Annotated in this window: 51 protein-coding genes and 2 pseudogenes (1 of these 53 running past the window's edge); 9 read left to right on the forward strand and 44 right to left on the reverse strand. The window is 62.3% G+C overall.

Annotated features, from left to right (window positions below; all coding sequences use genetic code 11):
* The coding region (locus BMZ79_RS27235; protein ID WP_143088937.1) for an IS3 family transposase at window positions 1-290 on the forward strand (290 nt) is incomplete at its 5' end.
* 101 nt (window positions 291-391) lie between these two features.
* On the opposite strand, the gene BMZ79_RS27240 is transcribed toward BMZ79_RS27235, so the two are convergent.
* The 6 genes from BMZ79_RS27240 to BMZ79_RS27265 form a co-directional block, all read right to left on the reverse strand.
* Window positions 392-754: a DUF4064 domain-containing protein gene (locus BMZ79_RS27240; RefSeq protein ID WP_090646588.1), complete on the reverse strand. Its 363-nt coding sequence runs from the start codon at window positions 752-754 to the stop codon at window positions 392-394.
* 43 nt (window positions 755-797) lie between these two features.
* A complete protein-coding gene (locus BMZ79_RS27245; protein ID WP_090646589.1) occupies window positions 798-1361 on the reverse strand; it encodes a DUF4352 domain-containing protein in 564 nt (187 codons plus the stop codon).
* A 163-nt stretch (window positions 1362-1524) separates the two neighbouring features.
* A complete protein-coding gene (locus BMZ79_RS27250) occupies window positions 1525-2130 on the reverse strand; it encodes a DUF1003 domain-containing protein (protein WP_090646592.1) in 606 nt (201 codons plus the stop codon).
* Between the two features lie 218 nt (window positions 2131-2348).
* The gene (locus BMZ79_RS27255; RefSeq protein WP_256253165.1) at window positions 2349-3758 is read right to left on the reverse strand and encodes a sugar phosphate nucleotidyltransferase; all 1410 of its coding nucleotides are present in this window, start codon (window positions 3756-3758) and stop codon (window positions 2349-2351) included.
* Window positions 3759-3869: 111 nt separating this feature from the next.
* Entirely contained in the window at window positions 3870-4694 is an 825-nt protein-coding gene (locus tag BMZ79_RS27260) for a DUF6492 family protein (protein ID WP_256253166.1), read from the reverse strand.
* Window positions 4695-4899: 205 nt separating this feature from the next.
* Window positions 4900-5664 carry a YheC/YheD family protein gene (locus BMZ79_RS27265; RefSeq protein WP_090646601.1) on the reverse strand — a complete coding sequence of 255 codons (765 nt, stop codon included), beginning with the start codon at window positions 5662-5664 and terminating at the stop codon, window positions 4900-4902.
* Window positions 5665-5871: 207 nt separating this feature from the next.
* Here BMZ79_RS27265 and BMZ79_RS27270 point away from each other — a divergent pair, with 207 nt between their 5' ends.
* Window positions 5872-6375, forward strand: a complete 504-nt coding sequence (locus tag BMZ79_RS27270) for a cupin domain-containing protein (protein WP_371263807.1) — start codon at window positions 5872-5874, stop codon at window positions 6373-6375.
* Window positions 6376-6493: 118 nt separating this feature from the next.
* Here the strand turns inward: BMZ79_RS27270 and BMZ79_RS27275 are convergent, their stop codons facing one another.
* On the reverse strand, window positions 6494-6766 hold the full coding sequence (locus BMZ79_RS27275) for a hypothetical protein (protein ID WP_143089132.1): 273 nt from the start codon (window positions 6764-6766) through the stop codon (window positions 6494-6496).
* Window positions 6767-6997: 231 nt separating this feature from the next.
* Here BMZ79_RS27275 and BMZ79_RS27280 point away from each other — a divergent pair, with 231 nt between their 5' ends.
* Window positions 6998-7402: a CBS domain-containing protein gene (locus BMZ79_RS27280; RefSeq protein WP_090646608.1), complete on the forward strand. Its 405-nt coding sequence runs from the start codon at window positions 6998-7000 to the stop codon at window positions 7400-7402.
* 188 nt (window positions 7403-7590) lie between these two features.
* Here BMZ79_RS27280 and BMZ79_RS27285 read toward each other — a convergent pair whose 3' ends face one another.
* From BMZ79_RS27285 to BMZ79_RS34515, 4 genes and pseudogenes are all read right to left on the reverse strand, one after another.
* Window positions 7591-8328: an alpha/beta fold hydrolase gene (locus BMZ79_RS27285; protein WP_090646611.1), complete on the reverse strand. Its 738-nt coding sequence runs from the start codon at window positions 8326-8328 to the stop codon at window positions 7591-7593.
* Window positions 8329-8454: 126 nt separating this feature from the next.
* Window positions 8455-8783 (reverse strand): annotated as a pseudogene (locus BMZ79_RS27290) (tRNA-binding protein).
* Between the two features lie 17 nt (window positions 8784-8800).
* A complete protein-coding gene (locus BMZ79_RS27295) occupies window positions 8801-9256 on the reverse strand; it encodes a GNAT family N-acetyltransferase (RefSeq protein ID WP_090647003.1) in 456 nt (151 codons plus the stop codon).
* Window positions 9257-9312: 56 nt separating this feature from the next.
* Window positions 9313-9498, reverse strand: coding sequence for a helix-turn-helix transcriptional regulator (locus BMZ79_RS34515; protein WP_177222369.1), 186 nt, complete (start codon window positions 9496-9498; stop codon window positions 9313-9315).
* A gap of 346 nt (window positions 9499-9844) precedes the next feature.
* Here BMZ79_RS34515 and BMZ79_RS27305 point away from each other — a divergent pair, with 346 nt between their 5' ends.
* Window positions 9845-10048, forward strand: coding sequence for a hypothetical protein (locus BMZ79_RS27305; RefSeq protein ID WP_090646614.1), 204 nt, complete (start codon window positions 9845-9847; stop codon window positions 10046-10048).
* Between the two features lie 48 nt (window positions 10049-10096).
* Here the strand turns inward: BMZ79_RS27305 and BMZ79_RS27310 are convergent, their stop codons facing one another.
* The 18 genes and pseudogenes from BMZ79_RS27310 to BMZ79_RS27400 all read right to left on the reverse strand — a co-directional run bounded on the left by BMZ79_RS27310 (window position 10097) and on the right by BMZ79_RS27400 (window position 32916).
* Window positions 10097-11872 carry an ABC transporter substrate-binding protein gene (locus BMZ79_RS27310; RefSeq protein WP_256253168.1) on the reverse strand — a complete coding sequence of 592 codons (1776 nt, stop codon included), beginning with the start codon at window positions 11870-11872 and terminating at the stop codon, window positions 10097-10099.
* A gap of 402 nt (window positions 11873-12274) precedes the next feature.
* Entirely contained in the window at window positions 12275-13180 is a 906-nt protein-coding gene (locus tag BMZ79_RS27315) for a carbohydrate ABC transporter permease (protein WP_090646616.1), read from the reverse strand.
* A 13-nt stretch (window positions 13181-13193) separates the two neighbouring features.
* Window positions 13194-14150 carry an ABC transporter permease gene (locus BMZ79_RS27320; RefSeq protein ID WP_090646619.1) on the reverse strand — a complete coding sequence of 319 codons (957 nt, stop codon included), beginning with the start codon at window positions 14148-14150 and terminating at the stop codon, window positions 13194-13196.
* 114 nt (window positions 14151-14264) lie between these two features.
* Window positions 14265-15863 carry a response regulator transcription factor gene (locus BMZ79_RS27325; protein ID WP_090646622.1) on the reverse strand — a complete coding sequence of 533 codons (1599 nt, stop codon included), beginning with the start codon at window positions 15861-15863 and terminating at the stop codon, window positions 14265-14267.
* A complete protein-coding gene (locus tag BMZ79_RS27330; RefSeq protein ID WP_090646626.1) occupies window positions 15856-17634 on the reverse strand; it encodes a sensor histidine kinase in 1779 nt (592 codons plus the stop codon). Before BMZ79_RS27330 ends, BMZ79_RS27325 begins: the two co-directional genes overlap by 8 nt.
* Window positions 17635-17834: 200 nt before the next feature.
* Window positions 17835-18503 carry a GTP pyrophosphokinase gene (locus tag BMZ79_RS27335; protein WP_240546036.1) on the reverse strand — a complete coding sequence of 223 codons (669 nt, stop codon included), beginning with the start codon at window positions 18501-18503 and terminating at the stop codon, window positions 17835-17837.
* Between the two features lie 47 nt (window positions 18504-18550).
* A complete protein-coding gene (gene cls / locus BMZ79_RS27340; RefSeq protein WP_090646629.1) occupies window positions 18551-20005 on the reverse strand; it encodes a cardiolipin synthase in 1455 nt (484 codons plus the stop codon).
* A 56-nt stretch (window positions 20006-20061) separates the two neighbouring features.
* Entirely contained in the window at window positions 20062-20811 is a 750-nt protein-coding gene (locus BMZ79_RS27345; RefSeq protein ID WP_090646631.1) for a helix-turn-helix domain-containing protein, read from the reverse strand.
* Window positions 20812-21189: 378 nt separating this feature from the next.
* A complete protein-coding gene (locus BMZ79_RS27350; protein ID WP_090646633.1) occupies window positions 21190-21903 on the reverse strand; it encodes a FadR/GntR family transcriptional regulator in 714 nt (237 codons plus the stop codon).
* Window positions 21904-22166: 263 nt separating this feature from the next.
* Window positions 22167-22898 (reverse strand): LutC/YkgG family protein, encoded by a 732-nt coding sequence (locus BMZ79_RS27355; RefSeq protein WP_090646635.1) that lies wholly within the window; start codon window positions 22896-22898, stop codon window positions 22167-22169.
* On the reverse strand, window positions 22891-24420 hold the full coding sequence (locus tag BMZ79_RS27360; protein WP_090646638.1) for a LutB/LldF family L-lactate oxidation iron-sulfur protein: 1530 nt from the start codon (window positions 24418-24420) through the stop codon (window positions 22891-22893). The genes BMZ79_RS27355 and BMZ79_RS27360 overlap by 8 nt, the downstream gene beginning before the upstream one ends.
* Complete coding sequence (locus BMZ79_RS27365) at window positions 24417-25145, reverse strand: (Fe-S)-binding protein (RefSeq protein ID WP_090646640.1); 729 nt, start codon at window positions 25143-25145, stop codon at window positions 24417-24419. The genes BMZ79_RS27360 and BMZ79_RS27365 overlap by 4 nt, the downstream gene beginning before the upstream one ends.
* A 325-nt stretch (window positions 25146-25470) precedes the next feature.
* A pseudogene (locus BMZ79_RS27370) lies at window positions 25471-26363 on the reverse strand (phosphotransferase enzyme family protein).
* A 260-nt stretch (window positions 26364-26623) separates the two neighbouring features.
* The gene (locus tag BMZ79_RS27380) at window positions 26624-27394 is read right to left on the reverse strand and encodes a DeoR/GlpR family DNA-binding transcription regulator (protein WP_090646648.1); all 771 of its coding nucleotides are present in this window, start codon (window positions 27392-27394) and stop codon (window positions 26624-26626) included.
* Window positions 27395-27465: 71 nt separating this feature from the next.
* Complete coding sequence (locus BMZ79_RS27385) at window positions 27466-28938, reverse strand: rhamnulokinase (protein ID WP_090646649.1); 1473 nt, start codon at window positions 28936-28938, stop codon at window positions 27466-27468.
* Between the two features lie 110 nt (window positions 28939-29048).
* On the reverse strand, window positions 29049-30332 hold the full coding sequence (rhaA, locus tag BMZ79_RS27390; protein WP_090646651.1) for an L-rhamnose isomerase: 1284 nt from the start codon (window positions 30330-30332) through the stop codon (window positions 29049-29051).
* Window positions 30333-30351: 19 nt separating this feature from the next.
* Window positions 30352-30729: a sensory rhodopsin transducer gene (locus tag BMZ79_RS27395; RefSeq protein WP_177222372.1), complete on the reverse strand. Its 378-nt coding sequence runs from the start codon at window positions 30727-30729 to the stop codon at window positions 30352-30354.
* Window positions 30730-30846: 117 nt separating this feature from the next.
* Window positions 30847-32916 (reverse strand): bifunctional aldolase/short-chain dehydrogenase, encoded by a 2070-nt coding sequence (locus tag BMZ79_RS27400; protein WP_090646656.1) that lies wholly within the window; start codon window positions 32914-32916, stop codon window positions 30847-30849.
* A gap of 355 nt (window positions 32917-33271) precedes the next feature.
* Between BMZ79_RS27400 and BMZ79_RS34520 the strand changes: the two genes are divergently transcribed.
* Window positions 33272-33439: a hypothetical protein gene (locus BMZ79_RS34520; RefSeq protein WP_177222373.1), complete on the forward strand. Its 168-nt coding sequence runs from the start codon at window positions 33272-33274 to the stop codon at window positions 33437-33439.
* A 394-nt stretch (window positions 33440-33833) separates the two neighbouring features.
* Here the strand turns inward: BMZ79_RS34520 and BMZ79_RS27405 are convergent, their stop codons facing one another.
* From BMZ79_RS27405 to BMZ79_RS27425, 5 genes are all read right to left on the reverse strand, one after another.
* Entirely contained in the window at window positions 33834-34619 is a 786-nt protein-coding gene (locus BMZ79_RS27405) for a DeoR/GlpR family DNA-binding transcription regulator (RefSeq protein ID WP_090646659.1), read from the reverse strand.
* Between the two features lie 40 nt (window positions 34620-34659).
* Entirely contained in the window at window positions 34660-35829 is a 1170-nt protein-coding gene (gene phnW / locus BMZ79_RS27410; protein WP_090646662.1) for a 2-aminoethylphosphonate--pyruvate transaminase, read from the reverse strand.
* The gene (gene phnX / locus BMZ79_RS27415) at window positions 35829-36626 is read right to left on the reverse strand and encodes a phosphonoacetaldehyde hydrolase (protein WP_090646665.1); all 798 of its coding nucleotides are present in this window, start codon (window positions 36624-36626) and stop codon (window positions 35829-35831) included. Before phnX ends, phnW begins: the two co-directional genes overlap by 1 nt.
* A 332-nt stretch (window positions 36627-36958) precedes the next feature.
* Window positions 36959-37438, reverse strand: coding sequence for a GNAT family N-acetyltransferase (locus tag BMZ79_RS27420; protein ID WP_090646667.1), 480 nt, complete (start codon window positions 37436-37438; stop codon window positions 36959-36961).
* A 358-nt stretch (window positions 37439-37796) separates the two neighbouring features.
* Window positions 37797-38627 (reverse strand): phytanoyl-CoA dioxygenase family protein, encoded by an 831-nt coding sequence (locus BMZ79_RS27425; protein ID WP_090646670.1) that lies wholly within the window; start codon window positions 38625-38627, stop codon window positions 37797-37799.
* Window positions 38628-38887: 260 nt separating this feature from the next.
* On the opposite strand from BMZ79_RS27425, the gene BMZ79_RS27430 reads away from it, so the two are divergent.
* Window positions 38888-39775, forward strand: coding sequence for a helix-turn-helix transcriptional regulator (locus tag BMZ79_RS27430; RefSeq protein WP_090646673.1), 888 nt, complete (start codon window positions 38888-38890; stop codon window positions 39773-39775).
* A gap of 80 nt (window positions 39776-39855) precedes the next feature.
* Window positions 39856-41094: an MFS transporter gene (locus BMZ79_RS27435; protein WP_090646675.1), complete on the forward strand. Its 1239-nt coding sequence runs from the start codon at window positions 39856-39858 to the stop codon at window positions 41092-41094.
* A 75-nt stretch (window positions 41095-41169) separates the two neighbouring features.
* On the opposite strand, the gene BMZ79_RS27440 is transcribed toward BMZ79_RS27435, so the two are convergent.
* The 4 genes from BMZ79_RS27440 to BMZ79_RS27455 all read right to left on the reverse strand — a co-directional run bounded on the left by BMZ79_RS27440 (window position 41170) and on the right by BMZ79_RS27455 (window position 47340).
* Window positions 41170-41907 (reverse strand): class I SAM-dependent methyltransferase, encoded by a 738-nt coding sequence (locus tag BMZ79_RS27440; RefSeq protein WP_090646678.1) that lies wholly within the window; start codon window positions 41905-41907, stop codon window positions 41170-41172.
* A 164-nt stretch (window positions 41908-42071) separates the two neighbouring features.
* Window positions 42072-45191 (reverse strand): efflux RND transporter permease subunit, encoded by a 3120-nt coding sequence (locus BMZ79_RS27445; RefSeq protein ID WP_177222374.1) that lies wholly within the window; start codon window positions 45189-45191, stop codon window positions 42072-42074.
* An 81-nt stretch (window positions 45192-45272) separates the two neighbouring features.
* A complete protein-coding gene (locus BMZ79_RS27450; protein WP_177222375.1) occupies window positions 45273-46664 on the reverse strand; it encodes a sensor histidine kinase in 1392 nt (463 codons plus the stop codon).
* Window positions 46657-47340 (reverse strand): response regulator transcription factor, encoded by a 684-nt coding sequence (locus tag BMZ79_RS27455; RefSeq protein ID WP_090646688.1) that lies wholly within the window; start codon window positions 47338-47340, stop codon window positions 46657-46659. The genes BMZ79_RS27450 and BMZ79_RS27455 overlap by 8 nt, the downstream gene beginning before the upstream one ends.
* A gap of 155 nt (window positions 47341-47495) precedes the next feature.
* Between BMZ79_RS27455 and BMZ79_RS27460 the strand changes: the two genes are divergently transcribed.
* Window positions 47496-47846 (forward strand): hypothetical protein, encoded by a 351-nt coding sequence (locus tag BMZ79_RS27460; protein ID WP_090646690.1) that lies wholly within the window; start codon window positions 47496-47498, stop codon window positions 47844-47846.
* A gap of 5 nt (window positions 47847-47851) precedes the next feature.
* On the forward strand, window positions 47852-48142 hold the full coding sequence (locus tag BMZ79_RS27465) for a phosphatase PAP2 family protein (RefSeq protein WP_256253171.1): 291 nt from the start codon (window positions 47852-47854) through the stop codon (window positions 48140-48142).
* 122 nt (window positions 48143-48264) lie between these two features.
* Here BMZ79_RS27465 and BMZ79_RS27470 read toward each other — a convergent pair whose 3' ends face one another.
* The 6 genes from BMZ79_RS27470 to BMZ79_RS27495 form a co-directional block, all read right to left on the reverse strand.
* Window positions 48265-49029 (reverse strand): SDR family NAD(P)-dependent oxidoreductase, encoded by a 765-nt coding sequence (locus BMZ79_RS27470; RefSeq protein ID WP_240546038.1) that lies wholly within the window; start codon window positions 49027-49029, stop codon window positions 48265-48267.
* A gap of 2 nt (window positions 49030-49031) precedes the next feature.
* Window positions 49032-49325, reverse strand: coding sequence for a hypothetical protein (locus BMZ79_RS27475; RefSeq protein WP_090646696.1), 294 nt, complete (start codon window positions 49323-49325; stop codon window positions 49032-49034).
* A gap of 95 nt (window positions 49326-49420) precedes the next feature.
* Complete coding sequence (locus tag BMZ79_RS27480) at window positions 49421-50329, reverse strand: phosphatidylinositol-specific phospholipase C/glycerophosphodiester phosphodiesterase family protein (protein ID WP_090646698.1); 909 nt, start codon at window positions 50327-50329, stop codon at window positions 49421-49423.
* A gap of 169 nt (window positions 50330-50498) precedes the next feature.
* Window positions 50499-55103 (reverse strand): S-layer homology domain-containing protein, encoded by a 4605-nt coding sequence (locus BMZ79_RS27485; RefSeq protein ID WP_143089133.1) that lies wholly within the window; start codon window positions 55101-55103, stop codon window positions 50499-50501.
* A 140-nt stretch (window positions 55104-55243) separates the two neighbouring features.
* Window positions 55244-56878, reverse strand: coding sequence for a DUF3502 domain-containing protein (locus BMZ79_RS27490; RefSeq protein WP_090646704.1), 1635 nt, complete (start codon window positions 56876-56878; stop codon window positions 55244-55246).
* Between the two features lie 223 nt (window positions 56879-57101).
* Window positions 57102-57116: the end of a carbohydrate ABC transporter permease gene (locus BMZ79_RS27495; protein WP_090646707.1), read on the reverse strand. 870 nt of this gene lie beyond the right edge of the window; the window shows 15 of its 885 coding nt (coding positions 871-885); the start codon falls outside the window, past its right edge — the gene reads right to left on this strand; it ends in the stop codon at window positions 57102-57104.

Genomic DNA, 57116 nt, shown 5'->3' on the forward strand with positions numbered 1-57116 from the left:
TGCATTCAGACCAAGGATTTCAATACACAACCCATCACTATAACAAGCGCTTAGAGGAATATGGGATGATTGCGAGCCATTCCAGACGTGGAAATTGCCATGATAACGCCTGTATAGAATCTTTCTTTTCACATCTGAAGACAGAGAAAATTCATCTTACTCGCCCCAAAACGGCTGAGTCGCTTTACACGGCGATTGAAGAATACATCGCATTTTACAACTACAACAGATTTCAGAAAAAATTAAATAACCGTCCCCCAGTTGATTACCGGGAGACGGCCGTTGCATAGTTCGTTTTTTTCACTGTCTACTTGACGGGGGTAAGACCAGGATACGCGGTTTTTTAACGCCATTGAATCCCGTTTGCACTAGCGCGGGAAATGATTCCGGCTTACAGCGCTTGACCTTCCGGCTTGACTTTGTACTCGCCGGGAGCAAGCTTCGCCTTCTTGGACAACAAGCCCATCAGTCCGGCTACGATAAACAGAATGCCGGAGATAGTGAAGAACAACGAAATGCAAATGAAGCCGCCGATCCCGGAAACGAGAAGAAACGTGCCGGCCAATTTCTTTTTCGATCTGGAAATAGCCCCGCCGATAATCCCTAGAATGCTGAAGAGCATGGCAACAAATCCAAGCGCGACGATTTGATTGGCGCCGTCCGCGGCGAACGCGGAACCGATTCCGCCGACCATCATGGCGATGATACTCGCGATAATGCCAAAAATTCCTCCAATGATTCCCATTGCTAACATACGAAATCTCTCCTTCGAGTTTAATGATAATGATGAGCTAGACTTACTTCAGCTTCCAAATCGCTTCGCCTTTTTTGAAAGGATCGCTAAATACGAATTCCAGGGAAGAGGCGTCTTTGGGAACCTCGTAAGCGATCTCGCCCCGGATCTTTCTTCCCGATGCAATGGCTCCGTCGAACGAACCTTTCGCATCCTCGGCGATCGTGAGATTGTACTGATAGCCATCGCCGTCAACCATCTTGGTTTGAAGCATCGAAGAGACGCTTGCTTCTTCCGTTCCCTTATTCTCGGCCGTTACGTCAACCAGCAGAATGACGTTGCCCGTGTCGGCCGTGAACAGTTCGCCTTTCGATTCCCGGGCGCCATTCACCGTAATGACTAAATCGTCGAATTTGACGGATTCGCCTTTTTTAAAGAATTGCGGCGTTTCAGCTTTCGTCTCGCTTTCTTTCGTAACGGTGTTCGATTCCGTTTGCGGCGTATTCGCGGCCTTTGAATCCACGTTGCCGGCCGGAGCGGAATTCACCTTCTCGATATGCGCCTCCGTACAACCGGATAGTACAACCGCAGTTACCCCTGCCAACAGCATATACTTCCACAGACTCATCTTTCTCTCCTCCAAAAGGACCTATATATCTATCTATTACTACAAATTACCTAGTAATTCTACATTATTCTTCCTTTATTGGCTACAATTATTTTTCCAAAAAAAAAAAAAAAAACAGGTAGAGGAAGTTTGAACCATCCCTCTACCCTGTTCTTGCCCTCGATCATTGAATGATCGCATCTTCTTTCGGGCGATCCAGCTTCGCTTCGATCGAGGCCAGAAGCTGCTTGATCTGCTGCAGCTCGCGGCTGAACTGGTCTTTGTTCCGCACGCCCTCCGCTTCGATGCGGTGCAGGTGGCTTTGAATGTCGTCGATTTCTTGCTCCGCCTTGTAGTTGATGGCGAAATCGATCAACGACTCGTGCTTGTCTCTGGCATTTTGGCGGTTCTGGCTCATCATGATGATGGGCGCCTGGAAGGCGGCAAGGAAGGATAAGCACAGGTTCAGCAGAATAAACGGCGGTTCGTCGAAATGCAACGGTTTGATGAACGGGAGACTGTTCCAGATCATCCACGCCACCAGGGCCGCGCCGAAGTACCCGATGAACGTCCAGCTGCCGCCCAAGCTCGCGATACGATCGGCAAGTCGCCCGGAAAACGTGGAATTGGTCGTGTACTCTTCGTCTACGCGGCTCAGAATGCTTTTCTCGTAATCGTCGACTAATCCGTCGATGCGCTGCGCGTTTTTTTCGCTGAGCTCGATATCGAAGCCTTGAATGATGGATGCCTCGTCAAAACCGGCCGTGCCGATTGCAGACCCCTGGTTCATGTCCTGATCTCCGTCCTTATGCGCATGCGCGCATTTTTCCAAGACCCCTATAGGTTTACCTATTTTTGGCCCGTTATGCGACGCCGGCAGGCAAAAAAGAGCCCTGATCCTCGGGCTCTTTCGCCGATTGCGCGATGGCGTTCGCCTCGCCCGGTCGTCACGCGATCGGGTGCACGGAGCGCCGAATCGCCCAAACGGCGACAGGGTCATCGGAGCCGTTACTCCGTCGGCCGGCTCCCCCTTCCGCAAAGCCGAAGAATTTCCTGCCAGTCCATGGCGAGGCGAATGCTGTCTTCTTCAAGCAGCTCCGTCCCGATTTGGATGACCAGGTATTCCACCTGCGAAATCGCCTTGACGGCGTGCCCCGCGCCAACCGGTATTTGCAGAATGTCGCCGGTTTGAAAGCCCGTCTTGACCGCGTCCAGGACGAACTCGCCGGTACCTGCGATGATCGTCCAGATTTCCTTGCGTCTCTGATGCGCGTGGTAGCTTGTATGCTTCCCCGGCAACAGGTTTACTTTCTTCGTTAAGGTTTCCGATTGGGTATCTGACGCTGAATGGTCCAATATCCGGTAGGAACCCCATCGTTTCTCCTCGTACCTCGGCTTCGGGCTGGAGCTCCGTATCGCTTTGATCTGATTGGATTTGTCCTTGCTTGCAACCAGAATGCCGTCCGCGCTTGCGGCAACGATCAAGTTCGAGGCGCCGATGACGTGTATCGGCAGCGCGAGTTCGTTCACGATATGCGTATGAGAGGAGTCGCTTGATATCTCCCCGCGTCCGATGACTTGTTGGTCGACATAGTCCGGAAGCACGCTCCAATCGCCAAGATCCCGCCACAAACCGTCGTAAGGGATAACCACCGATGGCCGCGTGTTCTCCGATATTTCCACGTCGAAGCTGGCTTCCGGCAACTGCTCGCAGCTGGCCGCCAGCTCATCGTAGGCTTCGGGCAACCCTCTGTCCTTCAAATGGGACAGCATGAACGCAAGCGAGAACGCGTACGCGCCGCAGTTCCACATCGCATGGCTGCTGATCAAAAGGCGTGCGTCATCGGCATTCGGCTTCTCGACGAAACGCGCAATCGGTTGATACCCGGTTGCCGGACCCCCGCATGCTTGGTCCGGCACGATATAGCCGAATTGACTGGAAGGATGATTCGGCGTCGATCCAAGGAGGGCGAGCCTCGCGCCCGACTCCGCTAGAACTTCGGGAAGCTTGCGCAGCACGTCAAAGAAAGCATTGTCTACGAAGAGATCGGCCGGAAGGACGCATACGACCTCTTCCCGATCCGCCTTCAGCTTGGTATGCAAATAACTTGCGGCCAGCGCAATCGCCGTGTAGGTTCCCCTCCTATAGGTTTCCGCAATGAAAGGAATGCTGCCGCCCACATGGTTCTGTACGATTTCAGCTTGGTTTCGATGCGCGACGATGGCGGTAGACGCGAGCAATCCCGCCTCATCCAGCTGCCTGCACAGCCGCTGAATCATGGATTCCTTGCCCCCGTCCCCCGCCTTCAGGACCTTTAGAAAGATTTTCGACCTAACTTCATTGGACAGCGGCCAGAGTCTTTTTCCAGACCCGCCGCCGAGCAGAACAATGCGCAAGCGACATTCCTCCCCACGCAAGTTCGGAGCTGGCGTTCAACGTTTTCCTCTCGTCCGAATGGCCGTCCGTACCGCCGGTTTCGGCGAACGGCCCGCTCGGTCCCCGTCCCATCCCTGCGACCTGATAGGAAGTCATGGCTCATTCGTCTTTCTCGCATAGCCTTTGCGCTTATGGAAAGAGATCGAGCGGAACCGCCGCGACAGGGTCTGGATCCGTTTCCGCGACAGGTTCGCGATGTTCATGGATAGGCTTTTGTTTAACGCCGATCGGAGAACGAGCCCGCCGGGATTACGGGCGTATAGGAAGTTGCCGTAGGTTTCGAATTCGGAGAAAGCGTACGGCTTTGATTTGTCCATTTTCCGCATGACTGCCGAATACCAGGGCATGCCATGCTTCTTGGCGATGGTACGTTTTAACTGCCTCAGCTTCGATTTGTCAAACAGCATGTAGTGGGTCACGAAGGATTTCGGCGCGGCGGCTTTCTTGCCGAGCAGCTTCCTGTACGTTCTGAAATATTCGGGCTGGCTCCACGATCTGCAATAAAAATACGTCTTGTTCCCGGTTCGGAACGCATGCGGCCGAATCAGCACGGTGTCGGCATCGATCGCCAGAAAATAGTTCGCGGAGCAGATCTTGTCTCCGCTCATTTTCAGCAGCTGCTGGAACAGCCACCCGGACCGCTCCCATTTCTTCGAGCGGTAACGAATGTTTTTCTTCGTAATGGGAAGCACGGTATTCTCATTGACGAACTTGCATCCTTTTCGTCTGCACAGCTGTCGGATTCCTTTCTGATTCGGCGCCACGATCATGATGCTGCCGATAGGATGCTTCACCTGTTTTCGGATGGCATCTATGACATAAGGCAGTGTTTGCAGATCCTTTGCAATCGCTGGAATAAGCACATCAATCTTGACCGACATCGCTTCATCTCCATTTTCACGGATTAATGTGATCATGATATGCAGTACGCAGCGGAAGCTCCTCCGCTTTAGCCAGCAGGACGATCGGCCGGCGCCCGGTCGGATCCGCCGGGCTTATCTCCGCTTCGCCGGCTATCGCCGCACGCCAAAAAGGAACGGTTGCCCGTTCCTCCGGATTGGTTTATTTTATGAAAGGGAGCGGAGCGCCGAATCGCCCGAACGGCGACAGGGCAAGCCCCGCTCATTTCGTTCTGCCGTACTGCCTTCCGTAACGGACGATCGTCCGGTACAAACGCTTGTCGCCAAGCGATTTCAACGCAGAGAAGTCCGGCCGGGTATTCACCTCGAGAATCCACAGCCGCCCGTCGCGGTCCAGCGCCACGTCAAGGCCGAGTTCCTTGAACCGCTTGGCGTGACGGTCGAAGCAGCGGGCCGTTTGCAGGCCCATCGTTTTCAGCCGCTTTTTATAGCGGTCGATCTGCGCGCCCGAATATCCCGAACGCCGCAGGGTCGGTTCGAGGTACGCCAACTTGCCGCCTTGATGGTAGTTCGTGACGACCTTGTTCTTCTTGCCCAGCTTGACGAACATGACGCTCTGCACCCACTTGCCCGCGGCCGTCTTCTGCATCGTGACCCGCAAGTCGAACGGTTTGCCGCGGGACGTCTGCAGGTAGATGCCCTTCTGGAGCAGGTAGCTTCGGCCGCGCGCGATCTTGTTCAACCGGCCGTACAGGGCAGCCGTAGAGGAGGCCTCGAACGTTCTTCCGTCTTTCTTGACCCGGAACTTCCGGGAGGCTCGCACGATGCGCGCGATTCCGCCGCCTCCCGTCCCGGTGGTCGGCTTGAAATAAACCATCTTGTACCGGCCGGTCATCGCGTTCAGCGACGAACGGGTAAAGCGCTTCGTTTCGGGTACGAGAGGTCTCAGGCGGCGATCCGCCATCAGCCATTTCGTCTTCGTCCATTTGTTCTTAATCGATATGCTGCTGCCGCCTTTGCCGGGCATCCGATCAGCTCCTTCGCGTCAACTCGAGATAGATTATTTTCCCCTTCCGGAAAGGTGACGGCGGATTCCCCGGGAGGCGGCATATTCGAGAAGAAGGGCGGTACAGGGATAAATCGGCGACAGGCAGCCTGGAATTTCCCGGCTCCCTGCTTCAACCGCCCGCCCGGGAGGGAATAGGTAATGAATCGAACCCTAGGAGGAGATCCCTTGAACATCGCGACGTATCAGTTCGAAGATGACGGACGTATGCCCAACAACCCGGACCTGCCGGCGATCCATTACGCCGGCGCTTTCCGTGACGACCCGCTCGGCGCCGAAGCCAAGCTGAACCGGAACAATTGGCGGAATAGCTGGGTGAACGGCGTGTTCGCGTACCATCACTATCACAGCAACGCGCATGAAGCGCTGGCGGTGCTTAAGGGCTCCGCCCGGATGTTGATCGGCGGGGAGAACGGTCAAGCGCTCGAGGTACAAGCGGGGGATGTCCTGGTGCTGCCGGCCGGGACGGGGCATAAGAAGCTCGGCTCGTCCGCCGATTTCTCCGTAGCGGGCGCCTACCCGGACGGCATGCGCTACAATACGCGGACCGGCGAGCCCGGCGATCGGCCGCAAGCGCTGGAGGACATTCGGCGCGTCCCGCTGCCGGACCGGGACCCCGTCTTCGGCGAGGAAGGACCGCTGCTGACCTATTGGAATCGCAAACGCAAATAAGGCGATCTCGGCTGCCCTTTGCTTGTTGCCGGATCTGCCGCTGCCGGCATTGATCAACCCCGCGACGCTCGACGCTGGCACGTTAACGTCAACGAACTCACGGATGCCAGCATCCTCTTCATCGGTCCGCCTCCCGCGGCGCCGGCTTCTCGCCGTCCTGAAGCGAACCGACCACGCCGGTTAACAGCCCCATCAGCCCGATCGTAACCCCGTAGCCGATCGAATCGTCGAAGGCCAGCACAAGCACGATTCCGAATAACGTGAACTGGAGGCCCAGCAGCTGTACCTGAACCGCGCGCGGACGGATGAAGTCCGCGTAGATGCCCGCATAAAAAAGCAGCAGCCCGATGACAATGAGAACGGTCAATATCGTCAATCCCAAACTCGCCATAGCCCCTCCTTCGCGTACCTTCCGGACGGATATCGGCTGTCGTCAGCCATTGGCCCGACCGCGTCTTCCACTAGTGTAAAATGATTGCAGCGAAGATGCCAGCCCTGCTTTTCGGCTGAACTTCTGTCCTTTAACCGGACGGCCGGACGAGAGACGCGGAACCGTTACCTCTCACTACCACGTGCACCCCGCGGCGAAATATGCTTTAATATACCAAAGGAGCGTGATTACGTGGACATCCAATCCTTCCTCTATCCCAAGAACGAGGTCGCTTACCTCACGACGTCCTCCACCATGAAAGATGCCTTGGATAAACTGGAAGCCTGCCAGTATACAGCTATCCCGATCCTGGACGCGAACGGCCTCTATTTCGGGACGCTGTCCGAGGGCGATCTGCTGTGGAAAATGAAAGCGACGCCCGGTCTCACCTTCGAAACCATGCATGAAATCCCCCTCGTCGCCATCAAAAAACGGATGAAAATCGAATGCGTCGCGATCGGCGCCGATTTGGACCATATGCTTACGCTCGCGGCCGACCAGAACTTCGTTCCGGTCGTCGACGACAATCGCGTGTTTCTCGGAATCATTCGCCGGAAGGATATCATCGAATACTATACCCGGAATATTACGGATTAGTCCCGCAGCGCGTCGATGCATGCCGAAGATAAGCCTAACAACCAAAATCACCCCCGAACGGCGGAATTGCCGTTCGGGGGTGATTTTGCGTTACGGTTGGGTTTGCGATGCACCTTCGGAGAAGCAGGCGTTTCTAGCCCGGAAATGCGGTTTGCCGCCGCGCCTGCGCCGGTTTGTTGCCGGCGACGTTAATCCGCCGAACCCGGCCGCGTCCAAAAGTCATGGAGCTGCTCCAGCATCCCGAGCGTAATGACGTGGTCGGCCCGCGGGAATTCCAGCAGCCGGACCTGCTCCGGCAGCTCGCCGTCGCCGCGCAGGGCGTCGGCGAAATACCGCTGGCTGTCGACCGGCACCGTGGTATCGCCTTCGCAGTGCAGCAGAAGGAGCGGCCGCTCGGGCTGAAGCCGAAGCCGCGGGAACGGATCGTCCCGCTCCAGCCGCGCCCGATCCTCCGCGGCCATCGGCCCGATGCCGAGCCGCGCCCGGTAATGCTCTTCGAACCGCACCCACGCGCAGGAGCCGTTGATGACGGCGGCCGAGCGCAGCCGCGGCTGCGCCGCGAAGGCGCCGGCGGCGATGAAGCCGCCCGTGGAATGGCCGACGACCGCCACGGGCGCGTCCGACCGCCGGGCCAGCTCGTCCGCCAGCGCGCCGGCTTCGCCGACGCCTTGCCGGACGATCGGCCAAAAATGCGCCCGCAGCGTCTCGGCGCCGCCATAATCGAGGCTGCCCCGCTCGCCGTGCAGCGGCAGCTCCGGCACGGTCACGCGAAAGCCCCAGCCCGCGACGACCGAAGCGAAGAACCGGTAGCTCGCCATCGTCGAACCCCAGCCGTGGTACAGCAGGACCTGTCCCGCGGGCGCTTCGCCCGGGGATAGCTCGAGGCAGGGCACGCCGGCCAGCTCGAGCTTCCGTTCTTGTATCATGCGCGCATCTCCTATTCATCGTCGACGGCCTGATCGGCATCGTGCCGTTCGGCCATTCGCATGTTGGCATATTGGCATGGGGCAGCGCCGCGCCGTTACGCCTCGAAATTTGAGCGAAGCGCGCGGCTACGCGACCGGCGTGCCGTTCGGCATCGGCTCGTCCGGACGCGGCGGCACCGCGTCGCCCGCCTCCGGCACGCCCCCGAGCACCAGCGCTTCGGACACGAAGCCGGCGATCCGCCGCGGGGGAAAATTGACGACCGCCGCGACCTGCGGCCGACCAGCACCCGCGGATCGTAGCGCCCCGCGATCTGCGCCGAGGAGCGCTTCGTGCCGAGCGCGCCGAAATCGATCTCCAGCTTGACGGCCGGCCTGCGCGCTTCGGGAAATGCCTCCGCGCCGACGATCGTCCCGATGCGAATATCGAGCTTCAGGAAATCCTCGATCGAGGCGATGCCCTCCGCTCCGCCGCTCACAGCGCCCTCGTCATGAACGCGCTGTTCGGGTCCTCTTCATAATCCGCGAACGGCGCGCAGTAGTCGAATCCGAAGCGCTCGTACAGCTTCCGCGCCGGCTCGAACGACGCCATGGAGCCGGTTTCCAGGCTCAGCCGCGTAAAGCCGCGCCGCTTCGCTTCGGCGACGATATGCGTTAGGATGCCCCGCGCGACGCCTTTGCGCAAATGCGCGCTCGCCGTCCGCATCGATTTCAGCTCCCCGTGCCCGCCGCCCAGGTCCTTCAGCGCGCCGCAGCCAAGCAGCTCCTTCCCGTCCCACGCGCTCCAGAAGGTGATCTCGGGTCGTCGCAGCCCTTCCAGGTCGAGCGCGTGCATGCTCTCCGGCGGCGATTGGGCCGACATGCTGCGCAGATGCTCGTTCAGCAGCTCGGCCACCTCCGGGCCGGTCAAATCGTCGATGATGATCGCCATTTCCATTTCCATACCCCGTTCCATTCCGTTTCGTGATGGTTGCGCGCCTTGCGCCGTCAATTCCCGCGCGAAGCCGACAGCACCGCGGCAAGCGCGCTCGCGGCCGAGCCGGCCTGCAGCGCCTTGATGTCCTGGAGCGGCGGCCGGCCGAAGAGCCTCCGGTATTCCCGGGTGAACAGCGACAGGCTCTCGTACCCGACCTCGGCCGCGGCATTCGTGGCGTCCGCCGCCCCGCCGAGCATAAGCCGCCTCGCTTCCTAAAGCCGCAGCTGCTTCTGGTACTGCAGCGGCCCCCTGCCGGTAACGGCTTTGAATTTATGATGCAATCCCGAGGCGCTCATATTGAACGGCTTGGCCAGTGCCTCCACCGCGAAGGGACGCGCGAAATGCGTCTTGATCCAGGCGATGACCGGACCGATGCCCTCCGCTCGCCGCGCAGTTCGCCGAGCCCGTCCGGGCCGGCTCCGAGTTCCCGTGGCCTCGATTCGGCCGGCTCGCGTTCCATGCGCGTCCCTCCCTTCTTGCTGTCCGCTACGGCTTACGTTACACCCGATTGCGGCAATAGGCAAGTTACCGGCAGGAACGGTCATGCGTTCGGGACGGCGGCTGATGCCGGACGCGCTCGTCCGGTTCCTCGCCGTGTTCGATCCCTGGCTCCGCACGCTGACGCCGATTCTGGGCCGCACGCATCGGCGCACCCCGGCGAAAGCCCGGCGGGCGCCGGACTGGCAGCCGCGGCCCGCGCGCGAGACCGTGCCCGACTGCGCCAAGAACGCGAACGGCTGCGTCTAACCGCCGCCGCAAACAAAAAGCCCGGACGGCTGTCCGGGCTCGCTTGCTTTATTTCGCGTCCGCGCTCCACAATTCCACGCGGTCCTTCACATATTTCTCGTAGCCGTCCTCCATCTTCTCGACGCCCGCTTTCTTGAGCTCCTCCATATATGAGTCCCACACCTTGTCGAAGTCGGCCGGCTTCGCCAGGATCGCTTCCGGGATCCGCTTCCACGTAATGTCGCGCATCTTCAGGCCGAGAATCGTTACTTCGTCCTCGCCCGGGATGGAGATGTTCCATGCCGCGCCGTACGACTTGACCTTGAACTCGTCTTCTTTCGGGAAGAGATCCTTCCAGGTCGTCGCCTTATAAGCCGCCAGCGTTTCCTTCTCCACGTCGCTGTAGCCGTTCACGAGCTGCTCGGGGAAGTTCTTCGTGTAGTAGTTGCCGCTCGGATCCTTCGCGCCGTCGCCGTAGTGCGCCATGATGTTCCAGTAGAAGCCGATGCCGGACTCCTTCGTGAACGCCGTGTTGTCGTTATTGATGCGGTCCTGCACTTCCTTCGGCACGACGCGCTTGCCGTTCTCCATCACGTAGTGCTTGCCTTCGATGCCCCAGTTGTTAAGGATTTGGCCTTCGTCGGACGCGAGGAAGTCGAGGAACTTGATCGCGCGGACAGGGTCCTTGCACGTGCTCGAGATCGCGATGCCGTAGCCGCCCATGAAGCCCGTCGGCCAGAACGAGGTATCCTTGTAATCCTTCGTCAGCGTGACCGGATAGTGGCCGTACGTCTCGTCGAATTTGCCGGCCGTCTTCAATGCCTGCTGCGCGTCGTTGTAATCCCAGTCTTGGTCGATCAGGCCAAGCACGCGGCCCGTGGCGACTTTCGCTTTGTACTGGTCGTATTTCTGAACGAAGCTTTCTTTATCCAAGAGGCCGATGTCGTTCATGTGGTTCAGCCAGCGGAAGTACTCCTTCTCTTCCGGACGGCGGAAGTGGTACGTCACTTCGTTCGTCTCCTGGTCGATGTAGTACTCGCCGTCATCCGAGCCGCCCGTCGTCAGGAACGCCGGGTTCGTCACGGAAATGTACATGTGCCAGTCGTCGGCGTTCAGGGAGAGGCCGATGTTCTTGTTGCCGTTCTCGTCGGTCGGGTGCTTCTTCAGATAGTCTTGGATGACCTTCTCGTAATCCTGCACCGTGCGGATCTCCGGATAGCCGGCTTCCTTCACGACGCGGTGCTGCAGCTCGAAGCCGCCGCCGGCCACGAAGCGCTGCTCGTCCGCCGCCGCCCAGGTCGGAATGGCGTAGATCGCCTGGTCGTCGTTCGTATACTTCGCGCGCACCATGTAATCGCCGAGCACCTTCTTGATATTCGGCGCGTATTTGTCGATCAGGTCCGTCAGATCGAGCACGGCGCCGGCGTCGACCAGCTTGCCGATATCGCCCTTCGCCGCGATCAGGTCGGGATATTCGCCGCTCGTCGCGATCAGCGCGACCTTCTGCGTCGGATCGCCGACCGCGAATTCCGCGTCGAGCGTCACGCCGGTGCGCTTCGTGATTTCTTTGGACACGTCGTCTTGCATGTTGTTCCAGTTCGGGTTCGGGTCTTCGCTGAAGTAGGAGAACGTGATCGGCGACAAATCCTCGGCCGCGTCCTTGCCTTCGTTCGCATTCGCATTCGCATTCGCGTTCGTGCTCGTATTCGCATTGCCGTTCGCCGGGGCGTTGCCGTTGTCCGCGGCGTTGTTGCCGGCATTATTGCCGCCGCAGGCCGCCAGCATGCCGCTCAGCAGGACGACGGAAAGCACCGTCGTGGCCTTCTTCGAAATCCCTCGTTGCATATTGCAAGCCCTCCCAATTTGAATATCGGTTGTTTGTATTGTATAAACAGGAATCCTGTCGATACCGATGCGTTGTGTTGCCTCATGTTTCGGTGACTTCGCCGGCGTTTGCGCGAGCTTGCCGAGCCGCAGGGCTTCAATAGTCGAAGCCCTGCCTTGGGCGTTAGAGCCCGGTAATAATTTGCCCGGAGAGGCGGCATGGAGTCGGAAAAGCGTCAGCCATGCTTTCGAGGCAGGCGAATGCTGCATTCCCTGTCTTCCGACAGTGAACGCAAACCAATCGCCTCTGTCGCCTTTGTAGCCGGAAATCAACCTCTAATCATTTATTCGATCAAGATTTCCGGACTACAACAGCGATTGGAGGCCCCTGCCGCCCGCAGGGCGAATTTTTACTTTCCGGGCTCAGCTTTTAACGGCCCCCAACGTCATGCCCTTCACGAAATACCGCTGCAGGAACGGATACACCACGAGGATCGGCACGGTCACGATGATCGTGATCGCCATCTTCACCGACTCCGGCGAGATTTGCGCCATCACCTGCGTCATGTTGCGGCCTCGGAAGCTGTCGGCGTTCGTCGTGGTGCTCTGGATGACCTTCATGAGCTCGTATTGCAGCGTCGTCAGGTTGTCCTTCGACCCGTTGTACAAGTACGTGTCGAACCAGGCGTTCCACTGCCCGACCGCCAGGAAGAGCGCGATCGTGGCCAGCGCCGGCTTCGTCAGCGGCAGGATGACCCGCCAGTAGATCGTGAAGTCGTTGGCGCCGTCGAGCTTGGCGGATTCCTGCAGCGCGTACGGGATGCCGTCGATGAAGGAGCGGATGACGAACACGTTGAACGCGCTGACGAGTCCGGGCAGGATGTACACCGCGAAGGTACCCATCATGTGCAGATCCTTGATCAGGATGTACGTCGGGATCAAGCCGCCGGAGACGTACATCGTCAGCGCGAGGAACGTCGAGACGAAGCGCCGTCCCTGGAAGTCGACCCGGCTGAGCGTGAAGGCCAGCATCGAGGCGCTGATCAGGCCGAGCACCGTGCCGATGACGGTGCGCAGCGTCGAAATTTTGAGGCCCGTGATGAGGCCGGAGAACGCGAAGATCGTTTCGTAATTCTTGAACGTGAATGCACGCGGGAAGATCGTGATGCCGCCGCGCACGCTGTCCGTGGAGTCGTTCAGCGAAATCGCGAGCACGTTCAGGAACGGATACAGCGTGACGATGGTGACGAGCGTGATGACGATGTAGACGACGAGATCGAAGACGCGGTCGGACCAGGGCGTGCCGCGCGAGAACAAGCCTGCTTTCATGCCCTACCCTCCCTTAAATGATGCTTTCTTTCGTGATTTTCTTGAAGATGCCGTTGGCCGCGAACAACAGGATGACGCTGACGACGGAGTTGAAAATGTTGATCGCCGTGCCGAACGAGTACCTTCCCGTGCCAAGCCCGTAGTTGAGCGCGTATAGGTCGAGCGTCTGCGAATAGTCGCGCACCAGGTTGTTGCCGAGCAGGAACTGCTTCTCGAACCCGATGCTGATGAGATGGCCGATCGAGATGATGACCAGGACGATGATCGTGGAACGGATGCCCGGCAGCGTAATGTGCCACGCCTGCTGCAGCCGGCTGGCGCCGTCGACGCGCGCCGCTTCGTACAGCTCCGGTCCGATGCCGGCGATCGCCGCCAGGTAGATGATCGTGTTCCAGCCGGTTTCTTTCCAGACGTCGGACGCGGTGACGATGCTCCAGAACAGATTGCCTTTGCCCGAGAACTGGATCGGCTCGCTGATCAGATGCAGCCCGACGAGCAGATCGTTGACCGCGCCGTTGTCCGTCGACAGCATCTTCGTGACGATGCCCGCCGCGACGACCCAGGACACGAAGTGCGGCAAGTACGAGACCGTCTGCACGAACCGCTTCAGGAAGCCGACCCGCACCTCGTTCAGCAGAATCGCGAACACGATCGGAATGATGAAGCCGGCGATCAGACCCATGACGCTCATGGCGAGCGTGTTGCGCAGCGCCTGGAAGAATTGATCGTCGTGGAACAGCTCCCGGAAGTACTGCAGCCCGACCCACTTCTGGTCCAGGAACGAGCTCTTCGGCTTGAACTTCTGGAACGCCATCGTCCAGCCCCATAGCGGCAAGTAGTTGAACACGAGCACCCAGAGCACGAACGGAATCGACATCATGTACAAGTATTTCTGTTGGAAGAACGTGTGCCAGAACCGGGATTTCGGCCGCGCCGCCGCTTGCGGCTTCAGCGTTGTAATGGCTTTCATTGGGCGATACCTCCTTGCGTATGCCTTTATGATAGCGGAAATGAAGCGCTTCCAATACCTCTACAATTGGGGGTAAAATCATGCGAAAATTGCATCATCCGATCGTGCCAGGCGCTATTTTTTCCGGTAGGCGGACGGGGACACGCCGACGTATTTGCGGAATTTGCCGTGGAAATAGTCGACGTTCGCGTAGCCGACCTTCTCCGCCACCTGGTAGATTTTCAGCCCTTGGTCCAACAGCTCCTTGGCTTTCCCGATCCGCACCTTGTCGAGGTAGGTATTGAAATACTCGCCCGTCTCGCTCTTGAACAGCTTGCCGAGGTACGCGCTGTTGTAGTTGAACACCTCCGCCAGCGTCTCCAGCTTGAGGTTCTCGTCGTAGCTCCGGTGGATCAGATCGATCATCCGCTTGATCTGCTTGTCGCCGCTGCAGGAGGCGCCGCCCGTCGCCAGCTTCGGCAGCGTCTCGGTCAAATCGCGCTCCAGCTCGCCGTAGCGGACGTGGCGGTAGATCGCCTTCATGCACGCGGACAGCCGCGCGTTGTCGAGCTTCCGGTCGTCGCCGCCGTGGGACAGCTTGCCGGCCGCGGCCGCGACGAGATCCGCGAACGCCGTCTTGATCGCCTCCTCCGAACGCCCGGCGGCGATGAGCCGGCGCCCAAGCCCTTCGACCAGCTGCGCGACCGCGGCGGCGTTGCCGACGTCGATGGCGAAGAACAGCTTGTCCGCGAGCGCGGGCAGGCCGGCCGCCGGATCCGCTTCGCTGCCATACGCTGCGCCGCCTTCCATCGCGCCGCCGTTCGCGCCGCCGCCGTCGGCTTCCGCGGAATGGAGCGGCGCCGTCGAAGCCGTTATCAGCTCGCCGCCGGCATAGAAGAAGGCCCGGTCGAGCAGCGCCGCCGCTTCCGCGTAGGACCGGCGCACGTCCGCGAGCGACGCGACCGGCGAGCCGGCCGCCGCGGCGATCTGCGCGCACGGCTCCGCGACCAGCCCGGCGATGTCGGCGTAGACGCGCCGCCGCGCCGCTTCCGACGCCGGATCGGCCGGCAGCAGCAGGACGATCGCCGCCTCCATCGTCACGGCGACGCCCTTGTCCTTGTCGTCGTACGCCCGCAGGAACCGGTCGCGAATGGCGGCGAACCGCTCCGGATTCGGCTCCATCCCCTGCAGCTTGACCGCCGCGATGCTATAGCACTCCCAGCGCAGGCCGAGCGCCTCGAGCGCCTCCGGCTCCGGCAAGCGTTCCTGCCCCGCTTCGCCCCGGGCGAGCATGGCGTGCAGCAGCTTCTGGCGGTTCCACGCCCGGCGCGCGCCGCTCTCCTCCAGCTCCTTCCGCCTCCGGTCCAGCTCGCCGCGCAGGCGGACCAGCTGCTCCGCGAGCTCGTCCTCGTCGACCGGCTTCAGCAGGTAGCCGTCGATGTTCAGCCCGATGGCCTTCTTGGCGTAATCGAAATCCGCGTACCCGCTCAGGATGAGCACGCGCACGGCGCTGTCCGTTTTACGGACGGCTTCCACGAGCTCGAGCCCGCTCATGCCCGGCATGCGGATGTCCACGATGAGCAGATCGGGGCGATGCCGCTCGATTTTGCGCAAGGCGTCCCCCCCGTTCGCGGCCGTGTCGACGATCCGGTAGCCGAGGGCCTCCCAGTCGATCAGGGTACGCAGTCCTTCGCGGATCGTCGGTTCGTCGTCGGTAATCAGCACGTTATACATCGTCCTTCGCCTCCATCGGTATCGAAAAGTGTACGCTCGTTCCCACGCCCGCCTCGCTCCGGATCCGCAGCCCGCAATCCTGGCCGTACATGAGCTTCAGCCGCATATGGACGTTGCGAAGCCCGATCCGGTTGCCTTCGCGCTCCTCGGTCTCGTCGAGCGACCGGTTCAGCGCGTCCAGCTTCTCCCGGGGCATGCCCTCCCCGTCGTCCGCGACTTCAATCTCGATCCGGCCGCCGCCGGCCGCCGCGGTGATGCGCACGCAGCCCCCCGCTTCGCGGTTTTCCAAGCCGTGGATGACCGCGTTCTCGACGAGCGGCTGCACGATCAGGGGCAGGATCGGCACGTCCTGGACGTCCGGATCGATCCGCAGCTCGTACCGCAGCCGGTCCTCGTAGCGGAATTTCTGAATGTCGAGGTAGCAGCGCACGAGGTCGATCTCGTGGCGCAGCAGGACGGTGCGGCTGCCGGCCTCGAGGTTTTTCCGCATCATTTTGCCGAGCAGCCGGACGACGTTCGAGATGTCGCGCTCGCCCTTCAGATGCGCCTTCATGCGGATCGATTCCAGCGCGTTGAAGAGGAAATGCGGGTTGATCTGGCTCGCCATCATTTTGAACTTGATCTCGTTCTGCCGCGACTGCAGCTCGACCTTCTGCCGGTTGGAATCCTGCAGCTCGACGATAAGGCCGTTGATGCTGGCGACCATGCCGTTGAATTGGCGCGACAGCTGCCCGATCTCGTCCTTGCCGTCGATCTCGAGCGCCACGTCCAGATTGCCGGTGCCGACCTTCGTCATGTATTTGCTGAGGCGCATCATCCGCTTCGAGAGCATGGCGGAGAAGCCGTAGACGAGCATGATCGCCACCGCCAGGCTGACGAGGATGACGGTCAGGGCCAGCCGGATGATCCGGTTCGGCTCCTTCATGATGTCGTCGTAGGAGAAGACCGAGATGATCCGCAGGTCGTTCAGGCTCGATTCCGGCACGAGCGGCTCGATCTGGATTTGCGACGATTTGCCGTCGACCAGCGCTTTGAAGCTGCCGCTCTTGGCCGCGATCACCTTCGGATCGTAGCTGATGCTCGCGAGCGTGCTGCCGATGCGGCCCGGCCGGTTCGCCGCCACGATCCGGTCGTTCCCGTCCACGATCATCGTCTCGAACGGCTCCTGGCTCAGAATCCCGTTCAGCTTGTCCGAGCTGACGTTGATGACGAGAACGCCGCTCGTATGCTGCGTCAGGAAGTCGATTTTGCGCACGAGACTGAGGTAGTAGCGGTTGTCCCGCTCGTCCTTCATGTAGTACCAGGCGGCAAGGCCGCTGCTCGTCAGCGCCCGCTGGTACCAGTCGGAATCGATGGTCGCCTTCGTCGGCTGCAGAAACTCCCAGTTGTTCAGCAGCGTCCGGTTGTTCACGTACAGCCGAATGTTGGAGATGTCCTTGTAGAGGCGGATGTAATCCTTGATGTCCGGGTAGTCCTTGTATGCCTTGACGACCTCGTAGACGGACTCGTAGTGCCGGTTGGCCAGCGTCTCCAGCCGGCTGTCGTTGGACATGCGGTACGAGATGTCGTACGACACGTTGATGACCTCGCCGGTGCGCTTCTTGACCCGATCGACGTTGTTCGCCGTCTGCTCGAGCGCGTTGTCGAGCGCCATGTTCTGCAGCTCGCCCGTCAGGAAGACGCCGACGATCAGAACGGGCACGAACGCCGCGAAAATAAACGAGAGCACCAGCTTCGTGCGAAGCTTCATATCGTTGATGCCGCGGATCATGAGGTGGATCAGGCGAATACCCCTTTCTGGTGAATCTTTTGTCTGAAAGCGTTTTCAAAATAAAGCAAAACAAAAATGGTCATTGTTCATTGTAAACAAATGACCATTTCGCCGCCACAGGGAAATTTTTCCCTTTTTTCATGTCATAATCAGTGATTTTTCCCGCGGAAAGCTGTGCTTTTCCCTGCCGCCCGCGGCGTTCAGGTGGTGCTTGGCAGCATCGGCAGCTGCAATTTGACCGTCTCCGCGCCGTCGCTGAACTTCTGTACCTCTTCCTTCAGCAGCAGCATGCGGCGGTCGAGCATGCCGATCATGTCCGCCGTCGCCTTCAGCTGCTCGCGGATCGTCGCCGGCATGTCGTCGTGGAATTGGTAGTAGATTTTATGCTCGAGGCTGGCCCAGAAATCCATCGCGATCGTCCGCAGCTGAATTTCCACGTTCACGTGCTCGGTCCGGTCCGACAGGAAGATCGGAATCCGGATGATCAGATGCAGGCTCTGGTAGCCGTTCGGCTTCGGATACTTGATGTAATCCTTCACTTCGACGACCTCGACGTCGCCCTGGCTGCGGATCATGTCGTACACGCGGTACACGTCCGTCGTGAACGAACAGATGACGCGGACGCCGGCGATGTCGCGGATATGCTTCGCGGCGTTCTCCTTCGACACCTCGAGCCCTTTGCGCTGCAGCTTCTCGACGATGCCCTCGGGCGACTTGATGCGCGTCTTGACGTGCTCGATCGGGTTGTAGTTTTGAATGAATTGCAGTTCCTCGTTCAGGATCGTCAGCTTGGTGCTGACTTCGTCTAGCGCGAATTTATAGCTCATGAGCATTTTCGCCCATTCCATGACCATTTGTTTGTCCATCATCGTTTATTTCACTCCTGATGCTTAGTCGTACAGAGAATTGCGATTCGTCACAAGATCGGAGACAGCAGCCGCACGCACGATTCCCGGAACCGCTCCAGCCGCGAACGCCGCTGGTACTGCTCGTACGTCAGCTCCGTGCAATCCAGCATGTCTTCCTCGAAAATCCGCTTCAGTTCCATGGCCGTCTTCGTATCGTACAGAATGGCGTTGATTTCGAAATTCAGCTTGAAGCTGCGGATGTCCACGTTCGCCGTTCCGACCGAGGCGACGGTGCCGTCGACGACGAGCGCCTTCGCGTGAAGAAACCCTTTCTCGTACAGGTAGCACTTCATGCCTTCCTCGAGCAATTCGCCTAAATAGGAGAAGGTTGCCCAATAGACCATTTTATGATCCGGTCTGCTCGGCAGCATGATCCGCACGTCGATGCCCGACAGCACGGCCAGCTTGAGCGCGTTCAGCAGGCTTTCGTCGGGGATGAAATACGGCGTCTGCATGTAAATCGACTGCTTGGCGGAATGAATCATCTTGATGTAGGCGTTCTTGATCTGCTCGAGCGTCTGGTCCGGCCCGCTGGAGACGATCTGGATGCCCGTCGTTCCGGTGATCGCCGCCGGCGGGAACAAGCCCAGCACCTCGCGGCTGAACGTCGTGTGGCTGGCCAGGTTCCAGTCCATCATGTAATGGGCCTGCATCTGGAGCACGGCGTAGCCGGTAATGCGGAGATGCGTGTCGCGCCAGAAGCCGAAGCGCTTGTTCAGGCCCATGTACTCGTCCCCGACGTTGAAGCCGCCGATGTAGCCGATCTGGCCGTCGATGATGACCAGCTTCCGGTGGTTGCGGTAATTCACGCGGATGTTCAAGTACGGAATCTTGGACGGAAAGAAGTACGCCACTTCCCCGCCGGCCTTGACCAATTCGCCGAAAAACTCCCGCTTCAGCAGCGAGCTGCCGATATCGTCCACAAGGAAGCGCACCTTGACGCCCTGCTTCGCTTTCTCGGTCAGCGCGTCGACGAGCCGTCTGCCGAGCCCGTCGTTGTGGACGATGTAGTACATGAGGTGAATATGGTGCGTCGCCCGCTCGATATCCGCGAACAGCGCGTCGAACTTGTCGGGGCCGTTCGTGAAAATATCAACGTGGTTGTTCTGCGTGTACAGCGCGAACCCGCTCGTCAAATTCATGCAAATCAGGTCCGAATAACGCTCCGCCGCATCATCATTAAACACAATCCGATGATCGCGAAACTCCCGCCGCTGCTGCTCGATCAAGGCGTTCATCGTTTCCCTCGTCCGCCTGTTCAGCTTGTACAGTTTCTTCTTGCTGAGATTCTGCCCGAAGACCAGGTACACCACGAAGCCGACGGCCGGCAGGAACAGCAGCACCATCAGCCACGCCCAGGTGACCCCGACGTTCCGCCGCTCCAGGAACATGACCGCGATCGCCAGCGGAATGTTGATAACGGTAATTATGGTTACGAAATTGGATAAGAAAAAATCGGTCATGACGTCGGTTCCCCTCGGCTCGGCGTTGCGGTAGTTCGCTTGTCCAGTATAACCCATCAGGGGGGTCGGAGGAAAATCGGGCGGAGGTCGGGCGCCGTACCTCGTACCGCTCTTTCGCCGAAAACGCCGTTCCTCCGCTCCGCCGCACAAGGTTTAATAGTCAGTCGGTAACGCATTTTTCGGCGGGAGCGGGATACGATGGGATGTACAATGCCTTTAGCTTCAAGCGTTCCAAACGCTTTCCTAGCCGTTCGTTCGTTGAATCCCGCCTTTTCGGCCGCTTCCGTCGGGGACAGCTCGCCTCGCGACTCGATGAGCAGATGGAGCAACCCCCGTTCCATGATGGAGAGGACCGTTTCCTCGGTTCGCACCTTGCCGCCCCACTTGGCCAACCCTAGCAGTACGGCCTGCTGACAGCGACGGGGCTTTTCTTTCATGTCGTCGAAAGCGAAACGCAGCAAATGCCAGCCGTCGATGAGCAAATGATTTTGGCGCTGCAGATCGTCCGCGAATTTCCACCTGCTAATGTCCCGCCAATGAGGACCAAAACCGTCAATTTCAATAATTAGTCGAAATGACAGCGGCGGCAAATACGCATAATCGGCGAATCTCGTTCCTCCCGTCAGGTCGACCAACTCATACGCGGGGGGCAAATCATCCAAATTCCCGACCGCCGGCCACCAGACTTTGGCGAGAAATTCTTTCTCGGCCTGGTCATGCGCCTTGATCCGTCTTCTTCGTTCCTCCGATGCGGTTTCGATCGAAGCTTGCATCATTCGTTCGTACGCATGTTCGAATTGGTCCATCGTTTCCCTTGTCATCTCCTACCTCCGACCAAAAAAAATAGGCCGCCCGCCCGGTTTCGCGCCGGGTTGGCAGCCTGTGCTTCAGGACTGTATTCATATGGGATAAGCGTACCAAACGCACGGGCGGTTTGGCAACCGGCTATGCTAATTCAGTGAAACCCGCAATCCACTTCAACAACGGTAGAAAACCCGTCCATATCATTAACGTTGGGAAACCATTCCATCAACGTCAGCGTGGTCGGAGACGGAATGCCCCAACAATGGACCGAATACCGCATTGTGCCTCAGCCTCGATGTGCGTTGACTACTTAACCGTTAAAGCGCAATCCTGTGCTTTGCTAAGCTCTGTGCGTACGTAAGCCAATCCCGCCCCGCCTCTCACAGCACGCGCATTAAATCATCCACCACGTGCGCCAGGTGCGCTTTCATGCGCTCGCCGGACTGCGCCGCGTCGCGGGCGGAGACGGCGTCGAAGATGGCGAGATGCTCGCGGTACAGCCGCTCGGCCACGGACCGGTTGGCGTAAATCTCCACGCGCCGGATGTCGCGGATGACCGTCTCCAGCTGGCCGACGATCGACTCGAACAGCCGCAGCATGATGGAGTTGCGCGTCGCTTTCGCCAGCGTCAGATGAAACAGCAGGTCGGTGCGCTCGCCCTCGAGGTCGTCGCCGATCGCCGCTTCCATCTCCCGCATGAGCCCTCGCAGCACCGCGAGGTCGTCCTCCGTCGCCTTCTCCGCGGCGATCGAGGCGTTCGCCACCTCCAGCGCGTGCCGCGCCTCGAGCAGCTCCAGCAGCGTTTCGCGATTCATGCGCAGCGCCTGCAGCTCGGGCAGCTCCACCTGCGCCTGCGCCGGGGCGGCGCTGATCACGCGGCAGCCGCCGCCTTGGCGAATCTCGATGTAGCCCATCGCCTTCAGCGCGCTCAGCGCCTCGCGCGTCGTGGACCGTCCGACGCCGAACTGCTCCGACATCTCCTTCGTCGAAGGCAGCTTGTCGCCGACCTTCCATTTGCCGTCCAGGATCAGCCGCTTCAGCTGCTCGGCAATCTCCTCGTAATGGTTGCGTTTGGACAAACGGGTGATTTCCACGCCGAAGCTCCTCTCCTTCCCGACCGCGCGCACGCCTCCAGGGCGAACGACACGCGCGCGGCAACCTTATCGTGCAAATGGTATCACCTACCGGTACGCGAAAGCAATGCCGGTGGCGGCGGGGACCGGACGGAAGCGGGAAGGCCGGTCGTCCTCGGCGGATTCGCCGCGGCGGCGCGGCATGCCCCGGACGCCGAAACCGAGCGATCGCCAAACGAGCCGGCGCGCCGCTCCCCAACCGCCCCGCGCGTCCGCCGCCCGCCCTACCCGACGATCAGCGCGTACACGACGCCCGGACCGTGCACGCCGATCGTCAGGTCGTTCTCGATGTCAGCCGAGCGGCTCGGGCCGGAGATGAAATGAATGCCGGCGGGCAGATTCTCGCGGCCCGCTCGGTCGAAGTTCACGAGAATTTCGCCGAGCCGCGTGTGCAGCCGCTCGACCGGAATGATCGCCATGAGCACCGTCGGGAGCAGGCTGACGGAGCGGCCCTTGTCCTTCGCGGACAGCACCGTGATCGAGCCGGTGTACGCCGCCGCGTAATCCGCGACGACGACGCCGAAGTCCGCTTCCGCCGCGCGCGCCTTCCACTGCTCCGCCGGGTCGCTGTTCCAAACGGAGAACGAAGCGCCCGGCATCGCGTCTTCCAGCCCGAGCGCGTTCAGCTCCGGCTGGTTTTGGCGGATGACGTACTTCGCGCCCATCTCCGCCGCCTTGCCGGCGATGAACGCGCGCGCGTCCTCCATCGTCGCGAGCCGCTCCGTATGGCCGCCGGCCGCCTTGAAGTTCGCGCGGAACCGCTCGATCCGCTCCTCGAGCGGCCAGTCGAAGCCGTTCCAAAAGTCCGGCGCTCCGCGGTACGGATGCGCCGGCGGCTCCGTCGCGCGCGGCCGCCGCAGCTTGGCGGAAATGCCGTCGATGAAGCCGACCTGCTTCGCCCGCGACCGCGCGTCCAGCTCGGCCAACCACGCCTGGTGTTCGTCCGTTTTAGCCATGATGCCCCTGACCTCCTTTGCCAGCCTTCCGTTCCTGCACGATCCGTTCCATGCGGCTCTTCATCGCCGGGTCCATCTCCTGCAGGCCGTGGCGGATTTCTTCCTCCATCGTCTTCCACTGCTGGCGGAACGACCGCTTGGCCAGGCTCGGCGCGACCCGGTACGCGTTCCAGCCCTTCAGCGGGCCGGCTTTCACCCGGATCCCGCCGCCCTTCACGACGAGGCGCTGGCCGAGCTGCCCGAGCTTCACCGCCGCGCCGTAGCGCTTCGCGTTCGAGACGACGGCGGCGAAGCCTTTCATGCCGAGCGCCTCGAGCTTGTCGCCCCGGCCGGCCTCGAGCTTGCGGCGGCGCAGGTAGATCAGCATCTCGTGCAGCGGAATTTTGACCGGGCACGCCTCGTAGCAGGCGCCGCACAGGCTCGACGCGTTCGCGATGTCGTCCCACTCCGCGACGTCCTTCTGCAGCGCCGGGGTCAGCACCGCGCCGATCGGGCCGCTGTACGTGCCGCCGTAGGCATGGCCGCCGATGTGCCGGTACACCGGGCAGGCGTTCAGGCAAGCGCCGCAACGGATGCAGTTGAGCAGCTCCTGGAATTCGGGATCGCCGAGCTGCAGCGAACGGCCGTTGTCGACGATGATGATGTGCATTTCTTCCGGTCCGTCGGCGTCGGCTTCGCGGCGCGGGCCGGTAATGCCGGACATGTAGACCGTCAGCTTCTGCCCGGTGGCCGAACGCGGCAGCAGCGTCGCCATCACTTCGAGGTCCGACCAGGACGGGATGATGCGCTCCATCCCCATGAGGGTAATCTGCGTCTTCGGCACCGTCGACACCATCCGGGCGTTGCCTTCGTTCTCGAACAGCACCATGGAGCCCGTCTCGGCGATCGCGAAATTGCAGCCGGTCATGCCGATGTCCGCTTCGAGGAACTTCTCCCGCAGCTTGCGGCGCACGAAGCCGGCCAGCACCTGCGTGTCCGGCGCCAGCGTCTCGCCCGCGTCGGCCGACAGCAGCTCCGCGATTTGATAGCGGTTCTTGTGAATCGCCGGGATGATGATATGCGACGGCGTCTCGCCCGCCAGTTGAATGATGTATTCGCCGAGATCCGTCTCGATCGCTTCGACGCCGATCCCCTCCAGCGCATGGTTAAGATGCAGCTCCTCGGTTACCATCGACTTCGACTTCACGACCGTCTTCGCTTCCGCGTGCTTCGCGATATCGAGCGAGATGCGGACCGCTTCGGCCGCCGTCTCGGCGAAATGCACGTGCACGCCGTTCGCCCGCGCGTTGTCCGCGAACAAGTTAAGGTAATAATCGAGATGCGCGATCGTATGCAGCCGAATCTGCCGGCCGCGCTCGCGCCATTCGTCCCAGTTGCCGTGCTCGGCCGCCGCGTTCTGCTTGCCGTTCCGGAGCCGCTCCGTCGTGAATTTGACCGCTTTCCGCAGAAACTCGTTGTTCAGCGCCAGCCCCGCGCGTTCCTTGACGGTCGCGCCGCCCGCTTGCGTTCCCGTGCCGCTCATGCGCCCTTCACCCCTTCGTACAGCAATTCGGCCAGATGCATGACGCGCACCGGCTTGTCGCGAAACCGCAAATTGCCCGCGATGTTCATGAGGCACGCCATGTCGAGCCCGACGAGCACCTCGGCTTCCGTCTCCAGCACGTGGTCGGTCTTCTCCGACACCATCGCGCCCGAAATATCGGACATCTTGATCGCGAACGTGCCCCCGAAGCCGCAGCAATCGTTCGCGAACGGCAGCGGCACGAGCTCGAGCCCGTTCACCCGCTCCATCAGGAGCAGCGGCTCTTCCTTCACGCCGAGCAGGCGGCTGCCGTGGCAGGACGGATGGTACGTGACCTTGTGCGGAAAATGCGCCCCGACGTCCGTGACGCCGAGCACCTGCACGAGAAACTGCGTGAATTCGTAGGACTTCTCCTGCAGTTTAAGCGCTTTCTCCAGCATGACGGGATCGTGCTCGAACAGCTTCGGATAATGATGGATCATGCCCGTGCAGGAGCCCGAAGGGGAAATGACGAAATCGGCGTCCTCGAACGCGGCGATGATCGTCTGCGCGGCCTCGCGCGCTTCCTTCCAGTAGCCGCTGTTGAACGCCGGCTGCCCGCAGCACGTCTGCACGGAGGGGAATTCGAGCGTGACGCCGTAGTTGGCCAGCAGCCGCACCATGGCCTCCCCGACGCGCGGGTACAGCGCATCGCTCAAGCACGTAATGAATAAAGACACTTTCACCTGGGCCGACACCTCGTTTCGATGGTCTATGACGATCATTTTATCAGGTTATCAGACAACTTGACAATAGAAAATGCGGTCCGCCGGCGCCTCTTTTTCGCCTTCCTCGCAGCCGCATCGTCGTTGAAACCCGTCCGTGCCTTAAACTCCGCGCCGTTGCCTCAGCTGCGAGCAGGCAGCCCGCGACTCCGCAGCAGGCCGGCTCAAAAAAAGACGGCCTGGCCGGTGCGCCGGTAGCGCCGCACCGGCCGCCCCGCTCCCGCTCTCCAGCGCCGCACCGCTCGCCAGCGCCGGTAGCGCCGCACCGCTCGCCGCCCGGCCGCCCCTAAGGATGCGCCGCCGCATCCCGCCCCATTAAAGGCGAACGCACCAGCAATTTCTTGACGATCCAGCCGTCGTCCCGCGTGCCTTCCGCCAGATGCCGGCAGGCCAGCTCGACGAGTCCCGCCCACCACATCGGCGTGAGCAGCTCCCATTCCTCGGGCTCGAGCGGCGACACCTCGTCGTACCCGTAAACGACCTCGTCGTGCCTCCCGCGCCACGTTAAAGCGAAATCGCCGATCCGATGATCCCGATGCGCAAGCTCGAAATCCAATATTCCCGTCAGCTTGCCGTCTTGGAAACGCAAATTCCACGGCGTGAAGTCGCCGTGAACGACGATGCCCGGGCGATCCTGGAGCCGCAGCCCGGCCGCGCGCTCGCGCGCTCGCGCGAGATGCCAGCGCAGCACCCGGACTTCCTCCGGACGGCTGCGCTCCCCCTCGGCCAGCACGCGGTCCAGCGTCTCGTCGCCGAGAATCTCCTCGCATCGCCGCCAGCCGCCGCGCTGCCCGATGCCGTCAAGCGTGGCGAGATCGGCGTGGAAACGGGCCAGGAGCCGGCCCCGCGACCGCCGTTCCGAATCGCCGGCATCGTCCGCCGGCGGATCGCCGGGCAGGAAGGGATGCAGGCTCACATCGCTCCTTGCGCCTCGAGCGGTCCTTCGACGATCGGCGCGACCGGCCAGCCGAGCGCGGCGACCCGCCTCAGCAAGCGCGCTTCATAGTCGATATCCTCCCGCGAAGTGCCGGGTGCCCAGCGGCGAAGCACCAGCCGTTCGTGTTGCGCCGCAACCAGCCAATGCAAATTCAGCCGCCCGCCCAGCGGCACGGCCGACCGGACGCCCAAGCGCTCCAGCACCTCTTGGCCGGGCAAAGCCGTCTCAGACGCTTGATCCATCGACTTCCTCCTCTCGCCTAAAGCTTCCGAATTCAGTCAATTCCCATGCTTAGCCTATGTTCGACTCCCAGACCGATAATCCTGCCGCTCCCGGGCGAGCGCGTCCGGCCGTTTCGCCGAACGGCGCGCGGCGTCAACGCCAAAACAGCCGATCGCGAGGATCGGCTGCCGCGGTTGCTTGCGCATGGTATGCCGTGCCGCGGGCGGTTCGCCTGCTGCGGCCGCTGCATGCGGCGTCTCCCGCCCCGCGGCCGCCGGCCTCACACGGTGCGAACCGCGATCGACCGCTCCGCCAGCGCGGCGAGCGTCTCCGGGGAGACGCGCTTGTCCGTGACGATCGCGTCCACGTCGCCGAGCTCCGCGACCTGCGTGAACGCCTGCACGCCGAACTTGCTGGCATCGGCGAGCAGGACGACTTCGTCGGCCATGCCGAGCATTTTTTGCTTGATGCGCGCCTGCAGCTCGTTGGCTTCGCTGATCCCGCGCTCCAGATGCACGCCCTTGCAGGAGAAAAACGCTTTGTCGACGTGATAGGCGTCGAGCGAACGCTCCGCCAGCGGGCCGACGTAGGAGAGCGAGCGCTGCGCCAGCAGGCCGCCCGTCGAGATGACCTCGATGCGCTCCTTGCCGCTCAGCTCCACCGCGACCTTGATGGAATTGGTGAGCACCGTGAGCGGCATGTCCGGCAAGTACGACGCCAAGTACCAGGCGGTCGAGCTGGCGTCCAGCAGAATCCGGTCGTTCGGACGGACCAGCTTCACCGCCTCCTCGGCGATGCGCCGCTTCTCCTCCGCGTGCGCGATTTCCCGCTCCGCGTACGGGATTTCCGGCTGCTGCTGCTGAGGCAGGTCCTTCACGCTGACCGCGCCGCCATGAGAACGGCGAAGCCGGCCGGCCTGCTCCAGCCGGTCCAGGTCGCGGCGGATCGTCTCCTCCGTCACCTGGCACAGCTCGCTCAGCTCCGTTACCCGGATGCTGCCCCGTTCATTCACCAGCCCAACGATTTTCTCATAGCGTTCCGCAACCAGCATCCTGTATCTCTCCCGCAACTAACGAAATAGTAGTGTGTTCATACGCATCCCACGGCGCCCGCGCCGGCCCGTTACGCCAAGCCCGCAAGCGCGCGGAACCGGCCGTACGCGTCGTCCCACGCCGCGCCGTCCCTCGGCTCGTAGACCGTCACCGGGAACGAATCGCGGATGACCTTCCGCGCTTCCCGGATATCCGCGAACTCGCCCTGCGCGATCCATTGGACCGCGAGGTTGCCGAGCGCGCTGCCCTCGACCGGCCCGGCCCAAACGGGCCTGCCGATCGCGTTCGCCGACCATTGGCACAGCAGCCCGTTTTGAATGCCGCCGCCGACCATATGGAGGCCGCCGAACCGCTTGTTCGAGAGCCGCTCCGTTAATTCAAGCACATAACGGTATTTGAGCGCAAGGCTTTCGAGAATGCACCGGACGATCTCGCCCGGCGTCCCCGGCGCCTTCTGGCCCGTATTCGCGCAGTAGCGCGCGATGCGCGCCGGCATGTCGCCGGGGTGCAGGAACGCCGGATCGTCGGGATCGATGAACGCCCCGAACGCCGGCGCCTGCTCCGCCAGCCGCACCAGCTCGGGGAAGCCGAGCGTCAGGCCCGCCTTCTCCCACGTCCGGCGGCTCTCCTGCAGGATCCACAGCCCCATGATGTTCTTCAGCAGGCGGAACGTCCCGTTCACGCCGCCTTCGTTGGTGAAATTCAGCTCCCGGGCCAGCTCGCCCATGACCGGGCGGTCGACCTCGGTGCCCATCAGCGACCACGTGCCGCAGCTGAGGTAGGCAAAATCGCGCTCCAGCGCCGGCACCGCCGCGACGGCGGAGCCGGTATCGTGCTCCGCGACCGCGTAGACCGGCACCGCGCCGACGCCGAGTTCTTCCCGCAGCGAATCGCGAATCTCCCCGACCCGCGTGCCCGGGCGCACGACCGGTCCGAACAGCGCCGGCGATACGCCGATCGCCGCGATCAGCTCGGCATCCCAGTCGCCGAGCAGCGGGTTGTACAGCTGCGTCGTCGTCGCGTTCGAGAACTCGCTCCGCATCTCGCCGGTGAGGAAATAACGCAGCAGGTCCGGGATCATCAGCAGATGCTTCGCCTGCTCCAGGAGCGGGGAATCCGCTTCCTTCAAGGCCGCGAGCTGATAGATCGTATTGAACGGCAGGAACTGAATGCCGCTGCGGCCGAAGATCCGCTCCGGCGTCAGCCGCGCCATCGTCCGCTCCATGACGCCGTCGGTGTGGCGGTCGCGGTAGTGATACGGATTGCCGAGCAGCTCGCCGTTCCGGCCGATCAGGCCGAAGTCGACGGCCCATGAATCGATGCCCAGGCTGACCGGCTCCTCGCCGGCATGCTTCGCCTTCAGCAGCCCCTGCTTCAGATCATGGAACAAGCGGAGGATGTCCCATTGCAGGCGGTCGCCCACCGCGACGGGATCGTTGCCGAAGCGGTGAATCTCCTCCACCTCGATGATGCGGTCGTTCAATCGGCCGAGCAGCGCCCTGCCGCTGCCCGCGCCGAGATCGTATGCCAATATGCTCGGCAAGCGGCAACCCTCCCGATGTCAAGCCGAAGCGGGCCGCTGCCCGCTTCGGCGATCTCGCTTCTTCTATCATGGTGATCGTTATCGTTGTCGGCGAAGCCGTTCGTTTCCGATTAATTGTTCGCGACGGCCGTCTGCGCGCCGCGCTTCAGCAGCACGTCCTTCTCGTACGCCTTCACCTCGGCGAGCCACGCTTCGCGCACCGGCACGCCCTGCTTCGCGCAGTAGTAGTCCCATACCGCGCCGAACGGATACGACTTGAACTCCTCCTGCAGCGCGAGGCGCGTCGTGAAGTCGAACTCGTTCTCCGCCTTGCGGAGCGCCTCGACGGGATCCAGGAAGCCGCGGAGAAGCGCCTTGATCGTGTTGCGCGTGCCGATGACCCAGGCCGCCACGCGGTTGATGCTGGCGTCGAAGAAATCGAGGCCGATGTGCGTCTTGCCGAGCAGATCGCCGCGGACGAGCTCGCGTCCGATCTCGATCAGCTCGTCGTCGAACGCGACGACGTGGTCGCTGTCCCAGCGCATCGGACGGCTGACGTGCAGCAGGATCCCGTCCGCGAAGAGCGACAGCGCGGACAGCTTGTTCGAGATGACCTCGGTCGGATGGAAATGGCCGGCGTCGAGGCAGATCAGCTTGTTGTTGGCGATGCCGTAGCCCATATAGAACTCGTGCGAGCCGACGACGTACGCTTCGGAGCCGAGGCCGAACAGCTTGCTCTCGACGGCGTCGAGGTTATGCGCGGGGTCCAGCTCCTCCGCGAACACCTCGTCGAGCGCGTCCTTCAGCCGCGCGCGCGGCGCCAGGCGGTCGGCCGGCGTATCCTTGAGGCCGTCCGGGACCCATACGTTCGTGACGCAGGTTTGGCCGAGCTGCTCGCCGAAGTAGGCGCCGACCTTGCGGGCCGCCTTGCAGTGGTCGATCCAGAACCGGCGGACGGCCGGGTCCGGGTGGCTCAGCGTGAAGCCGTCGGCCGATTTCTCGTGCGAGAAGCAGGTCGGGTTGAAGTCGAGGCCAAGCCCCTGCTCCCTGGCCCAGTCGACCCAGGACTCGAAATGCTTCGGCTCGATCCGGTCCAGCTCCACTTTCTCGTCGGTGTCCGCGTAAATCGCGTGCAGGCTCACCTTATGCTTGCCCGGAATCAGCGAAAACGCTTTCTCCAAATCGGCGCGAAGCTCCTGCGGCGTGCCCGCGGCCCCCGGGTAGTTGCCCGTCACGGAGATGCCGCCCGTAAGCGCTTGCGATTTGTTCAAGAACCCGCGGACGTCGTCTCCTTGCCAACAGTGCATCGAAATTTTGATCTCGGCGAGCTTCTCGAGCGCCGCGTCGACGTCGATGCCGTGCGCTTCGTACAGCGCCTTGGCGGCTTCGTAATTCGCGATAATGCGTTGGTCCATGTTCATTGCTCCTTCGCTCTTATTTGATGGGATGAGCCATGACAGACATGAGCGCGTTGGCCGCCTGCGTGGCGTCCAGCCGGCTGTACTGCACGATGACCGGAACGTCGCTCAGCACCTCGATCGCGTAAGGAACGCCCAGCGGAATGGACGCTCCTTTCGCCGAGAGGGAGGACGTGCGGATATGCTTCGTTCTTCGGCCGGGGACGACCGCCAGCATGTTCTCGAGCGGGTCGCGGTCTTCGAAAAAAATCGTCAAGCGCAGCAGCGCCTCCTCGGAGGAGCAGTTCAGCACGCAGATGGATTCGTGGCTCTCGTATACGCTCCCTTCCGCGCTCGTCGGCGGAATAAAGCCGTCCGGGATGATCCAATGCTTCTCGCCTCTTGCTTGGTACATGCTCCGCACTTCCTCTCGTCCCATGAAATGTTCTAGAATCATCCTTGCTTGCATGAATGCATGAATGGATGAAAGCTGCTCGTAGCGCGGCATCGCGCTGGCACGCCGCGCGAATGCTTATCGCGTGAACGCCGCCGGCACGCCGCCGTCGATCGTCAGCATGCAGCCCGTCGTCTTGTCCGCCTTCGACGAGGCGAAGAACGCGATGCCTTCGGCGATGTCGCGCGGATAGATGTTGACGAGCAGCGTCGTGCGTTTGCGGTAATACTCTTCCAGCTGGTCGGGCTCGATGCCGTAGGCCGCGGCGCGTTCGTTGCGCCAGTTGCTGTTCCAGATCGCGGAGCCCTGCAGGATCGCGTCCGGCAGGATCGTGTTGACGCGGATGCCGAATTCGCCGCCCTCCGCCGCGACACAGCGCGCCAGATGCGCCTCGAGCGCCTTCGCCGAGCTGTATGCCGACGCGCTCCTGCCGGCGTAAACGGAGTTCTTGGACCCGATGAACACCATGTTGCCGCCGATCGCCTGCTCCTTCATCAGCTTGAACGCTTCGCGCGCCACGAGGAAGTAGCCGGTTCCGAGCACATTGATGTTCAGGTTCCATTCCTTCAGCGACGTCTGGTCGAACGGACTCGACGTCGCGAGGCCGGCGTTGTTGACGACGATGTCGAGGCCCCCGTAGGCGAGCGCCGTCTCCGCGATCGCGGCGATGACCGCCTCTTCGCTCGTCACGTCCATCTTCACCGCGAGCGCGCGGCCTTCGCCGTGCTTCTCGTTGATTTCGCCGGCGACCCGCTCCGCTCCTTCCAGGTTCAGATCCGCCAGCACGACGTGCGCGCCTTCGGAGACGAGACGGCGCGCCGTTTCGCTGCCGATGCCGCCGGCGCCGCCGGTAATGAACGCGATTTTGCGGGAGAATTCCGCTTCCGCCGGCGCGAGCGACAGTTTGTACAGCTCGAGCGGCCAATACTCGACGTTATAGGATTCGTTTTCGCTCAGGGAGACGAAATTGCCGAGCGCCGTCGCGCCGCGCATGACCGCGATCGCGCGATGGTAGAGCGCGCCGCTGACCTTGGAGCTGGCCCAGCTCTTGCCCGTGTTGATCATGCCGACGCCCGGAATGAGGATGACGCGCGGCGCGGCCTCGAACATGACGTCGCCCTCGTTCTTGTTGCGCTCGAAGTAGGCCTCGTACTGGTTCTTATACGCCGCGACGCTCTCTTTCAGAATGGCTTTCAGCCCTTCGGCGTCGCTTGCGTCCGGCGTCCAGTCGACGAACAGCGGCACGACCTTCGTGTGCACGAGATGGTCCGGACAGGCGGCGCCGACCTGCGACAGCGCGGCCGAATCCGCGCCGCCGACGAACGCCAGCACGTCCGCTTCGTCGTCGAACGTCAGGATCATCTTCTTCGCGTCGCTCACGGCGCCGCGAATCGTCGGCATCACCTGCGCGGCAAGGCTTCTGCGGACGTCGGCCGGCAGCGCCGCGTGCTTCGCGCCGCCGAACAGCTTGGCTTCGTTCACGCGCGCTTCGATGAACGCTTCCGCTTCGTTGATGATTTTGATCGTTTGCGCGTACGCCTCTTCGCTCGTCTCGCCCCACGTCACGAGGCCGTGCTTCTCCATCAGCACGAGCTCGGCCTGCGGGTTGTCGAGCACGCCCTGCGCGATCATCTTGGACAGCGCGAAGCCGGGACGCACGTACGGCACCCAGACGAAGCGGTCGCCGAAAATCTCCTTCGCCAGCTGCTTGCCGTTATCCGCGCAGCAGAGGCTGATGATGGCGTCCGGATGCGTATGGTCCACGTGCTTGAACGGCAGGAAGGCGTGCAGCAGCGTTTCGATGGACGCGCGCGGATGCTTGGCGTCGATCATGCAGTGCCCGAGGTACGCGACCATCTCTTCGTCGGTCATGGCGTCGCGCTCGAACAGCGGACGGATGTCCTCCAGGCGCAGCCCCGTGAAGTTGCCGGCCTTCATCGTCGCGAGGTCGGAGCCGCTGCCTTTGACGTACATCACTTCGACGTCGCGGCCGCGGAAGTCGGCGACCGTCGTCTTCGCGGACGTATTGCCCCCGCCCCAGTTGCAGACGCGACGGTCCGCGCCGATGATGTTGGAACGGTAGACGAGCTGCGCGAGTCCGTCCCGCTGCTCCGATGCCTTCGCGTGATCCCATAAGCGTTGTACCATTTGTTTCCCTCCGAATGAGTAAGATAATTTGCGGTTGAGCCTAGTGTAGCATGTTTGTTTGTTTTTGAATATATAGTTTCAAACAAAAACAAAAACGAATTCGCACCTCTCGTCCAAAGTAAACCGAAGTAGAACCGAACGAATACCGAAACAAAAATCGAACCACGATCTAAACAAAAACCGGCAGTACTCTAAACTATCCGAAACAAAATCGAAGCACGCCCGCGCAAACTTCCTGTCCATGGAAATTTTTCCATCTGAGGCTGATTCGCCGCGCCTCCGCGGGTTAATGAAAGATAGGAACGATCGCCGGACGGACGGAAGCGGTCGCCGAATGCGCAAAGGGAGTGAGAACGTGAGTAGAAGAACCTCTTGGGGCGTGCTGTATACGGCTTTGTTGTGCAGGCTGATCCTGGACGAAGAGAAAGCGAGGATGGGCGGACGGCGTCCGGACGGCGGATCGCCGGAAGGCGGCGGCGGCAGCCCCGCTTCCGCGGCGGACTCCTCCCGCGCGGGCGGCTGACCGCCTCTGCGGCGCAGGAAAGACGAATACGCCAAAAACGCACCTGCCGGCCGCTATGGCTGACGGGTGCGTTTTTGGCTATGCATGGCGTTTTTTTGCATGACGGCTTGGCGCGCATGGCAACTTGAGCGTGCGTGGCGTCTTGGCGCGCATGGCGCCTTCGCGCGCAAAGCCCTTCCCTCATCGCCGCATGCAGCGTCTTTGAACCAACGCGCGCGCCAACCGGCCGCGTATTCGCGGCGCATGCTGAGGCTCGACCGCGGTTAGCGGCGCCGGGACGGGACATGCCTGGTCCCCGCCGGCTCCCCAAGCCGCACGGTCCTCCCCGAATACGCCAAACGCCGGCCGGACGCGCTCCGCGAAGCGCTTCCGGTCCGGCGTCCGCCGAACGTTCTTATTCCGCCGTCAGCCACGCGATGCCGCTGCTCGCGATCGCGTCCGCCCAGCTCTCCGGATGCGGCGCCTCGCAAATGATCGTATCAATGCCGGCCAAATCCGAGATTTTGTACATCGTGCCGTTGTCCAGCTTCGTGCTGTCGGCGAGCACGATGCTCTGCTTGCTGTTCGCCATGAATTTGCGCGCCAGAATCGCCCGGTCCGCGTCGTAGCTCGTAATGCCCTGCTCGGGCATCATGCCGTCGATCGAGATGAACGCCTTGTTGACGAAGATGTCGTTCATGAATTTCTCGGCGATCGTTCCCGAGATCCGGAAGTGCCGCGAGTCCATTTTCCCGCCGACGAAAATGACGTCTCCGCCGAACATGTCCTTGTTCCGGTAATCGAGCAGCAAGTTCAAGCCGGAGATGGAATTGGTCACGATGGTCAGATGCTCCTTGTAGACGAGAAACGGGATCATCTGCAGGCAAGTGGAGCCGTCGTCGATGACGATGACGTCATGGTCCTGCACCAGGCCCGCGGCGACCCGGCCGATCCGCCGCTTCTCCTCCGCGCGCAGCACTTCCCGCTTCGTGTGGGACAGCTCCTCGTGCGCCAGCGTCAGCTTCACCGCCCCGCCGTATACCCGCTTCAGCCGGTTCTCGTCCTCCAGCTCCTCCAGATAGCGCCGGACCGATTCGGAGGATACGCCGAGCCGGTTCACGAGATCGCTCGTATGCACCTTGCCCGCGTCGTTCAGCAGCTCGAGAATTTGCCGTTTGCGTTCTTCGCCGATCAGCGACATGGTCGATCGCCCCCTTTCTTCTTCCGCAGGCTTATTCGGACTACCAGAAACGCAGATCCTCGATCGCTAGCAGCAGCCGGGCGATATCCTCGCGGTACACCTCGCCGATGTTGCCGATGCGGAACGTGTCCGCGGCGCTGATCTTGCCCGGGTAGATGACGAAGCCCGCTTCTTTCAAGCGGTCGTACAGCTGCTGGAAGCTGAAGCCCTCCACGGGCGGATAATAGAACGCGGTGATGAACGGCGACTGCACGTCCTTCTTCAGCAGCGAGCAGAAGCCGAGCATCGTCATCCCGTCGGCCAGCAGCTGCTGATTGCCTTGGTAGCGGCGGTAGCGCGCCTCGACGCCGCCTTCCTGCTCCAGCTCGCGCAGCGCCTGGTCGAACGCGCGCACGACGTGCGTCGGCGACGTGAAGCGCCATTTGCCCCCGCCGGCTTCCAACGCCGCCCATTGGCCGTGCAGATCCAGCGACAGGGAGCGGGCTTGGCCTTCGCAGGCCGCCAACGCTTCGACGCGGGCGATGACGAAGCCGAAGCCCGGCACGCCCTGAATGCACTTGTTCGCGCTGCTGATCAAGTAATCGATGCGCAGCTCGTGCACGTCCATCGGTATGCCTCCGAAGCTGCTCATCGCGTCCACGATGTACGTTTTGCCGTGGCGCTTGACGATGGCGGAGATCTCCGCCATCGGGTTCAGCATGCCCGTCGTCGTCTCGCAATGCACGACCGCGACGTGGGTGATGTCCGGTTCATCGGCGAGGCGCCGCTCGACCGCTTCCGGTTCGACGCGGTCCGTCTCGCCGAAGTCCAGCACGGACAGGGCGATGCCGTAGATGCGGGCCATCTGCGCGATGCGCTGGCCGTACGCGCCGTTGGCCAGCACGAGCAGCTTGCCATCGCGCGGGACGGCGGTGCCGATGACCGCCTCGACGCTGAAGCTGCCGCTGCCCTGCATCGGGACGGCCGTATACGCATCGGGCGAAGTTACGGTAGCCAGCCGCACGAGCCGGCCGCGGATGCTCTGCACGAGCGCGTTATAATCCTGATCCCAGGTGCACCAATCGCGAAGCATCGCTTCCTTGACGGTGTCGGAGGTCGTGAGCGGTCCCGGCGTCAGCAGCAGATAAGGCCGCTGCGGCGCACGGCCTTCCTCCGCCTCGGACCGGTCCGCGCCGCTCGCCGGCGCCAAGCCGCGCGTGATATCGCTCATCATGGGCGCTCCCCTTTCGCGATCCGCGCGTTAAGCTCCGGGAAGAGGCCGTCCAGCTCGCCGATCCGGTCGATCACGTAGTGGGCGCCGGCATCCCGCAGCCGCTTCGCGACGGCGTCTTTGCGCGCCTGCAGCTCGCCCGCTTCGCATGCCGCCGCTTCCGCTTCGGTCATCCCGAGCTCGCTGCTGCCGAGGATGACGCCGACGGTCCAGCAGCCCGCGTTCACGCCTTCCTGCATGTCGCTGACCGTGTCGCCCGCCTTCACGACGCGATGCATCGGATAGACCCCGAGCTGCTCCGCATTGCGGTAGATCATCCATGGATACGGCCGGCCCGCCGCGGCTTCGTCCGGCGTCACGAGGCAATCCGGCGCGTAGCCTTGCGCCTCCGCGCTCGGGCGGACGACGTCCATCATGGCCCGGGTGTAGCCGGTCGTGGAGCCGATCTTGATGCCCTGCCCGCGCAATCTGGCCGCCAGCTCGACCGCGCCCGGCACGGGCGTCGCGTAGTCCTTCAGCGTGCCGAACAGCATCGGCTCGAAGTCCGCGTACAGCGCGTCTACGTCGGCCTCCGACGGCGGCGCGCCGAAGCGGCTTTCCCACAGGTCCGCGATGCGTTCCATCCGGCACATGGCTTGAATATGGTCGCGCTTCAGCATCCCCATCGGTCCGCGGGCTTCCTCCACGGTGACGTCGATGCCTCTGCGGGCGAAGACGTCCACGAATACGTTCAGGGGCGCGAAGCAGCCGAAATCGACCATCGTGCCCGCCCAATCCAGCATGACTGCTTGAATCATCGGTCCATCACTCCTTCATGTTCTCTCGTTTGCCGAACCAGCGCGTTTCTCTCCCGAATTCTAGGTCAGTATAAAAGAAAAATGTGAACCTGGAGTAAAACCTATATTAACATATTGTTTTAATTTGATTTTAATTGTTTTATGTTGTTTTATCAATACAAAAACAAGAAAACCTCTTAGGAGTCGTTTCTTTTAACACAGCCGCACCTGTCACCGGCTTTTAGCGGTCGTTGGTTTCATTGGCCTTCCATCGGTCATATGGGAAAAAGCCTTGGCGTCAATGCGCGAAGGCTTGGTTGCGAATCCCTGAAGCCGGTTTCCGAACAAGACGGCTAGCGGTCGAACGCATCCGGCTCGCCGCCCCGCCGCTCGAGCTCCGCGATCCGGAGTCCCGGCACGGGCTCGAACACCCGCGATTCCGCGAAGCCCAGCTTGCGGTACAGCCGCAGCGCAGGCAGATTCGCGGCGCCCGTGGCCACAAGGAAACGTTCCGCGCGCCCGGCGTACAGCGCGAGCGCGTGCCGGAGCAGGCTTTCGCCGATGCCCTTGCGGAATTGCGCGGGATGGACGACAAGCCGGTGGATATCGATGGTACCCGCGTCCGTCTTGAACGATATCGCCCCGGCCAGCGCGCCGGACTCGTAGCGGCCGTAAAACGTTTCGCCGCACGCCGCGAGCGACGCTTCCGTATCGCGCAGTCCCGGGATGCCGTCGAAGCCGATCAGCTCCGCCTCGATTCGATACGCCGCCCGCTGGACGGCGAGGAGCTCCCGGACCGCCGCCGGGTCCGTCAACGAAATAGGTTCAATCATGTGCGCCAGCCCCTTCTTCAAGCGGTTGCGGTCTTCCCTTGAGCATGCACGGATTACCGTCAAAACGCAAACCTAAAGACGCAACGATTCTCTAAAACCCGAACCGACGCAACCGAAAACGCAACCCAATCCACGCAATCGGATCCCGTAACCCCGACAACGAGCGACCAAAAAATGCGCACCGAAACAACGCAATCTAAATAACGCAATCTAAATATCGCAATCTAAATATCGCAATCTAAATATCGCAATCGAAACTACGCAACCTAAACAACGCAATCGAAAAGACGCTCAACATCGCCAACCCAAAAACGCCGTCCCGGAGGGACGGCGCTCTTGCGATGCGCGCATGCGCGCGTTATTTGGCGTACAGCAGCGGGAAATACTCTTCGCGGTCGAAGCGCATGCCCGGTTCCGGACGCGCGCCCAGCAGGCGGAGATTGTCGTGCTTGAACCGCCCCCCGCGGAAATACGTGTCGCCCGGCATGAGATGCGCGACGACCGACAGCCGCGGCTCGTTCGTCAGGTTCGGACCGGAGCCGTGGAACGTCAGCGCGTGGTGGAAGCTTGCCTGGCCCGCCTTCAAGATGCAGGGCTCCTCGACCCAGTCGTCGCGATTGGCGAACTTCGCTTTCAGCTTGCCCATGTCCTGCTCGAAGAAGGTGTCGCTGCCTTCCACCGCGCCCCATTTATGCGAGCCCAGAATCGTCATCATGCCGCCGTTCGTCAGGTCCGTGTCCTGCAGCGCGATCCAGACCGTTACCATGTTCGTCGTGCTGCTGACGCGCCAATACCCGTAATCCTGATGCCAGCCGACGTTGCCGGCGTTCGTCTCTTGGCCGTTCGTGCCCGGCTTGTAGATGACCTGGTCGTGCCACAGCCGGATGGCATCCTCGTTCAGCAGGGAAGCCGCCATCTCGCCGAGATTGCGGTCGGTCACCACGGCGCGGACCTCGTCGTTGATCCACCAGCCGTTGTCGAACTTGCGAATCGCGTGCGGATTGTCGGACAGCGTGAAGTGATGCATCGGCAGGCCGTAGCCGTCGTACTTCTTGCTCCACACGCGCTCGTGCGCTTCCCGCAGCCGCCCGATCGTCTCGTCGTCCAGCAGCTTCGGGCTGATCCAGTAGCCGTCCTCGTCAAACCGCTTCTTGTCCTCTTCGGTCACCTGATACGGAATTACGCCCATGTTCGTCGTCCCTCTTTCGTTTCGCGGATGGCCTTGCGTCGTTCGTTAGCTTCATTGTAGAAAGAAGCCGGCGCGTTGACTTCCGGAAACCTATCCAATAGGATTAGAAACATCCAGACGATTAGAAACAAAGTAACGCTCAACCAGTTAAACCAAGTCACTAGAATCAGACGATTAGAAACACCTAGCAACGCTCATCCGGCGTAACCCAGTGATTAGAAACAGAACGAACAGAAACAACCGATAGGAGCTGATCCGCCATGCCCCGCGGCAAAACCGATTCCGCGCGCTGGGAGCACGAATGGCGCGCTTCGGGCGCGTTCGCCGGCTTCCCCGAGCTCGAGATGATGGGCTACGACCGGCTCACGGAAGCGACGCCGCTTTCCGACCACCGCCACGAGCGCTGCTACGAATTCGTGTACGTCGAGAACCGCCGGGTCACGTGGGAAGTCGGCGACGCGCTCTATCCGTCCCATGCCGGCCAGTTCTTCCACACGAAGCCGGGCGAATGGCACCGGGCCCGGTTCCGCTACATGGAACCGTCCATCATCTGGTGGATCATCGTCGTCGATCCGGCCGAGCAGCCGGGCTGGCTCGGCTTCGGCGATGCCGACCGCGCCCGGATCGGCGCGGCGCTGGGCGCGCTGCCGCGCATCGTCACCGCGGATCTCCGCGCGCGCGAGCCGTTCGCCAAGCTGCGCGGGGTGCTCGAGCACGGCACGGCGGACGACCTGTTCCGGGCGCGCCACTACCTGCTCGACATCCTGCTGCAGCTGCTCGATCCGCCGGCCGCGCGCCAGCTTCCGCTCGACCTGCGCGAAGCGATGCTGCGGCTCTCCGCCGAGATCGAAGCGGAGCCGGAACGGCGCTGGGCGAACAAGGAGCTGGCCGCGCGGGTCGGCGTGAGCGAATCGCATTTTTACCGGCTGTTCCAGGAGCTGCACGGCCAATCGCCCGCGAGCTACGTCGACCGGCAGCGCATGGCCCGCGCTTGCGAGCTGCTGCGCCGGGCGGATAGCAGCGTCACCGGCGTGGCGATGGATCTCGGCTACAAGACGAGCCAGCACTTCGCGACCGTGTTCAAAAAATACGTCGGCGCGTCCCCGACCAGATGGCGGTCGGCGCAGGATGCCGATTTAAAAAATTAATTTATCCAACAGTTGTACACCTTCATGCGCTATAATAGAAGCTTGTCAGCTTGTTTAGCGCATCGGGGGTGCTTCCATACATGCTTGCCGCTTATCCCAAAGAAATCAAAGTCTTCCTGCTCGCCAGCCTGATCAACGCGATCGGCAGCGCGCTCATGTGGCCGCTCATCTCGATGTTCGTCTTCGACGAGCTCGGGCGCAGCATGGCCGACGCCGGGCTCGTCATTCTCGTCCAGTCGCTCGGCGGCATCGCCGGCCAGCTGCTTGGCGGCGCCTTGTACCACCGGATCGGCGTGAAGCGGCTCATCATCGGCTCGCTCGCGCTCAACGCGGCCGGCTTGTTCCTCCTGCCGGCGGTCAGCCACGCCTGGCATGTCTTCATCGTCCTCATGGGCTTGATCGGCTTGTTCAACGCCTTGTCGATGCCGGCCATCCAGGCGTTCGTCGGCTTCCGGTTCGCGGACCGGCGCGGCGAGCTCTATAACGTCATCTACGTCGCCAACAACATCGGCGTGGCGGTCGGCACGGCGCTCAGCGGCTTCCTCGCCGCGGTGTCCTATTCGCTCAGCTTCGTGCTGAACGGCGTGACGGCGGCGGTATTCGCGGTCTTCTTCCTGCTCTATCTCGGCCGCGTCGGCAAAGGCAAAGGCGGCGGAGCCGGAAGCGGCCCGCCGAAGAAGCGCGCCGCGGATGCCCGCGTCTGGACGCTGTTGGCCGACGTCCGCCTCTACCTGTTCATGGCGCTCGGCGGCATGCTGATCAACCTCGGCAACAGCATCTGGAACACCGGCGTCTCGCCGTTCATCATCGAGCACGGCATGTCGAAGCAGATGTACGGCTTCCTCTGGACGTTCAACGGCATCCTGATCTTCGTCGCGCAGCCGCTCACGAGCCTGATCAAGCGGCTTGCGGCCGACACCGTCAAAGCGCAGCTCACGGCGAGCGCGGCCTTCTACCTCGCCGGCTTCGCCGCGATTCTGGCGACGCACAGCTTCCCGGGCATGGTGCTCGGCATGTTCCTCACCACGCTCGGCGAGATGCTGATCGCGCCCGCGATTCCGGCCTTCCTCAGCGAGAACGGCGGCGCGCACGCCCCGTTCTACCTCGGGCTGGCCGGCGGCATCGGGTCCGCGGGCCGGGTCGTCGGCCCCTACGTGATGGGCGGCCTCTACGACGGCGGCGGGTTGACGCCGGTCGCCTGGCTCGCCGTCGTCACCGCGGCGATGGCCGTCGGCTCGTTCGTCGCGCATGGCGCCGTCAACCGGCGGAGAGTCATCGCGGCCGGCGCGCGGCCGGGCGAGACGCTGCATAATACGTAAACCGGACGCACGACAAAGGCCAGCCTCGACCGATCTGAAGGAGATCGGCCGGGGCTGGCCTCTTGGTTGCCAGCTCTAGTCGAGCCGGTCCGCCGCGGCCATCAGGAACAGCGGCCGGCGCAGCTCGTCGCGCATCACCGGGCTCTTCGCCAGCAGTTCGGCCGCCGGCTGCGGCTCCGACAGCTTCCGGATGCGAAAGCCCGCTTCGATCAGCGCGTTCAGCATCGTCGACACCGTCCGGTGGTACTTGATGACGTCGTTCTCGAGGAATCGCGCTTCCCGCAGTCCTTCCTCGTAATACCGGTCCACCGGCCAATGCAGCTTCTCTCCGCCGGGACCGTAATGCCAATCCTGCGCGGCGCGCGACGTGAACACCGGATGCTCCACGGAGAACACGAAGCTGCCGCCCGCGCCGAGCAGCCGGTGCACGGTCCGGCAGACGTCGTCGAACCGTTCGATATAATGCAGCGCGAGCGAGCTGACGACGACGTCGAACGCGGCGTCCGGGTAGTCGAGATCTTCGATCGCCAGACGGCGGTACGTAATCGCCGGGTCGTCCGTCATCTCCCGGGCCCGCGCCAGCATGTTCTCGGAAATGTCGATGCCGACGACCGACGCCGCGCCCTGTTCGCGTGCGTACCGGCAGTGCCAGCCGAAGCCGCAGCCGATGTCCAGCACCCGTTTGCCCGCCAGCTCCGGCAGCATGGGGCGGAACGATTGCCATTCCCCCGCGGCTTCGAGCCCGCCGACCGAACGCGCCATTTGGCTGTAATTCGCGAAGAATCCGGGATCGTCGTATTTATTTTGCTTCATCACGCGTCCACCTCCTTCCCCCAGTGTACCGGGGATGCCTTCCCAAAATCAACCAAAAGCGCCTTTCCGCTCGGGAAAGGCGCTTTCGCCGGCGCCGGCGCGGCGCACCGCGTCGGCGTTGCCCGCGCCCCCCGTTCAACGGCGGGGAACGCTAGCCATTCTTCTTACAAATCCAGGTCCTTGCGGACCTTGCTGCGCTTGCCCGTCAGCTCGTAGATGACCGGAACGACGATCAGCGTCAGCAGCGTCGAGGTCGCCAAGCCGCCGATGACGGTGACGGCCAGGCCGCCGGAGATCAGACTGGTCGACGACTTCGACAGCGCGAGCGGCAGGAGCGCGAGGATCGTGGCGCAGGCCGTCATCAGGATCGGACGGAGCCTTGTCTTGGACGCTTCCACGAGCGATTCGCGCAGCTCCATGCCGGCCTTGCGGTTGTTCTCGACGCGGTCCAGAAGCACGACGGCGTTCGTGACGACGATGCCGACCAGCATCAGCATCCCGATCATGGCGCTCATCGAGAGCGAGTTGCCCGTAATAAGCAGGGCGCCCAAGGCGCCGCTCGGCACGAAGAGCAGGGACGAGAGGATGATGAGCGGCGTCCGCAGACCGCCGAACGTGACGCTCATGACCAGGAACACGAGGCCGACGGCGGCGCCCATCGCGATGCCGATGCTCTTGAAGCCGCTGTTGATCATCTCGAGACCGCCGCCGATCTTGACGTCGACGTTGTCCGGCAGCGACAGGCTGTCGATGTCCGACGTAATCGACTTCGTGACGGAAGCCGTCTTGTCCGTGTCCTTGACGTTGCCCTTCACTTCGGCGTACGTCTTGCCTTCTTCGTGGTTGATGGCGACCGGCGCCGTCGATTCCGACAGGTCGACGAGATCGCCCAGCTTCTTCGCGCCGGCGGCCGTCGGAATGGCGACGTTCTCGAGCTCGGCCTTGGACGTGATCGGCTGCTTATACGCCATCGTGATGTCCCAGTTCTTGCTGTCGAGCGTGTACGTGCCGACGTCGACGGGACGAAGCTGCTCGCCCACGGCGGCCATGATTTGGAACGACGAGACGCCGAGGTCCTTCGCGGCCGGCTTCAGCGACATGACCCATTTCGGGGACACGTCCTTCAGGTTGTTTTCGACGTCCTTCATGTCCGGGCTCGCCTTCATCAGGTTTTCGACCTGCACGGCGGCTTTGGACAAGGCGTCGAGATCGTCGGAATACAGGTTGACCGTGACCTCGTTGCCCGTCGGCGGACCGTTCTGCGCGCCTTCCTTGATGTCGACGGTCGCCTTCGGCGACTCGGCGGTCACGAGCGCGGTCAAATCTTTGTTCGCTTTGTCGATGAGCGCGTTGGTGTCGACGTCGGCGCCTTCCTTGAACTGCACCTTGAACGTCGCGGTGTTGGTGCTCGGAATTTGCACGAACGGATTGTCCATGCCGCCGACCATCGCTTGGTAGTTATCGATGTCCTTCAAGCCTTTGAGGTAGTTCTCGACCTTCGCGCCGACGGCGTCCGTCTCCGCGAGCGGCGTCTGCGCCGGCATTTTCACGTTGACCGCGATGGACGCCGTCTCGCCGGCCGGCAGGAACGCCACGCCGAGCAGCGGAATCGTGCCGAACGACGCGATCAGGAGCACGATGGCCAGCGCCAGCACCCAGCCCTTGCGCTTCAGCGCGCCGCGGATGAGCCGCTCGTAGCCGCTGCTGAATCGGCCGCCTTCCTTATGCGGCTTGATGGAACGGAAGAACTTCGCGCCCAGCACCGGGATCAGCATCATGGCGACGAAGAGCGAGCACAGGATCGAGATGACGACCGCCACGGCGAACGGGCGGAAGAACTCGCCGATGATGCCCGTGACGAACGCCAGCGGCAGGAACACGACGACCGTCGCGATGGTCGAAGAGCCGACCGCGCCGATGACTTCCCGCGTCGCGCGGAACGCCAGCTCTTTGCCGTCCATGTCGCGGCCCTTCTCCTGGCGCCATCTGTAAATGTTCTCGATGACGACGATGCTGTCGTCGACGATCCGGCCGACGGATACGGCGATGCCGCCGAGCGTCATAATATTGAGCGTGTAGCCCATCTGGTTCAGCAGCGCGATCGTCGCGAAGATCGAGATCGGCAGCGACAGGATGGAGATGATCGTCGCGCGGACGTTACGCAGGAACAGGAAGATGATGATGACGCAGAACAGCGCGCCGTACGAGCCTTCCCGGATGAGCGAGGACACGGAATGCTTGATGTCCGCGCCTTGGTCCTGCACGAGGCGGACGTCGAGCGTGCCTTTGTCCTGATACGTCTTCAGCACGTCCTTGACCGCGTCGGACACGTCGGCCGTATTGGCGTCCTGCGTCTTGACGACGCCGACGATGAAGCTCGGCTGGCCGTTGTACCGCGTGATCTCGTTCTGGGACGAGACGGTGTTCACTTCGGCGATGTCGGACAGCTTGAGCGCCGGCGCGCCCGCCGCCCCTTGAACCTGGCCGCCCGCTCCGGCGCCTGCGCCGCCGCCCATGCCTTGGCCGGCGCCGGCTCCCGCGCCCATGCCCGGGGTCAGCGGCAGGTTCTTGATCGTGTCCAGCGACCCGATCTTGCCGACGAGGCGGATCGGAATCGTGTTCTCGCCCTGGCTCACGGAGCCGAGCGGCAGCGCGTAATCGAGCGACTTGATCGCGGATTGGATGGCGCTCAGCGAAATGCCGTACTGCGCGGCCTTATCCTTGTCCACGTCGATGCGCAGCTGCTGCGACACCGAGCCCTTCAGCGACACGGAGCTGACGCCGGCCACCTTCTCGAGCTTCGGCACGACGTCGTTCTCGAGCGTCTTCTGCAGCTCTTCGGCGTTTTGCTTGGAGGAGAAGATGGCCGCTTCGTAGATCGGCGCTTCGCCGAACGACAGCCGCTGCACCGTCACCTTCGCGTTTTCCGGCAGCGTCAGCTTGGCGACGGCGGATTCCGCGTCCTTCATTTTATCGTCCATGTTCGTGCCGAACGGATATTGCAGGAAGATGCTGGAGGAGTTCTCCGAGCTCGTGCTCGTCAAGGAATCGTAATTCTTAAGTCCGATCAGGCTTTGCTCGATCGGCTTGGTCACCTCGGACTCGATTTCTTCGGTCGAGGCGCCCGGGTATACCGTCTGGATGAAGACGGCCGGGAACGTCACGTCCGGGAACGTCTGCTGCTTGATCTGGGTCGTCGAATAGAAGCCCAGAACCAGCACGAGCGCGCACAAAATGACGACCGCCACGCTGTTCTTCAGGCTGAAACGCGTTAAACCGTTCATACTTGTTTCTCTCCTCTTCTCTTTATATAGAGGGATGATACCGGACGATTTTGAACTGAGCATGAACGGGCCGTTACAAAATCAGGCAAAGGCCGCATCCGGCCGGATCGGCAGCCTGACGGTGAAGCGCGTCTCCACGCCGGGTTCGCTCTCCGCGTCGACGGACCCGCCGTGCATGTCGACGATCGCTTTCGCGATCGACAGGCCGAGGCCGTTGCCCTTGACGGCGAAGTCGCGGGAGCGGTCGGCTTTGTAGAACGGGGTGAAAATATGCTGCAGCTCGTCCCGTTCGATGCCGCGGCCGTTATCGCGCACCTCCGCGACCGCCGCGTCGTCCTCCCGCCGGAGCGAAATGGCGATCCGGCCGCCCGCCTCCGCGAATTTGACGCTATTGCTAATCAAATTATGCCACACCTGCTCCAGACTATCCGCGTCCCCGACGACCGTCACGCCGTCCAGCTCGAGCTCCGGCTCGATGTCCTTGGCCCGCCATTGCGGCTCGCTCGCGATGACGCAGCGGCGGATCTGCTCGTCCAGCCGGAAGGCGCCCGGGTTGTGCAGCTCGCGGTCCTGCTGAAGCACCGACAAGCGGAGCAGGTTCGCGCTCAGGCGCGAGAGCCGTTGGCTCTCTTCCTCGATGATCGTCAAGTACCGGCCGCGCGTCTCGTCCGTCAGCGCCTTCGTCCGCAGCGCCTTCGAGAAGCCCGCGATGGACGTCAGCGGCGACTGGATCTCGTGCGCCACGTTGTTCACGAAGTCCGAGCGCAGCTTGTCGAGCATGCGCAGGGAGCCGGCCATCTCGTTGAAGCCGGACGTCAGCACGCCGAGCTCGTCCTTGCGCTTCGACGCCAGCACGACGCCGAAGTCGCCCTTCGCCATCCGCTTCGTCGCGTCCGTCAGCCGCTGTACCGGCTTGACGATGTACCGCGCCGCGAGCAGGATGAGCAGGCTGCCGGCGGCCAGCACGTACCCGAGCACCGTCAGCGTGAATTTGCGGAACATGTCGAGCAGGCGGACGATCTCCGGCGTGATGTAGAGCGCGTAGGGCCGGTCGCCCAGCTGGAACGGCAGGCCGATCAGGAACGACGGCCCGGCGTGCTCGTCCTTGCCGTAAGACACCATGCCCCGGTAGATGCCGCCCTGCAGCACGAGCCGCAGCTGGGCCTCGGTAATCGGCGTGCCTTGCTTGCTGCCTCCGCTGCCGTACGCCACGGTGCCTCCGTTCGCGTCCATGATTTTGACGCGCAACCCCGGTACTTCGACCGCGTTCGCCATGACCGCGTCCAGATCCGCCGGCGACGCCTCGGATAATTCGGCGATGATTTTCTTCCCGTGCGCGATGATCTGGCCCTCCGCGAGCGACTTGACGTTGCTGCTGTACATATGGATGGCGAGCACGAACGCGAAGACCAGGCTGACGATGACGGCCGCGATGAAGACGAGCACCGTCCGGACGTACAGCGACCTAGTCATGCAGCACCTCGAGCCGGTAGCCGAGCCCGCGGAGCGTCGCGATTTTGAATTGGTCTTCATATGCCGTGAAGCGTTCGCGTAATCTCTTGATATGCACGTCGACGGTCCGCTCGTCGCCCTCGTACTCGAACCCCCAAATCTGCTCGATCAGCGCCGCCCGCGTGAACAGCTGGCCGGGATGGCTGGCGAGCTTGTACATCAGCTCGAATTCCTTGAGCGGAATGGTGACCGCCTCCTCGGTGTCCTTGAAGATCACCTGGTACGCGAGCCGGTCCAGCACGATTCCCCCCACCGTGATCATCTGCGATGCCGAGATCCGGTACCGCTTCAGCACCGCCTTGACGCGCACGACCAGCTCCATCGGATCGAACGGCTTCGTCACGTAATCGTCGGTGCCGAGCTGGAAGCCTTTGATCTTCTCCTCCGACTCGCCCTTCGCCGTAATCATCAGAATCGGCATGTCGCCGGTCGCCCGCAGCCTGCGGCACAATTCCCACCCGTCCATGCGCGGCATCATGATGTCCATGATGACCATATCGATCCCGTTCTCGGCTATATACGTCCAAGCCGCTTCGCCGTTTCCGAATTCGACGATCTCGAAGCCTTCGTCGCGCAAATAGAGCCCCACCAGCTCGCGGATATGCGCATCGTCGTCCACGACCGCAATTTTTGCCATGCCGTTATCGCCTCGCGTTTCCGTATGACTTTGGTGCTTGCCCGCACCTCGATATTCTATTATTATTACGAATTGCGAGCAAAGAAGCTAGTCGCCGTCCACGCGAATCGTCAAAGCCGGTTTTCGCGGCTCGCGATCGAAAGGGGAAGTACCGGGTGAAACGTTTTTTGCCGCTGGCCGGCATGCTCGTGTTTCCGCTGCTCGGGCGGCTCTACGCGCTCACGGACGATCCGTCCCGCCATCCGCACCGGCCGATTCACAGCCTGATGACCCATTGGGACTTCGCGTTCCCGCTCGTTAAATTATTCGTCCTGCCCTACGCCGCATGGATCGCATATCTCTATGCCTGCCTGCTCTACTTCTTCTTCAAGGATCCCGCGGTGTACCGCAAGGCGCTCGTGACGTACGTGGCGTGCGCGCTGATCTGCTACGGCATCTACACGGTCTTTCAGACGACGGTGCCGCGCCCCGCGCTCGCGGCAGCGATCCCGTCACGCGGCTGCTGATGTTCGTGTACCGCCGCGACCAGCCGTTCAACTGTTTTCCGAGCATCCACTGCTTCTCCAGCTACATGGTCATGAAGGCCCTGTATCACGGCAAGTTCCGCAATCGTCTCAATCAAACGCTCATTTACGGGATGTCTTCCCTTATCATCGTCTCGACGTTCTTTATTAAGCAGCATACGCTGCTCGACGCCGCCTGCGGCATCCTGCTCGCGGACCTCGTCTACCGCGCGCTGCTCCGCCTGGAGCGCGCCGGCCGCCGCAAGCGGAACCGGGCCGCTCGGCAGGTCAACCTGTAACGCGCGGCAAAAAGGGCGATCCCTCCGATCGAATGACGGAAGGATCGCCCTTTTTGGCGCAAGCGGCCGGCCGGCACCCGCGGGCAGCCGCGCGGCGGTTGTCGGTACGCGCCAGGCATGAATCAGATGGCGGGCATGACGTTGCCGCCGCAAACGGGAATATAAGCGCCCGTGATGAATCCGGCGAGATCGGACGCCAGGAAGGCGACCGTATTCGCGATATCTTGGTCCGTGCCCCTGCGCTTCAGCGGCACGCGGCTGTCGTAGCCCTCGCTCCGCTCCGTGCCGTTCGTCCGGTCGCGCTCCGAGATCGTCCATCCCGGCGCGACCTGGTTCACGGTAATCTGATGCGCGCCGACTTCCTTCGCCAGGATGCGGTATACGCCGTCCATGCCGCGCTTGCCCGCGACGTACGCGGACTGGGTCTCGAAATTTTGCATCGCGCATTCCGTGTTGATGCCGATCATCCGTCCGGCGCCGCGCTCGATCATCGCCGGCACGAACGCCTTGGCCAGATGGACGCTCTGCAGGACGCACGATTCGAACTGGCTGCGATAGTCGTCCTCCGACTGCTCCAGCACCGACGTCCATTGGTACTGCACGACGGCGTTGGCGACCACGATATGGACGTGGCCCAGCTCGGCGGTCACGGCGTCGCGCATCGCCAGGATGTCGTCCAGCTTCGTAATGTCGGCCCGCACGACGGCCGCGCGACGGCCCGCGGCTTGGACCTCCGCCGCCAGCTCGTTCGCTTTCGCCGCGTTGGTGTTGTAATGAATGGCCACGTCCGCCCCGCACGCCGCCAGCGTGCGGACCATGACGCGCCCCAGTTCCCCCGTCGCGCCCGTGACGAGCGCGGTTCTGCCGCTCAAATCGATTCCGATCATAATTACGCCTCCCCGTCTTCGATATCGTCCGGAAGCGTGTCCGCCGCGGCGTCGATCAGCCTGTCGAACAGCTCGTCGTCGGCCTCGATCGCCGCCTCCACTTCCCCGATCTGCTCTTCCGAGCCGGATTCCTTCGCGAAGCGGAGGCTGTAATCCCACGTCGTTCCGCGCAGGCTGTTCAGCTGCAGCGAGATCTCGTACGGATGCTTGTGTCCCTCCGCCTCGAACTGCACGGTCCCCCGGTAACCGTTCTCCCGGTCGTGCGTCATCTCGGCATGGATGATCGTTACCTTCATGTCTGCAAACCTCCACTCGGACAAGTTGAAACAGGGACATTATACCATACTCGGCGCTTCGGCAAAGCGCCTCGTTCCGGCGGCGGCCCGCGCCGTCACGACAGCGCCGAGGGAACGATGAAATCGGTCATGACCCCCTGCGCGCCGTCCGCCATCAGCTCCCGGATCCGGCCGACGTCGTTGATCGTGTTGACATAGGCGTACGCGCCTTCCCGCTTCAAGGCTTTCACGAAATCGGGCGAATAGCGGTTCTCGTCCATGACGACGATGCGGATGCCGCGCGCGGCGACGTCCCGCAGCACCTGCTCGTCCGAATCCTTGTTCAAATACAAGGTATAGATGTATTGCTTGAACGGATGCACGCTCTTGACGGCCTCGTAGTTGTCCGCTTCGTACAGCTGCGGGACGATCCGGTCGAGCAGCCGCGGATCGACGGATTCGGCTTCCGCCACGATCCGCTGGAACACGGCGGCCGCCTTCGCGGGATCCGGCTCCTTCGTATCCGTGATCAGCAGCATGTCGGGATGATCCGCCATGAACGCGAGCGCGTCCTTGAACGTCGCGGGCGTATAGTGCCCCTGGATCGGCAGCGCGCGGAATTTCGCGAGCGGCATCGGGCGTTCCTTCGCCGGCGGCGTCTGGCCGAGGACGGGGTACGTGCCGGCGTCCCAATCGTGGCGAAGCGCGAGATGGCCGTCGGAGGTGACGCTCACGTCCGTCTCGAACACGCGGTAGCCGCAGGCGTAGGCCTGCAGCATCGCCTCGCGGCTGTTCGTGCCCGCGAAGCCGCCGATGCCGCCGAGCGCGTGGGCGATCAGCGGCGTCTGCCGGACCCATCCGTACGGCTCGCTCAGGTCGAGCTTGGCCCCGGGTACGGGAGATTGGCTGCAGTCCGGCGCCTGGGACTGGGTCTCGACCGGCGACAGCAGCAGCGGCGCGGCGCAGAAGATCAGCAGCGTCAGCAAGAGCTGCGGGAGCATGCGTTTGGAAGCTGCGGGAAGCATGGGCTCGTTCCCTCCTTGATGTCCGTCTTTCTAACCACTTGGACAGACGGGAGGGATCGCGAAACAGCCGGTTCCTGCCAAACGGCGCCGGGTTTCCGGGCGCGGACGGCCGGGAGGCATCGTGCGAAGCGAAAAAGCCGCCGCCCGAATTCGGGCGGCGGCTAGCGGGTTACCGTTGAAGCGAGAATCGTAACGCGTTATACAGGAACACGGCCGCTTCGGCGCGGGTCGCGCTTGCCCGCGGATTCAGCTTGCCGTCCGCGCCTTGCACGAGGCCGGCATCCAGCAGCGCCGATACGCTGCCGGCCGCATAGCCGGACACGTCCGCCCGGTCCGCGAACCGGTCGAGCGGCGCCGCCGCGCCGGACGCGTCCAGCTTGCCCAGCTTCGCCAGCGCGCGGGCCGTGAGCGTCATCATGTCCTCGCGGGATACGGACGCCTGCGGACGAAACAGTCCGTCATCGCCGCCGGCCGCGATGCCAAGCGCCTTGGCGATGCCGACGGCTTCCCCATAGTAGCCGCCCGGCTTCACGTCGGCGAAATTCCCGTCCGCGCTATCCGCGCCCGCCGTTAAGCCGAGCGTCTTCACGAGCAGCTGCACGTAATCGGCGCGCGTGACCGGAGCCGACGGAGCGAACGTATCCGCCGCCACGCCTTCGATCGCGCCTTTGGACGCCAGCGTCTCGATCGCGTTCTTCGCCCAGGCGACCCGTTCCAAGTCGTTAAAATGCTTCTCGACGTAAACGACCGCGTACGTGCTGAAATGGGTCGTGCCGAAGCTGACGCTTCCCGAAGCGGGATCGTACGCCGCCTGCACGACCGGCTGCGGCTGCCCGTCGCCTCCGATGTACCAGACCGTGATGCGTTCGCCGTTCGCCGCCTCCGCCGCCGGCGGCGCGTACGGGATGGAGATCGTAACCGGCGCATCGGGATTGCGCCACGGCAGCTCTTCGCCGTTCGACCGCAGGCTGACGTTCACGGCGGGCCTGCCGCCGATCGCGGCTTTCGCCGCGTCGCCGAGCTTGCTCGCATCCGCCGCGGCGATGACGATCGCCACGGTCGCGGCGTTATGGACGTCGACGCCGTTCAGCATATCGGAAGGCAAGGTGATCGTGCCCTTATCCGTCGCGACGACGATCTCGCGGCCGCGCTTCGCCGACGACAGCACGTCGGTCGGCAGGTTCACGACGTAGCCCGTCGCGCCGTCGGCCTTCGGCACTTGAATCGTCACGGGGTCGGCCGAAGCCGGCAATTGCGAGAACGCCGATGCCGGTACGTTCGCGGTCGCTTCGCCCGAAGCCGCGTCCAAGGACGGCGCCGCCGGCTTGATGACGCCGGCCGCGGCATCGACGACCGTGCCGTCGGCCGGAACGACGATGCCGCCGCCGCTGCCCGAGCCGGCGCCGTCCGTCAGCTGCGCCAAGCCCCATTTGTCCCGGCTCGAGGAGTTGCCGTCCACGCCGTTCCATAGGTACTGCGCGACGCGATGATTGCCTTCGCCGTTATCGAAGCCGATGTCGAAGCGCATCTTCCGCCCGTCCGCAGCGTCGGCGATATTGAGGCCCGACAGCGGAATGGCCGCTTCGACCGCGTAGCCCTTGCCGTCCGCGTCCGCCTTCGCGACCGTATCGATCGGCGGCTGCGGATCCTTGTTGTTGTACCAGTAGAATCCGCCCGTGCCGCTCAAGATGACCTGCGAATCCGATACCCGCAGCGCGCCGGGCTTGTCGAGGAATTCGGGGCCGACGAACAGCTCGAGCGCGTCGCCGTTCCAAATGTCGAAGCCTTCGTAGGCGTTCTGCATCGGCGTCGGATCGTTCACGTGCGCGTAGATGTAGAGATTGTCCTGATCCCACGCCAGGTTGAAGTCCGCCGAGACGCCGGCGTTCTGCGTGCCGAGCACGCGGTCCTTGTCGCCGAGAGACAGCGTCTGGCCGCTCGGCCAGGAGGCGTCCTTCACGCCGTCGACGACGATCGGCGCGCTCGCTTTCGGAATATCGGTCGCGTTGTTGGAGTCGCGCTCCGTGCGGCCCGGCCCGAAATCGAACGAATACGGCGGTTTGTTGCCGAGGATGACGTCGTAGATGGCATCGTTCGTCTCTTTGACCGACGCCAGCATCGTCTTGTACGGCCGGTCGGCCACGTTCAGCAGGCCGATGCCGTAGCTCTCGCCGTTATAGCCTTGGAACCAGCGGCCGGTCGCGGCCTGATCCAAGTACTCGAACCAGTGCGCGCCGACGACGACGCCGGACGCCGCGGCTTTCTCCACGTAATTGCGGTACGCTTCGCCCTTCTCCCGTTCGTTGTCCAGCACGCGGATGCCCCCGGTCAGCCCCTGCGTCGGCTCTCCGTAATGGAATTCCGTGAACAGAAGCGGCTTGTTCGCCAGCGCGGACATCGTCTTGATGCGGTTCATGTCGAGGTCGTAGGTGTAGTAGTTGTACGAGAGCACGTCCAAATATTTGCCCGCCACGCGGCTGATCATTTCCCGGATGTCCGTGTTGCTCATCGTGTTGACCAGATAACGGTCGCCGAGCATCATGTGGTTCGGGTCGACCTTGCGGAACTCGGACGTAATCGTGGCATAAAACTTGTCGAGGTAATGCTCCAGGAACGTATCCAGGTCCGCCGACGCCGCTTCCGACGTGACCGGCAGCGCGGCCGCCCGCAGCTCGCCGAAGCCCGCGAAGCTCGTTTCCCATGCCGCGTTGAAGGCGGCGATATCGCCGTATTTCGCCTGCAGCTCGTCGACGAGCGCGCCTTTGGTCGCGTTCGCGGACGACGCGTCGGCCGCCGTGAAGACGCTGCGGAAGTTCTGGTACGGCAGCTCGTTGCCGAAGAAGTAGCCGATGATGAGCGGATCGTCCTTGCGCGCCGCGATGCCTTCGTCCGCCAGCGCTTGGGCGATGTCCGCCGCCGCCGTCGGCTTGAAGACGTCGAACAGCCCCGTGCCGCCGATCATGTCGCCGGACGGCAGATCCGCGAACTTCACTTGCGGGAACGGATCGGCCAGCTTGTCGGCGGACGGCGGATTCGAGAAGCCGCCTTCGCTCGTGAAGCCCCATTTCTTCAGCCGTTCCACGCTTTCGTTGTAGAAATCGGCGTCATTGAACGGCTGGCCGCCGGCTTTCTTGATTTTGTTGGCGACGTAGAAGGAGAAGTTGTCGGGATTGCCGTTCAGGAACGCGCCGGCGTAAGCCGGGTCGTCCTTGTCCGGCAGCCACTGGTATTCGTACTCGCGTCCCTTCACCTGCGTGAACGTATCCCCCGTATAGCCCGTCCCGTCGACGCCGACGCTGAAGTACAGGTTGCCGTCGGGATCGACCATGACGAATTTGCCGTCCAGCTTCTGGATGTTGAAGAAGCCTTTCGCTTCGAGGCCGTACCGCTCCTTGCTGCCCGGAAGCCCGCCGTAGCTGTCGCGCTCGGGCGATTGCAAGCTGCCGTAATACGCGTCGTCCGCGGCGTTGTCGTCCAGAAGCTGCCGATCGCTCGTCACTTTGGACGCGAAATCGGCGTTCTTCAGTTGACCGTAGGCATCCACCTTCTGCTCGTCCGCGGTGTAGTAGGTGAATACGTTCGTATAGCTGACCTCTTTGCCGGCGTGCTTGGCGTACGCATACAGCTTCGTATAGCCCTCGATATGGATCGGCGAGGTATACGGGGTTTCCGCCGGATTCGCGTCCGTGAAATAAACGATGTCCGCGTCCGGCGTCTCGGACGTCAGCGCGATATCCGTCGGCCCCGCGAGGGTGCCGGACGGCGGATTCGCCGTTACGCCCGCCGTGCTGTTGTTCAGCACGACCCTGGACAGCTGCACCGCCCAGCTCTGCTCGCCGTCCAGCTGCGGCGGAAGCGCGACCTTGACGTAGCGCACGCCTTCGGGCAGCGCGTAGTTGCTAAAGTTCACTTTGCGCCAGCTGCCGCCGAAGTCCGCCTTGCTCAGCGCAACCGGCGCATAGCTCGCGCCGTCCGCCGAGACGGACACCGCGATGTCCCTGACCGGCTGCTGGTCCCAATAGAACGCGTCGGCCGACAGCGAATGTACGTCGTAGTCCGTCTTGTACACGGCGTAGACCTCTTCGCCGACGCCGGCCGCGCCGCGGCTCAACCGGCCCGCATCGCCCGCGAACACGTTCGGGTTCGACGAGTCGATGCCGTAATCGGCGCTGTGGTCGTAGAGCTTGCCGATATCGCCCAGCTCGTCGACCAGCCCGTTCGCGTCCAGCGCGTCGCCCGGCGCGTCGGGCGCGCTCGGATGATCCTGTACATCGTCCAGGCTGAACACGGGCCCTTGCGATTCGTCGTTGGTCCATTCGTTCATTCCGTCCGTAAACGCCGGATTCTCCAGCATGTTCGTGCCGCCGGCCGGCCCCAGGAAGCAATCGTCGATATACGCCGTGCCGCCCGAAGCGCCGTCCGTGATCGAGTAGAGCAGGGTTTCGTTGCTGCCCGTGCTCAGGGCCGGAATGGTGTACTGCTTCCACTCGTCCGTCGCCGCGAACGTTTGAGAGGCGATCGTCGCGTTCCAGTCGCTTCTCATGATCCGGAACGTGATCGTGCCGCTGCCCTTCATCCAGAAGGACGCTTGATAGCTGCTGTTCGCCGTGACGCGGGCGTCCTGAGAGAAATTCGCCCATTTGCCGTTCATGCTGACCTTAAGGGAATGCGCCGCGCTTCCCTCCGCCGCGTATGCGGCCGTGCCGGCGCCCAGCGAGAGCGCGCCGAGCAGCATCGCGGGCACGAGGGCCATACTGACTGCCTTTTTGATCATGTGAACGCCATCCTCCTTGCGTTGATATGGTGAATGCGCTTCCATGCCAAGCGAACGAAAGGGGACTGACGCCGGTTCGTCAGCAGTCCCCTCGATGCCGGTTCGCACGCGGCTTAGCGGTCGCGCGTTGACACTGTTGATTACGAGCCCGGCGTGAACGCGTCGAGCTGCTTTTGAATCCCGGCCTTCACTTTGTCGTAACCGGCCGCCTTGAGCTCGGCCGCCGCCTTCTTCAGCGCATCGTCCGGATCGACGGCGCCGTAGGCCAGCGCTCCGCCGTATTTGAGGAAGACGTTGTTGAGCGCGGCGATCTCGTTCTTGATGGAATCGATGTTCGGCTTGAAGTTGGCATACGGATTGTCTTTGGCCGCGCTTCGCATGTACTCGACATGCTTCGCGTAGTCCGGATAATCGGTCGTGGACGGTTTGTTGAACCCGACCCAATCGCCGAAGCCCCACGGATACTGCCATTTCGGATAGAGAGACGGATCCGAGCCGGCCGGAACCTCGATCTGCGATTTGTCCGCCGTGTACGCCCAATGCTTGCCCTCGATGCCGTAGATCATGAGCATGTAGTAGTTCGGATCGCTGAAAAACTTATCCATGAACAGGAGCGCCCGCTCTTTGTTCTCCGACGCCGACGGAATGGCCATCATGCCGGAATCGTAGGCCAGCTTGATGAACGGCCCCTCCGGCGAGAACGACTGGAACGAGACGCGCCAATCGGGATGAGCCGCGTTGATGTCGTTGTACGCGTCCCGGAACTGGTTGTCGCCGTAAGCGGCCAGCGCGGATTGTCCGGCTTTGAACGCGTCGCGGGACGGCGTCTTGTTGTTCAGCACGTTCTTGTTGATGTAGCCCTTCAGGAACATGTCGCGGATCTTCGGATAGGCGGCCAGCAAATCCGGGTCGTCGAAGGACGACGTGAGCTGCGGCTTGGTCTCGAGCGGATCGAACTGCAGCATGTTCGCCGGCAGGCCGGGCACGGAGACGAGCGCTTTCTTCCGCGTGACGAACGACGTCAGCGGATAATCGCCGACGGAGGCGCCCGTGTTGAACGGCACGACCTTCGGATCGGCTTCCTTCGCCGCGGCCAAGTACGTCTCGACGTCGTCCAGATTCGAAAGCGTCGTCAGCCCCGCCTTCTCCATGATGTCGCCCCGCGCCGCGAGTCCCGCGTCCTGGTATTCGAGGAAGTTTCGCGGCACCGCGATGATCTTGCCGTCGACGGTCGCGTTCGACCACGCCTCCGGCGGCAGCTTCTGCTCGGCATTCGGCGCGTACCGATCCAGCATGTCTTTCGTCAGTTCGGTGAAAGCCCCTTTCTTCGCGTTGCCGCTGTAATCCAGCCAGCCGGCCGTGTAGATCATGTCGACGTTCTGGCCGGACATGAGCATGAGCGGATACTTGCTGTCCAGATCGCCCCAGCCGATCCAGACGAAGTCGACGTCCGCGTTCAAATCCTTGTTCGTCATCTCGTTCAACCGCGCCTTCACCGCGTCGAAGTCCTTCGGCGGGTCGCCGAGCGCGGCCCAGGTCAGCTTCACGTGCTTGGAAAGGTCGGGACTCGCCGTCGCATCCGTGCCGGCAGCCGTTCCGCCGTTCGGGCCTGCGGCGCCGTCCGCCCCTTTCGCGCCGTTCGCGCTCTGGATGTTCGCGGCGCCGTTATCGGCGCTCGACCCGTTGTTGCCGTTCGATCCGCAAGCCGCCAAGGCCGTGCCGAGCATGAGCGCGAGCGTGCCGATCATCATCGCTTTCTTCGACTGCGTTTTCAATCGGATTGACCTCCTCTTTGTCGTTCGTTCCGTCGTGCCCGCTTGCCGTATGTTAAACCGCCGAAGCGGTAATAACCGTTGCCGCGCCTTGCTTGCTTGCTTGCTTGCTTGCTTGCTTGCTTGCTTGCTTGCTTGCCTGCTTACCTGCTTGCTCATGCTTGCTCGCTTGCTTGGTTGTTTGCTTGCCGGGTCCCGCTCGGTTTCCGGCTCCGCCTCGTTCCGGCTATCCCTTGACCGC

Source organism: Paenibacillus sp. UNC496MF, assembly GCF_900113915.1.
Lineage (GTDB): Bacteria > Bacillota > Bacilli > Paenibacillales > Paenibacillaceae > Paenibacillus_Z > Paenibacillus_Z artemisiicola.

Excerpts from the sequence above, each read along its gene's own strand:
- BMZ79_RS27345 (WP_090646631.1), bottom strand. The coding sequence starts at position 20,811 with ATGGACCAATTCGAACATGCGTACGAACGAATGATGCAAGCTTCGATC.
- BMZ79_RS27470 (WP_240546038.1), bottom strand. The coding sequence starts at position 49,029 with ATGATCGGAATCGATTTGAGCGGCAGAACCGCGCTCGTCACGGGCGCG.
- phnX (WP_090646665.1), bottom strand. The coding sequence starts at position 36,626 with ATGATTCAAGCAGTCATGCTGGATTGGGCGGGCACGATGGTCGATTTC.
- BMZ79_RS27430 (WP_090646673.1), top strand. The coding sequence starts at position 38,888 with ATGCCCCGCGGCAAAACCGATTCCGCGCGCTGGGAGCACGAATGGCGC.
- BMZ79_RS27360 (WP_090646638.1), bottom strand. The coding sequence starts at position 24,420 with ATGAGCGGCACGGGAACGCAAGCGGGCGGCGCGACCGTCAAGGAACGC.
- BMZ79_RS27335 (WP_240546036.1), bottom strand. The coding sequence starts at position 18,503 with ATGATGGACAAACAAATGGTCATGGAATGGGCGAAAATGCTCATGAGC.
- BMZ79_RS27320 (WP_090646619.1), bottom strand. The coding sequence starts at position 14,150 with ATGAAAGCCATTACAACGCTGAAGCCGCAAGCGGCGGCGCGGCCGAAA.
- BMZ79_RS27440 (WP_090646678.1), bottom strand. The coding sequence starts at position 41,907 with ATGAAGCAAAATAAATACGACGATCCCGGATTCTTCGCGAATTACAGC.
- BMZ79_RS27455 (WP_090646688.1), bottom strand. The coding sequence starts at position 47,340 with ATGGCAAAAATTGCGGTCGTGGACGACGATGCGCATATCCGCGAGCTG.
- BMZ79_RS27250 (WP_090646592.1), bottom strand. The coding sequence starts at position 2,130 with ATGAACCAGGGGTCTGCAATCGGCACGGCCGGTTTTGACGAGGCATCC.
- cls (WP_090646629.1), bottom strand. The coding sequence starts at position 20,005 with ATGACCGATTTTTTCTTATCCAATTTCGTAACCATAATTACCGTTATC.
- BMZ79_RS27245 (WP_090646589.1), bottom strand. The coding sequence starts at position 1,361 with ATGAGTCTGTGGAAGTATATGCTGTTGGCAGGGGTAACTGCGGTTGTA.
- BMZ79_RS27355 (WP_090646635.1), bottom strand. The coding sequence starts at position 22,898 with ATGGCTAAAACGGACGAACACCAGGCGTGGTTGGCCGAGCTGGACGCG.
- BMZ79_RS27275 (WP_143089132.1), bottom strand. The coding sequence starts at position 6,766 with ATGGCGAGTTTGGGATTGACGATATTGACCGTTCTCATTGTCATCGGG.
- BMZ79_RS27325 (WP_090646622.1), bottom strand. The coding sequence starts at position 15,863 with ATGTATAACGTGCTGATTACCGACGACGAACCGACGATCCGCGAAGGA.
- BMZ79_RS27285 (WP_090646611.1), bottom strand. The coding sequence starts at position 8,328 with ATGATACAAGAACGGAAGCTCGAGCTGGCCGGCGTGCCCTGCCTCGAG.
- BMZ79_RS27405 (WP_090646659.1), bottom strand. The coding sequence starts at position 34,619 with ATGTCGCTGATCGGCGAAGAACGCAAACGGCAAATTCTCGAGCTGCTG.
- phnW (WP_090646662.1), bottom strand. The coding sequence starts at position 35,829 with ATGAGCGATATCACGCGCGGCTTGGCGCCGGCGAGCGGCGCGGACCGG.
- BMZ79_RS27420 (WP_090646667.1), bottom strand. The coding sequence starts at position 37,438 with ATGATTGAACCTATTTCGTTGACGGACCCGGCGGCGGTCCGGGAGCTC.
- BMZ79_RS27395 (WP_177222372.1), bottom strand. The coding sequence starts at position 30,729 with ATGTACCAAGCAAGAGGCGAGAAGCATTGGATCATCCCGGACGGCTTT.
- rhaA (WP_090646651.1), bottom strand. The coding sequence starts at position 30,332 with ATGGACCAACGCATTATCGCGAATTACGAAGCCGCCAAGGCGCTGTAC.
- BMZ79_RS27295 (WP_090647003.1), bottom strand. The coding sequence starts at position 9,256 with ATGGCGATCATCATCGACGATTTGACCGGCCCGGAGGTGGCCGAGCTG.
- BMZ79_RS27330 (WP_090646626.1), bottom strand. The coding sequence starts at position 17,634 with ATGATCCGCGGCATCAACGATATGAAGCTTCGCACGAAGCTGGTGCTC.
- BMZ79_RS34515 (WP_177222369.1), bottom strand. The coding sequence starts at position 9,498 with ATGCTCGGCGGGGCGGCGGACGCCACGAATGCCGCGGCCGAGGTCGGG.
- BMZ79_RS27400 (WP_090646656.1), bottom strand. The coding sequence starts at position 32,916 with ATGGTACAACGCTTATGGGATCACGCGAAGGCATCGGAGCAGCGGGAC.
- BMZ79_RS27435 (WP_090646675.1), top strand. The coding sequence starts at position 39,856 with ATGCTTGCCGCTTATCCCAAAGAAATCAAAGTCTTCCTGCTCGCCAGC.
- BMZ79_RS27480 (WP_090646698.1), bottom strand. The coding sequence starts at position 50,329 with ATGCTTCCCGCAGCTTCCAAACGCATGCTCCCGCAGCTCTTGCTGACG.
- BMZ79_RS27305 (WP_090646614.1), top strand. The coding sequence starts at position 9,845 with ATGCGTTCGGGACGGCGGCTGATGCCGGACGCGCTCGTCCGGTTCCTC.
- BMZ79_RS27425 (WP_090646670.1), bottom strand. The coding sequence starts at position 38,627 with ATGGGCGTAATTCCGTATCAGGTGACCGAAGAGGACAAGAAGCGGTTT.
- BMZ79_RS27240 (WP_090646588.1), bottom strand. The coding sequence starts at position 754 with ATGTTAGCAATGGGAATCATTGGAGGAATTTTTGGCATTATCGCGAGT.
- BMZ79_RS27485 (WP_143089133.1), bottom strand. The coding sequence starts at position 55,103 with ATGATCAAAAAGGCAGTCAGTATGGCCCTCGTGCCCGCGATGCTGCTC.
- BMZ79_RS27445 (WP_177222374.1), bottom strand. The coding sequence starts at position 45,191 with ATGAACGGTTTAACGCGTTTCAGCCTGAAGAACAGCGTGGCGGTCGTC.
- BMZ79_RS27450 (WP_177222375.1), bottom strand. The coding sequence starts at position 46,664 with ATGACTAGGTCGCTGTACGTCCGGACGGTGCTCGTCTTCATCGCGGCC.
- BMZ79_RS27380 (WP_090646648.1), bottom strand. The coding sequence starts at position 27,394 with ATGCTGGTTGCGGAACGCTATGAGAAAATCGTTGGGCTGGTGAATGAA.
- BMZ79_RS27475 (WP_090646696.1), bottom strand. The coding sequence starts at position 49,325 with ATGAAGGTAACGATCATCCATGCCGAGATGACGCACGACCGGGAGAAC.
- BMZ79_RS27260 (WP_256253166.1), bottom strand. The coding sequence starts at position 4,694 with ATGATCACATTAATCCGTGAAAATGGAGATGAAGCGATGTCGGTCAAG.
- BMZ79_RS27265 (WP_090646601.1), bottom strand. The coding sequence starts at position 5,664 with ATGCCCGGCAAAGGCGGCAGCAGCATATCGATTAAGAACAAATGGACG.
- BMZ79_RS27315 (WP_090646616.1), bottom strand. The coding sequence starts at position 13,180 with ATGAAAGCAGGCTTGTTCTCGCGCGGCACGCCCTGGTCCGACCGCGTC.
- BMZ79_RS27310 (WP_256253168.1), bottom strand. The coding sequence starts at position 11,872 with ATGCAACGAGGGATTTCGAAGAAGGCCACGACGGTGCTTTCCGTCGTC.